Here is a 57,671-nt window from a genome sequence, read left to right as displayed (position 1 = left end):
CCCTTTCGCCATGCGTGCCTGCAGTTCGGGGATGGTGACGGTGTCGAGGTCGACCCCGACACCGTCACGTGCGGTGGCTCGCGCAGCGGATCGGTCATCGGCTTGCGCACCGGCATTCGGTACGCCCGTCAAAAGGGACCCCGCGACAAGGGCGGCGGTCATTAAGGCAATGCTCCTCTTTCCCATGCGGCCCAGCGGACTACACGGGCAGCTTCCGGCGCAAGCGTTGAGGCTTCCGAGAGGCGAGTTGCGGCCGTGGGCGTCCCGTTCCAGCGTTCCACCCGTGCTTCGTTTCACCTGGTCAGCGGGGGCAGTGCGTCCCAGCTTCCCATCCTGTCCGCCCTTTGTGGTGGCTGGGACCGGCCAGCTCGCAGACTCAAGTCGTCCGACACACACAGCCGTTGACCCGTGGAGTCTCCCCATGATCCGTTCCACCATCAGTTCACGCCGCCGCATGGCCGGGGTCGCCACCGCCGCCTTGCTGTCCCTGGGGCTGCTGACCGCGTGCGGCTCCGGCTCCTCGGACACCGACGCGTCGAGCGCCAGTTCGTCCCAGAAGGGCGAGCCGCGTGCCGACTCGTCCGACAAGGGCGCGAAGGGCGCGAAGGGCGACTCGGATCTGTCCACCCTGGCCGAAGGCATCCAGGGGGGCGACACCCGCACCGCCCCGGCGTTCCAGTTCAGCGTCGACGGCGGCACCGAGGCCATCGGCGCGGTCTCCGACCTGACGATGGACCAGCCCACGGAGCAGACCCCCTCCAACAAACTCATCCCCGGCCAGCAGCAGACGGGCACGATGACCGTGGTCCGCGGCACCGAGCAGTCCCAGCAGTTCACCGACCTGATCAACGGCGCCACCCAGCCCCAGACGGCGTCCCTCAACATGCTGGACCCCATCACGGGCAACGCGACGAAGCAGTACACCCTGCAAGAGCCCAGGGTCATCAAGGTCGACAACCCCCAGACCGGCAACGCCCAGAGCGTCACCATCCGGTTCACGAACCTGACGATCGGCTAGGGCTCGCCCGGCGGTGCGGTCACGTCACCGCGACTGGGGTGTCCGCCGGTCCCGTGGCGGGCTCGGGCAGGGTCAGGGCCGTGTGGGCGGGGCGGCCGGTTCTGGGTGGGGCCGTGGTGAGGGCGCGCAGTCTCATGTTGCGTTTTTCCAGGGACTCCGCGGTCGTGGGGCACAGCGTCGCGTCGCCCTCGCCGACCTGTGCCTGGTTCAGTTCGACGAATCCGCGGGTGTCGCTTTCGTAGGCGGCGAAGGCCGTGGTGTGGTCGCGGTGGGCGGCCAGTGAGCGGGCGAGCATGTAGGCGCCGACCAGGGCGAGGCTGGAGCCCTGCCCGGTCAGGAACGACGGGGCGTGGGCGGCGTCGCCGAGGAGTGCGATCCGGCCCTTCGACCAGTGCGGCATGCGCACCTGGCTCACGGTGTCGAAGAACGGGTCGGCCTCCTCGCGCAGCGCGGCGACCATCGCCGGGATCTCCCATCCGTCGTCGGCGAAGGTGGTCGCGATGAGGTCGCGTTGTGCCTGCCGGTCGCGCAGGGTCTCGTAAGGCGGCTCCGGGCGGGCGAAGTTGAGGAACGCGTACAACTCGTCGCCGTCACCCACCGCGTACAGCGCCGCGGCCCTCCCCGGCGTGTTCCAGATGCGTACCTCGTGGGAGAGCCCAAAGGTGTTGGGCATGGTGAAGATGGCGAAGCAGTACCCCAGATAGCGGTGGAACTGCCGCTCGGGGCCGAAGACAAGCCCCCGGGTGTGCGAGTGCAGTCCGTCCGCGCCCAGGACCAGGTCGAACTCACGCTGGACGCCGCTGCGGAAGACGACGTCGACGCCGTGCCCGTGTTCCTTGAGCGTCTCGATGGAATCGTCGAACACGAACTCCACCTCGTCACGCACGGCCCCGTACAGCGCCTCCGCCAGATCCCCGCGCGGCACCTCTACGTCATGTCCCTCGACGCCGCCCGCCGCCACCTGCGGATGTACCACCGCCGCCGTACCGCCGTCGGCGTCGAGGAACGTCAACCGCCGGGAGTCGATGTGCGCTTCCCTGAGCCGCGGCAGGATTCCCATGCGACGCACCACCTCGACCGCGGTGCCCCGCACGTCGATCGGGTATCCGCCGCCCCGCAGTCCGGCGGCCTTCTCGACCACCGTCACCGCGAACCCGTACCGCCGCAGCCAGAACGCCACGGCAGGACCCGCGATGCTCGCACCGGAAATCAGCACCGTCCCCTTCGACGCGCCTCCTACGTTCATGAGTTGACTCCTTCAAGGTCGGGTGACGGTGATGTGCGGGTGGCGCCGGGAGATGCAGACGTACGGCTGAGGCGCGTGCGTCGTACGAGCAGTACCGCCAGCACCGCCGCGATCACGAACGCGCCGGAAGCGATGCCGATGTAGCTGAAGACCCCCGTCGCCGAGTTCGTCCTCTCGCCGTCGACGACCACCGTCGTCGACTTGAGCACCGCCGCGCCCACGAAGTTCAGCACCACGGAGCCGATCGAGACCATGACCATGACCAGGCTGGACACGATGCCCTGCCGTTCGGCGGGGGCCAGGCTGCCCGCCATGTTGAAGCCGGACGTCCCGAGCGCGCCCACCGTGACGCCGAGGAGGAATCCGCAGCAGAGCGCGGCGGGCAGTTGGGAGGCACCGAGGAACATCCCGAGGGTCACCACCGTGCCGAGCGCGATGGCCCCGGCCAGCGTCGAGGCGGGGCCGACGCGGGCGGCGAGCCATCCGGCCGCGGGACCGCCGAGCGTGACGCCTAGTCCCGGCGCAGCGAGCAGCAGCGCCACGGAGCCCTGGTCGGCGAGCCCGTAGCCGAGGTGCTGGTCCCCGGAGACGTCACCGATGAGCGGGATGAGCTGCAGCATGCTCTGGTACGAACCGGCGGCGAGGAAGACGACGAGGAGCGTGAGCACCAGCGGCCCGCCGAGGTCCCTGACGTCGATCAGGGGGTCGGGCTTCCGGCTCGACACCAGGAACCACCTGGCAAGCGCCGCGAGGCCACCGGCGAGGAGCGCCAGCGGGCCGAAGGCGGCCCAGCCGAGTTCCGAGCCCAGGCTGACGTAGCCGAGCACCCCGGCGAGGCCGCCGCCGAGGAGCAGCGCGCCGCCGATGTCGATCCTGCCCGGCGTCTTGACCAGGGATTCGGGGAGGACGCGGTGCACGCAGATCGCCATCGCGATCGCCACGGCCGCCGACACGAGGAAGAGGATCTGGAAGCCGAACTCCTTGGCGAGGCGCTCGATGAGGAAACGGGACGCGATGTTGAGCACCGCGGATCCCGAGGTCACGATGCCCACGATGATCATCGCGATGCGGGGCGCGCAGACGCCTCGTACGATCGCGACGGAGAGGAACACGGCGGCCAGCGAGGCCCCTTGCAGCATGCGCCCCGCCACGAACACCCAGATGTTCGGCGCCACGGCGCATAACAGGGCGCCCGCGCAGCTGACCAGCAGCGTCAGGACGAGCACCTTGCGTTTGCCGTGGATGTCGGCGCTCTTCCCGAGCAGCGGCGCCCACATCACCCCGGCCAGCATCGCGGTCGCGTTGAGCCACGCCGCCTGGTCCGTACCGAAGTGGTCGAGCATCTCGGGCAGGACGACCAGCGGCGCGGTGATGGCCGAGTCGACCACGAAGTTCACCAGGGCCAGGACGGCCACCAGGCCGACGAGCCGCCCGCTCCAGCTCTTGTGCGGTTCGGTGGTCACAGACATACACACCTCCTTAGGAACTGAGAAACTTAGGAAACGGATTGGTTTCTTATTCGTCAGAGTAGGGTGTGGCGATAAGAAACGTCAAAGGTTCTTAGGAGTGTTGTGGAGCGACGGCGTGGCGAAGCGCTCGAGTCGGCCATCCTCGAAGCCGCCTGGGACGAGTTGAGCGAGCGGGGTTACGCGAACCTGACCGTCGACTCCGTCGCCCGGCGGGCCGGAACCAGCAAGCCGGTGCTCTACCGGCGCTGGGCGGACAAGCAGAAGCTGGTCGAGGCGGCGGTCGTGCGCCGCAACGTCATCCAGCAGTCCCCGCCCGCCGACACCGGGTCGCTGCGCGGCGACCTGATCGCCACCCTCACCGAACTGGCCGAGCGGCGAGGGCCGTTCCTCGCCCAGCTCAGCCTGCTGCTCGCCGGTTTCTTCGCCGAGGCCGACACCAGCTACGCCGACCTGCGCGAGCTGATCCTCGCCGGGCGCCGCTCGGGACGCGACGAGATCATGGACCGCGCCATCGCGCGCGGCGAAATCGACCCGGCCAGGCTCACGCCGCGGATCGCCTCGCTCCCCTTCGACCTGCTGCGGGGCGAGGCGATGATGACGAAGCGTCCGGTCCCGCCCGAGGTGATCGAGGAGATCGTCGACACGATCTTCCTGCCGCTGGTCCGCGCCCGCTGAGCGGATTGGCCGAAGTCGCGTACTGATCCTTTCCACCAAGGTCGCCTAGGCTGAATCGCTCCCGGCTTCGACCGGGGCATCACTTCGACCGGGGCATCACGAGGGAAGAGGCGTTCATGGGGGAACTGGACGGCAGGACCGCACTGGTGACGGGTGGCTCGCGCGGGATCGGGCGTGCGGTCGCGCTGCGGCTCGCCGCCGAGGGGGCGCTGGTCGCGGTCCACTACGGCGGCAACGACGCGGCCGCCGGGGAGACCGTGGCGCGGATCACCGAGACCGGTGGCCGGGCCTTCGCGCTGCGGGCCCGGTTCGGCGAAAGCGGCGCCGTTGACCGGCTGTTCGAGGGGCTTGCCGCCGGTCTTGCGGACCACGGCGCGGACGGCCTGGACATTCTGGTCAACAACGCGGGCATCCACTCGGTCAGTTCGATCGAGAAGCTCACCGAGGAGGAGTTCGAGCGGCTCCTCGCGATCAACGTGAGCACGCCCGTCTTCGTGGTCCAGCGGGCGCTGCCGCTGCTGCGGGACGGCGGCAGGATCGTCAACATGGGCTCCGCGTCCACCCGAATCGCGGACCCCCACCAGATCGGCTACACCGTCACCAAGGCGGCGCTGGCCGCCCTCGGCCCGTCGCTCGCCAACGAAGTGGGCCGACGTGGGATCACCGTGAACACGGTCGAACCCGGGGTGGTGCTGACCGACATGATCGCCCACTACGCCGCGGTTCCCGAGGCGGTGGCCGGACTTGAGTCGATCACCGCGCTCGGCCGGATCGGCCAGCCGGAGGACGTCGCGGACGTGGTGGGCTTCCTGGCGGGCCCGCAGGGCCGATGGGTGACCGGCCAGACCATCGACGTGTCGGGCGGCACCTACCTCGGGCCGATCACGCCCGGGTGACACCCGCTTGGCGGGCCATGACCGATTGTCAGTGGCGGATGCCACGATGAACGGCATGGAGATCGTGGAGTGGGGGCCGTTCCTCAATCGGTGGAGCGAGGAGTGGGCACAGGCGCGGGCCGCCGGGGAGTCCGTCCCGGGGCGTGGGCTCGGGTTCGACCCGGTGGACCCCGCGCGGCTCGCGGCGCTGGAGGAGCGGCTTCGGGAGTGGGAGATCGAGGCGCCGCTGCCGCCGTCCCTGCGCGCTTTCCTGACGGTGACGGACGGCTGGCGCGAGGCGGGCGGCTTCGTCCAACTCCTGGCCGGTGCCCAGGACATCGAGCCGTACGACGATCCTTACGACCTGGGGGAGATGTACGACGCCGAGCTGACGGAGGACTCGGCCGACGCGGACGTGCTGCTGGCCGGGATGTGGGGGCGGGCGCTGCGCCTTTCGCTCGAATCGGATGCGACGGACGTCCTCCTCGACCCGGGCGACGTGGACGCCGACGGGGAGTGGGCGGTGTATCTGTACCACGGGTGGGGCGGCCAGGAGCCGACGCGGTACGCCTCGTTCCGGGCGTTCATGGAGGGTATGTACGAGGAGTTCTACCGCCTGGGCGGCGACTGCCCGGACTTCGAGAACTCGGTGACGCGCGCCCTCGACGCCAGAGTGGCGGAAGCCCGACTCGCTTGCCTGCGCGGGGAGTTGGACGACGCGCTCGGCGTCTTCGAGGAGGCCGGGCGGTTCGGCAGGGCGCGGGCCCGCCTGCTGGCCTCGCAGTTGGACGTGCTGCTCGACGGCGGGCGCGGCTGGGTGCCGGTCGAGCCGGACATGGACGATCCGCTGTACGCCGCCGAGGCGCTGCCCCTGAAGGTGCGCGAGTACGTGCACCGTTCTCAGGGAGACGGCCCCTCTCCGACGAGCGGTTCGACGGACACGCAGCGGGCCGCAGCCGTCGTGCGGGAGGTCGAGCGGGGGACGTACGAGTACGGCTCGCCCGGGGTCTTCGGGCGAGCGGTCGAAGAGGCCAGAGGGCTCGCGCGCTGGGGCGACACGGAAGGCGCCTGGCGGGTCATCGCGGCGGCGGTCCCGGCCTGGGTGCCGTACGGGGACGACCACGTGGCGCCGTTCGGCCTGCTCGGCGATCCGCTGCTCGGGCCGCTCGTGACGCCGGAGCGGGGACGGCAGTTGCTGACCACGCCCCGGGGCGGGCACGGAGGGTCCGGGCCCCGTCCCGTGCCCGCCGCGGGGCGGGCGAGAAGGCATGACGGGCTCGGGTGGCTGGCCGACGAACACTCCCGTGGCGCGGTCCGCCGGGGCATGTACCGGTTCGTGCTGGTGGAGGGGATCGGGCCCGAGGAGCTGGCGGAGCGGTTCGGCGTCGAACCGCTGGGGCCGGTGGCCGGTGAGGGGGACCTCTGGCACCTCCAGGTCGCGCAGGGGCGGGGGCAGCGTCCGCTGCCGATGGCCAGGATCGGCGCCGGGGGCGAGGGCTGGAGCTTCGCCTTCGAGTCCGACCGCTTCGGGGGCCACGACCCGGACCGCCTCACGCACCCCGGCACCGAGCTGTCGCGCGGCACCCGCGCCCTCACGGTCTGGTGGGAACCGGGCCTCTTCCACTTCGCCTGCGCCGAGGACGGCGAGCAGCGGTGCGCCTTCACGGTCCACGGCACGCGCCGCGCCAGCTCCGGCACCCTGCCCGCCGCCCTCTCGCCCGACCGCCTCTTCCCCGACCCGGCGGGCCCCGCCGCCGACCGCTCGGACGAGGCCCGCGCGTTGGGCGCGATGGCGGAGACGTTCGGTGTGCACCTGCCCAGGTTCGCCCTGGACGAGGGCAGGCTGCCGATACTCCTGACGCGGCCGTGGATCAGGCCGCCGGGGGCGGGGGAGGCGTACGCGACGATGGGATAGGCGCGGACGGGGTACGCGTCGGCACGGACGGCGTCAGCGGACGAACTTCCAGGTGATGCCGTTCACCACGCCCACGTCCAGCGGCGCCAGCTTCTGGAACGCCGTCTGGCTGAGGTCGATGTGGGTCGCGGCGCAGGACGGGCACTTGTCCCTGACCGGGACCGTGATGGTCCTGCCGTTGTAGCTGACCTGGACCGAAATGCCTTGGCAGAGCGGGTCGTTGTTGGGGTTGGGGGTGGTCCACCAGGATGCGGGGACCGCCACCAGGTCCTGCGTCGACGCGTCGATGGGGGTGCCGCAGGCCCCGTATCCCTTGTCGTTGTAGTACGTCATCTTGCCGGTCATCGGCTGCCCGATCGGGATGTCGGCGTGGGCCGTCCCGCTCGCCAGGGCGATGCCGACCACCGCGGCGGCGGCGACCGTGGCTCCTCGTCTCAGGCGTGTTCCGTGGAGCATGAGAGTTCCTCCCCTTGGTGGCTGTGAGAGCGTTCTCAAACGCGCCTGAGCGTGGTTTCGCGCATCGGCTCCCGCAACCGGGCCCGGGACCGCCAACGGAACAACTGGCCTGAACAAAAGGGCGCATTGGCGGCTCGGCGTGAGGGCCGGGGCGGAGGCCGCCGCGCCGGTGTGGTGCCGATTCACCCCACTCGCACCCGTTTTCCGGACCCCACAGGAACGGCTGAGATGTGCCGCCGAGCGTCCGGACTTGCTCTCACAGTCTCCCGACTCTCTCCCGCACCATCTGGAGAGAGCGCTCTCAGACAGCTCAGACACTCAACTCCGCTCCACCACCCCACCGTTGGAACGACGAGAGGTCCCCCCTGTGAGACGCAAGACCAAAACACGCCTCGGCCTGTCCGCCTTCCTCCTGACGGCCGCGTGCGCGGCCACCGGACTAGCCCCCACCGCCGCGGCCGACGCGGGTACCGGCTCCGGCTCCGAAGCCACTGACTCCGCGTCGAAGGCGCTCGCGTCTCCGGGGCTCCTCGACGCCATGGAGCGCGACCTCGGCCTGACCCCCGCCGCCGCGCGCGAGCGCCTCGCCGACGAGCGGCAGGCCGTCAAGACCGAGCGGGCCGCGCGGAAGGCCGCGGGCACGGCGTACGCCGGTTCCTGGTTCGACGCCGGGAGCGGCAGGCTCACCGTCGCGCTGACCGGGCAGCAGGCCGCGGGGGAGGTGCGCGACGCCGGTGCCGACGTGAGGATCGTCAAGCACTCCGCCGCGCGGCTCGACGCGGCGAAGAAGCGGGTCGACAAGCTCAAGGCGCCGGACAACGTGGCCAGTTGGCGGGTCGACACGAAGGCGAACCGCCTCGTCGTCGACGTCGTCGAAGGCCACCGTGCCGACAACGATGTCAGCACCTTCCTGCGCAAGGCGCGCGCCACCACCGACGCCCCCGTCCAGGTGGGCACCGTCCCCGCGGGACCGAGCACCTTCGCCGCAGGGACCGTCGGCGGCGACCCGTACTACACCGGCAACGTCCGCTGTTCCATCGGCTTCTCGGTGCACGGCGGGTTCGTCACGGCCGGGCACTGCGGCAAGGCGGGCGCGGGTGTGCGCGGCTGGGACAACTCCAACATCGGTACGTTCCAGGGCTCTTCGTTCCCCGACAACGACTACGCGTGGGTGTCCGTCGGCAACGGCTGGTGGACCGTGCCGGTCGTACTCGGCTGGGGCACCATCCCCGACCGGCTCGTCAAGGGCTCGGCGGAGGCCCCGGTCGGCACGTCGATCTGCCGTTCCGGCTCCACCACCAAGTGGCACTGCGGCAACCTGCTCGCCAAGAACGAGACCGTCAACTACTCGGACGGCACCGTCGTGCACCAGCTCACCAAGACCAGCGTCTGCGCCGAGGGCGGTGACTCGGGCGGCTCGTTCATCAGCGGCGACCAGGCCCAGGGCGTGACGTCAGGCGGCTGGGGCAATTGCGGCAGCGGCGGCGAGACGTGGTTCCAGCCGGTGAACGAGATTCTCCAGCGCTACGGGCTGACGCTGCACACGGCCTGATCCCGCTCGATCCCGCCTGAACCCGCTCGATCCCGCCCGGTGCCGGGGCGCCCGTGATCAGGACCGTGCCTGGTCGGGGGTGCCCAGGCGCTGCGCGATGGTGGTGAGGGCCTTGCGCCAGGCCTCCGTGAACTGCTGGGTGGTCCGGACGTGCGCGAGTACGTGCTCGTCGGCTTCCTCGGTGCCCAGCGCGGCGAGTGCCGTCAGGGCGACGTTGCGGCAGCCGTACGGATGGTCGTCGTCGAGGAGCGCGGCCAGCGGCGCGGCGCTCTCGGGCGCACGCCGCGCGCCCAGCGCCTCGGCCGCCGCCACGTGCACGTCCTCCGCCAGGCCTGGCTTCGTCAACTGACCGAGCCCGACGTCCGCTTCGGGCCCCGGGCACCGGGCGAGCGCGGTGATCAGTTCGCCGATGACGTCCGTCCGGAGCGGCAGCGCAAGGGCCAGGGAGGCGAGCACGGGTGCGGCGGACGTGCCGAGCCCGCCCAGGGTACGGACGGCGGCCCGTGCGACGTCGCGGTCCGTGTCCTTGGCGGCGAGCGTGCCGAGCGCCTCGGCCGCAGCCTGGCCGGGGAACGAACCCAGGGCCCCCGCCGCCTGGAGCCGCACGGGACTCGCCGGGTCCCGCAGCGCGGCGAGCACCACCGGCAGGGACTCCGGCGCCCCGACGCGACCCAGCGCGTGCAGGGCGCGGGCGCGCAGCGTGCCGGGCTGGTCCTCGTCGGCCGCGAGGTCCGCGAGGCGCCCGGCCGCGGGGCGGTGGCGGAGCGCGGCGAGCGCGTCGACAGCGGCGGCGCGCAGCCTCGGAGCGGCCCCCGCGTCGAGAGCGTCGAGGACGGCGAGGAGTGGCGGTGCGGCTTCCGTACGTCCCGCGAGGCCCAACGCCAGTGCGGCGCAACGGCGTTGGGCTTCACTGTCGCCGTCGGTGAGGAGTGCGAGCAGTGCCGGTACGGGTGGCTCGGGGAGCCGGGCCAACGCCGTCGCCGCCGCCTCGCCGACCCTGGCGTCGCCGAGTACGGCGAGGAGCGCCTCGGTCGCCGTCAGGCCCCCGACGGCACCGAGCGCCTCGGCCGCCGCCCTGCGCACGGTCGGTACGGCCGCCTCGCCGAGCAGCTTGATCAGCGTCGGTACGTCGCGGTAGTCCTGCTTCCCGCCGAAGAGCTCGGGCCGTTCCCGGATGAAGGCGCAGACCGTCACGGCGGCGCAGGCGGGTGAGCGGTACTCGGCCCTGCGGCCCGGCACGGAGTCCATCAGGTCGCCCCGCAGCACGTCCCTGCCCCGATCGGTCCTGGCGAGCAGCTCGGCCGCGGGCGCGGCGGTCGACGCGTCCGGGTCCCGTAGCGCCCGCCGCAGCATGATCTCGGGGAGCCAGCCCGCCGGTGGTGGCCAGGACTCCTCGGGGAGTTCGGTGAGCGCCTGGACGGCCTCCCTGCGCAGTTCGGGAGAGGTGCTCTTGGAGTCCACGAGGAAGAACAGGGCCGGTGCCGTACGGGGGTCGCGCATCGCGCCGAGCACCTGGACGGCGTGGATCTCGTCGCGGGGCAGCAGCGTCCAGAGCGCGGCCAGCAACGCGGGCACGGCCTCCGGCGGGCGCAGTGCCGCCACCGCGTCGACCACCGGCTTCGACGGGCGCGGCTCGGCCAGCCTGCCGACCAGTTCACGGACGATCTCGGGTCCGCCGAGGAGCCCCAGGGCCTGGAACAGCGTGTCGTTCTGGCCGTCGTTCTCCACGCCACCCTCGCGCAGGCGCCGCAGCAGCAGCGGGACCGCGCGGGGCTCGCGCATTCTCGCCAGGGGGGTGATGACCCACAGATGGAGATGGAGGACGTAGCGGCTCGGCCGCTTCAGACAGTCGAGAAGCGCGTCGGCGGCAGCCGGGCCACCGATGTCCCCGAGTAGTTGCACGGCCCGCAGGGCGGTGGAGAAGTCGCCGGACCGCATGACGCGGCGCAGGCCCCGCACGTCACCGGCGAGGCGCATGCGTCCCACGTCGGGGCCGTCGTGGATGACCGCGTCCGCCTGCATTCAGGCTCCCCGGCCCTGGTCCGGGTCCTCGTCCGCCATCGCGACGTACAGCGGTGTACCGATGACCACGTGCACGTCCCTCCCGTCCCGTCCGGTGACGGTGCCGCTCACCAGCCGTCGCGCGAGGAACTCGGCGTAGACGGGCGGTACCGTCAACGACTCGGAGAACGTGAGGACTTGACCCATCGCCGCGTCCTCGTCCACGGGCCGACCGTTGGCCTGGGCGTCGTCCCGTACGAGCTGGAACAGCGAGGGCAGGTTGGAGTACGCGTTCTGGATCGTGTCGGGCGCGGTCCGCTGCCCGATCAGATGCTGCGCGGAACCGACGAGCGCGATGACGGTGTCGCCCTCGCGCCCCGTCATGAACGTCGGCCCGGCGGGCGAGCCGTATCCCGCGATCCGCAGCCCCAGATCACCCCGGAACCAGGGTCGCGGCTCCGTCATCCAGCTGACGTCGAACTCCCGCTCCAGGTACGCCTCGACGATGTCGAGCCGGTCGTACGTCGTCGCCTCGGCGCGCGGCGACTGCACGGCGACGCTGAGCACCTTGAGGTCGACCTTCGCCTCGACGGCGAGCCGCTTCAGGAGCTTGGTCGGGATCTGCCCGTACAGCATGTCCAGCTTGGTGCCGGATACGTAGAGGTAGTAGCGCACGTGGTGCTAGGCGCGGGCCTGGGGGAGGGGCAGGAAGGCGGTCCAGGCGTCCGGGGCGACCGTGAAGTGCGGGCCTTCCGGGTTCTTGGAGTCGCGGATGTGTACGGCGGTGGGGTGGGCGGCGATTTCGAGGCACTGGCCGCCTTCGTCGCCGCTGTAGCTGGACTTGCGCCAGGCGTGGGCAATTTCGAGGCATTCGCCGCCCTCGCTGCCGCTGTAGCTCGACTTGAACCACTCAAGTGCGGTGCTGCCGCTCATTGCTCTCCTAGCAGACGGTCCAACAGGCCCATGGTGTCTTCCGAGTTGAGGGCCTGCGTTCGCAGCATCGCATATTTCTGGGTGAGGATCGCTACCTCGTCTGGATCGGCGATCAGCTGGCTTCCGCGCTGGGTCTCCGTATAGGCGAGCCTTTGGTGGTCAGGTGTCTCCAGCAGGACGAAGGGGCCGTTGAGTCCGGCGTGTGATGTGCGTCCGAGTGGCAGGATCTGCAACGCGAGGCCAGGTAGGTCGGCGTACTCACGTAGATGCCGGAGTTGCTCGTCGAATACAGCTTTGCCGCCGAGCTGGTCTCGCAGTGCTGCCTCCCAGATCACGAAGCTGGTAGTCGGCGGGACCTTGCGGTGAAGAATCTCCTGGCGCTCGATGCGTGTCGACACGAGTTGCTCGATCTCGTCCTCGTCGTACACAGGGACACGGCTGCGAAAGACCGCGCGCGCGTATCCCTCGGTCTGCAACTGTCCGGGCACGAGCAGGCTCTCGTACACGGAGATCGCAATAGCCTCCCGCTCGCAATCCAGGTACTCTTCCGCCCACCTCGGAACCAGATCCACCTCCGGCATGTTCTCGACCGCGGTCTCCAACGTCCGGTTGGTGCCCAGGAGTTCATCCAGCTGCACCGCAAGATCCAGCTTCAGCGGCCGCCGCCCCTGTTCGATGGACGCGATCAGGTCCTCGCCGATGACGAAGCGCTCGGCGAGTGACTTCTGTGTGTACCCCGCCGCCTCGCGGTGGACGGCGAGCAGCGCGCCCACCATCCTCATCGCCGAGGCGTTCCTCCGTGGTCGTCGCTTTGGGCTGCTCATGCCGTCCAACTCCCCACCTGAAGCCGTGCATTCACGCCGGGAACTCGTACAACGCTTCAGTACGACTTCACGTACAGCACCATGATGACCACGGAGTGTGACACTCGTCACGTGAATGAGGAAACTCCACCCCCGTCCGCCCCGGTGGTGCGGTGCAGCGTGAACCAGAACGTCGGGACCGGGTTCGTGCCGGGCGTCACGTCGGTCAGCTGCCACCCGGGAAACCTGGCGCGGAGTTCGTCCGCGGTGACGCCGGAGATGGGGTCGTCGAATGCCTCGGGCCCGTACCCGAACATCAGCAGTCGTGCGCCGGGGGCGGCACGGTCCGTGAGGCCGGTGGCGTAGGCGTCGCGGCGGTGCGGTGGGATCCCGCAGTAGCAGCTCAGGTCGAAGAACAGGTCGTACGGTCCTGGGACGCCCACCTCGTCGAGTCGGGTGGCGTCCCCGCATAGCACCGTGACGTCCGCTCCGGCCGCGGCGGCCTTCTCCCTCGCCTGCAGGACCGCGCGGTCGACCAGGTCGACGGCCGCCACCCGCCAGCCGTGCCGGGCCAGATAGACCGCGTTGGTGCCGGTGCCGCAGCCGAGTTCGAGGGCCTGACCAGGCGTCAGGGCGTCGGGCCCTTCCACCAGCGCCACGAGTTCGGGCGGCGTGACGCCGCTGTCCCACGGCGGCGTGCCGTCCCGGTAGTAGTCCTCCAACGCGCGGCGCACGGCCGCCTCTTGGTCGAGCTCCGCAGCCGTTCGGGTCTCGCTCATTCCTGCCCCTCCAAGAATCTAGAGTCCAACTCTAGTTGCTGGCTCTAGAGTTAGACTCTAGTCATGGACGCAGTCAAGGGATTCGACGAGCGCAACGCCAAGCGCCCAGATGGGCGGGCCGAGCGCTCGCGGCGCACTCGGGAGAAGATCGTCGCGGCGGCGCGGGACCTGTTCGTCGTGCAGGGGTACGGGGCGACGAGTCTTCAGGAGGTCGCGGACCGCGCGGGCGTGGCCGTCCAGACCGTGTACTTCGTGTTCCGCAACAAGCGCGCGCTGTTCAAGGACGTCGTCGACACGTCCATCGCGGGCGATGCCGAACCGGTCGCCACGATGGACCGCGACTGGTTCCGTGCCGCGTGCGCCGAGCCCACCGCGGCCGGGCAACTGCGCGTCCACGTGCACGGCGTACGCGAGATCCTCGGCCGGGTCGCTCCGATCATGCCGCTGATCGCGGCCGCCGCGGCCACCGACCCGGAGATCGCCGCGCAGTGGCCCGCCGACCCGGACCCGCGCTACACGGTCCAGCACGCGGCGGCGAAGGCCCTGACCGCCAAGCCCGACGCCCGCCCGGACGTCGACGCCGTCCGCGCCGCCGACCTGCTGTACGGGCTGCTCAGCCCCGAGCTGTACCTGATCTTCGTCCGCGACCGCGGATGGTCCCCCGACGCCTGGGAGGAGTGGGCCCGCGAGACCCTCACCGCCCACCTCTGTGCCTGATCGCGACACCGACGGCGAACTCGATCATAGCACCCCGTACGGTGTTTTACGCACACCGCACTCGGTGTGCCCGATCGAAGCCCGGGCGTGCGGGCCGTCGTCGTCTCGCGAAGGAAGTGCATGTACCCTCCGATTCCCACAGCGGCTTGGTGGGTACTCGCCTTCGCTTCTTGTGCGGCTCTCGTCGCCGCGTTCCTCCCTCTCGCGTCAGGCCCTGGCCAGCGGGCCCGGATCTGGCTGATGCCGCCGGTCATGGCGTTGGTCGCGGGCGGGTTCACGATCGTCCGGGGGCACGACCCCGACACCATTCTGTCGCTGTTTGTGGCGGCCGGTCTGGGCCTGGCCCTTTCCACGGTCGGGAACCGGAAAACGCTGAAGAAGATCAACCACGACAAGGTGCTGTACGGCGAACTGACCGACCCCATGGAACGACCGTTTCCGATGCGAATCGTCTACCAATGCATCGGCGCGATCGTCCTGATGTTCGTGGTCGCCGGGTGGCTACGGGGTGCCAACGTGGTCGCCGGGCTCGTCCCGTAGCCCGGATGGCGCTCGCTCTGACGGCTGCTCCGGCCGGTGCGGCGGTCGCCCACTTCACCCTGCGGGGAGTTGCCGTGACGAGTGGCGAGCGACCGTAGGACCGCGTCATAGGACTGCGTCGTAGGACTACGTCTTTGGTGCCGATCCACCCGGGCCTGCGGTCCGATTCGCCGAGCCCCGGCGCTGGTTAGCGTCACACCATGCGAATAGGACTACTTGGCACCGGCAATGTCGCTCAAGCACTGGCCCACGGTTGGCGTGCCGCGGGACACGACGTACTCCTCGGCTCGCGGCAGCCCGAGGAACGGAAAGGCCTCGGTCTGCCCGTGGCGGGCCTGAACGAGACAGCCGCCCACGCGGAGGTACTGGTCAACGCCACCCCGGGGGCCGTCTCCGTGGAACTGCTGCACTCCATCGGGGCACCGGCGCTGGCCGGCACCCTGCTGATCGACGTCGGGGTCGGCCTCACCGACGACTTCACCGAACTCTCGCACCCCAACAGCAGCCTGAGCGAACAGATCCAGGAAGCCTTCCCCCTGACCCCCGTCGTCAAGACGCTGTGCACCATGGACTCCACCGTGATGACCGCCCCGGGCGGTCTCGAAGGACCGAGCACCGTCTTCCTCTCCGGCGACGACGCCGAAGCCAAACGGACCACCGGCCGGCTGCTCACCGACCTCGGCTGGCTCCCGTCGTGGCAGCTGGACATCGGCGGCATCACCACCGCACGCGGACAGGAGCACTTCGCCCTGCTGTTCATGGGCATCGCGGGCGGTCTGGATGCCCACACGTTCAACATCAAGGTGGTCACCCGCCCCGCTTGACCTGAACCTTGGTTGACGTACGAGAGTCGTGTCATCGAACGGCGAGACGAGGAGATTCCGATGACACAGCCCAGGATCCTGGTGACCGGCGCGACGGGAAAGGTCGGCGGCGCGGTGGTGGCCCAACTGTATGCGGCGGGCGTGCCTGTACGGGCGCTGGTGCGAGGGGAGGCGGACTTCCCTGAGGGCGTGCGGGCGGTGCGCGGCGATCTCGGTGATCCCGCGTCGCTGGGCCCGGCACTGGAGGGCGTCGATACGGTCTTCCTGGTGTGGCCGTTCCTGAGCGCCGAGGGTGCGTCGGACGTGATCGACGTGATCGGGAAGCACGCTCGACGGGTGGTGTACCTGTCGTCCGCCGGGGTCGGGAACGAGCAGGAGGAGCCCGGCGAGGCGATCACCATGTTCCACACGGAGCTGGAGCGGCTGATCGAGGCATCGGGCCTGGAGTGGACGGCGCTGCGGCCCACCGGGTTCGCGAGCAACACGCTGGGCTGGGCGGAGGAGATCCGCACCACCGGTGCGGTGCGGGCGCCGCTGGCAAGGCTGGCCCGCCCGCTGATCCACGAGGCGGACATGGCCGCGGTCGCCGTTCAGGCACTGACGACCGATGCCCTGCTCGGCGCCCGCCCCCTGCTCACCGGCCCCGAACTGGTCACCCAGGAACGGCAGTTGGCGCTGATCGGCGACGCGATCGGGCGCCCGCTGCGGTTCGAGGAGATCACGTTGGAGGCGGCCGCCGAGCAGATGAGGGCCGCCGGTTACCCGGCGGAGCTGGTGGAGGCCATAGTTCCGGCCCAGGCGGAGATGCTCGCCCATCCAGAGCCGGTCAACGATGAAGTGGAGCGCATCACGGGCACCCCGGCCCGTACCTTCCAGGAGTGGGCGGTGGACCACGCGGCGGACTTCCGCTGAGGGGGGCGTCCGTACGCGCGGGAACGGATGCTGGAGCGGCCGTCGGGGTCCCGAACCCGTACAACCCATCGGTACGACTTCACGTACTGCTCCGCGACGGCCACGGACTGTGACCCTCCTCGCGTGAATCAGAAAACTCCACTCCCGTCCCGGCGGGAGCCACGTGAACGCTTCTACCGGCGCGAACGCCAGTCCGTGCCCCAGGCCCGCGCCTTCGCGCGTACCGCGCTGAACGGCTGGGGGATCCATGACCGGGCGTACGAAATCGCGCTCTGCGTCAGCGAGTTGACGACGAACGCGCTGCTGCACGGCGTGCCGCCCGGGCGCGGGTTCCTGCTGTGCCTGAGCCACGACGGCGGCGTACTGAGGATCGAGCTGCACGACAGCGGCGGCGGCTGGCCCATGCCCGGCACGGACGTCGGCGGGGACGGTGACGCCGAGTCGGGGCGCGGCCTGCTGCTCGTGGCCGCCCTCGCCGACAAGTGGGGCGTGGTGGAACGCGACCCCGGCAAGATCGTGTGGTGCGAGTTCGTCACGGACGTGCCCGGTGTCAGCGGGCGAACTTCTCGACGGCCGCGGGGGTGACCGGGGTGAAGAAGTTCACCAGGTTGCCGTCGGGGTCGCGGAAGAGCAGTGACCGGTTGCCCCAGGGCATGGTCGTGGGCTCCTTGACGAACTCGGGGACGACGCCGGTCAGGTTCTCGTACACGCGGTCCACGTCGTCGACGAGGAACTCGATGATCACGCTGTGGTTGTCGGCCGGGCGGGATGAGCCCGGCGCGAACAGCGGGACGGTGCGGGTGCTCGCGATGGCCAGGGTCGCGCTGGCGGTCCTGAGTTCGGCGAAGTCCTCGGTGGACCAGGTCGCGGGGGTGCCGGTGGCCTTCTCGTAGAACTCGACGAGGCGGGCGACGTCGCCGGTGATGATCCGGATCGAGACGAAGTCCATGGTGTTCTCCCTGGGCGTGCGGAGGGCGGTGTGTTCGGTGCACTTCGCACGCTAGAACATATAGTGGACAGATTCGGTCCAGTATTCGTGTTCGCGGGAGGGCTCGCACCATGTCCAGAACCACCGGCCGCGTGCTGACCCTCCTGGAACTGCTGCAGTCGGGCGGCACCCGGACGATGGGGGAGCTCGCCGACCGGCTCGGCGTCGACGGGCGCACCGTGCGGCGGTACGTGGAGCAGCTGATCGAGCTCGACGTACCCGTCGAGGCGGTGCGCGGGCGCTACGGCGGCTACCGCCTCGGCCCCGGCTACCGCCTGCCCCCGCTCATGCTCAGCGACGACGAGGCGCTCGCCGTGCTGCTCGGCCTCGTCGCGGGACGCCGGGCGGGACTGACGACCGCGACGGCCACGGCGGGCGAGACGGCGGCGGCCAAGATCCGGCGGGTGCTGCCCGCGCACCTCGCCCACCGGCTCGACACGGTCCTGGAAGCGCTCGCCTTCACGGAACCCTCCGGCGAGTTCGCCGCCCCCGACGCCGAGGTCCTGCTCGCCGTCGCCGACGCGGTACGGCACCGCAGGCCGGTCTCGATCAGGTACACGGACCGCGAAGGGCGGTGCGGCGACCGCGTGCTGCATCCCTATGGGGTCGTGTCGCACGCGGGACGGTGGTACGTCACCGGCGAGGACCCCGGGGTCGGTGAGGACCGCACCTTCCGGCTCGACCGCGTCACGGGCGCCAGGGCCCTGCCCGGTTCCTTCGACGAGCCCGCGGGGCCGGACCCGGCGCGGCGCGTCCTGTCCGGATTCGCCACGGCGGCGTACCGGTACGAGGTGACCTTGCGGATCCACGGGACGGTCGGGCAGATCAGGGCCCGGCTCCCGGCGAGCGTCGCGGAGCTCGCGTCCGGGGCGGGCGCGGACCCCGGGGCGGAGTGCTGGCGGCTCGTCGAACTGCGGGCGGAGCGGCTCGACTGGCTGCCGCCCGTACTCGCCTCCCTCGACCGCCCGTTCACCATCGAACGCCCCGACGAACTGCGCGACCTCGTCGTAGAGTTCGCCGACCGCCTCGCGGCCCGCGCCCGGGGCGCCGCGACCGACCGGAGTGAGCCGGGACAGCGGGAGGGGCGGGAGTGAACCAGCCACTCCCGCCCCCACCGTGCTGATGGGACCGATCAGCTCAGGAGCTCCACCTCCGCGAGCGTCCCCTTACCGTCCGGCACGAGCCGATAGTGCGCGTACGTGCCCGGCTTGTCCACCGTGAAGACCCGGGTCTGCTTGTCCCAGGCGAAGGACTCACCGGAGCGCTTGTCCAGCTCCTTCCACTCCTCGCCGTCCTTCGCCCCCTGGAGGACCCAGCCGCGCGGCGCCTTCGCCTTGTCGGTGGACGACGTCAGCGTGTACTGCACCGCCTTGGTCGCCTTGCCGACGGGGAGCTCGATCGCCGAGCCCGAAGTGGCGTCCGTGGCCGAGGAGTCGTCGAAGAGCGCGCCCTCGCCCTTGAGGACGTCCTTCCTCGGCGACGGCACCTTGTCGTCCTGGGTGACCGACGTCGGCTGGGCGTTCTTGCCCGAGCCCCACGCCGACGGCTTCGGGCCCATGTCGAACTCCAGGACGCCGCCGTTGGCTATCAGCTTGTGCGGGAGCGCGGTCGACGTCCACTTCTTGCCGTTGACCTTGAGACCCTGGACGTAGATGTTCTTCGCGCTGTTCTTCGGCGCCTTGACGACCAGGTCGCGGCCGTTGTCCAGGTGGACCGTCATCTTGGTGAACTGCGGCGAGCCGATCGCGTATTCACCGCTGCCCATCACCAGCGGGTAGAAGCCGAGCGAGGAGAAGAGGTACCAGCCCGACTGCTCGCCGTTGTCCTCGTCGCCGTGGTAACCCTGGCCGATCTCGCTGCCGGTGTAGAGGCGGGAGAGGACCTCGCGGACCTTCTCCTGCGTCTTCCACGGCTGCCCGGCCGCGTCGTACATGTACGACGCGTGGTGGGCGACCTGGTTGGAGTGGCCGTACATGCCCATGCGGACGTCACGCGCCTCCGTCATCTCGTGGATGACGCCTCCGTAGGAACCCGCGAACTCGGCGGAGCCGGTCTCCGGAGTGGCGAAGTACGTGTCGAGCTTGTCGCCGAGACCCTTGCGGCCGCCGTACAGATTGGCCAGGCCGCGGGAGTCCTGCGGGGCGGTGAAGGCATAGCCCCAGGCGTTGGTCTCCGTGTAGTCGTGGCCCCACACGCGCGGGTCGAACTTCTCCGAGGGGACGCGCCACACGCCCTTGCCGTCCTTGCCCTGGAAGAAGCCGGGCTTCGTGCCCGCGCCCGCCGCCTTGTCGTCGAAGAGGTTCACGTAGTCACGGGCACGGTTGAGGAAGTACGCGGCCTCCTCCTTGTAGCGCTTCTTGCCCGTCTTCTTGAAGAGGGCGTCGCCCATGCGGGAGATGCCGTAGTCGTTGAGGTAGCCCTCAAGCGCCCAGGAGAGACCCTCGTGGGTCTCGCTCGGGGTGTAGCCGAGGAACGGGGACTTCTCCATGCCCTTGCGGCCGACGCCCGCACTCGACGGCACGACCGTCGCGTTCTTCACCGCCGCGTCGTACGCCGCCTCGGCGTCGAACTTCACGCCCTTGACGTACGCGTCGGCGAACGCGACGTCCGACGAGGTGCCCGTCATCAGGTCCGCGTAGCCCGGCGACGACCAGCGCGAGGTCCAGCCGCCGTCCTTGTACTGCTGCACGAAGCCGTCGACCAGCTCGCCCGCCTTCTTGGGGGTGAGCAGGGAGTACGCGGGCCAGGTCGTGCGGTACGTGTCCCAGAAGCCGTTGTTGACGTACGGCTTGCCCTCGACGATCTTCGCGCCCGTGTGGGTCGGGGTGTCGGTCCCGGTCCCCGGCGAGAACGGCGACGCGTACTTGTAGGTCGGCTTGCCGCCCTTCGAACCGACCTTCTCGAAGCCGGAGTTGGGGTAGAGGTACAGGCGGTACAGGGACGAGTAGAGCGATGTCCGCTGGCCCTCGCTCGCGCCCTCCACCTCCACCTTGCCGAGGATGTCGTCCCACTGCCCCTGCGCGCGGTTCTTCACGCGGTCGAAGGAGGTGCCGGACGGGATCTCCTGCGCGAGGTTGTCCTTCGCCTGGTCCAGGCTGATCAGGGACGTGGCTATGCGCAGGTTGACCGTGCGGTCCTTGCCCGCGTCGAAGCGCAGGTAGCCGGTGACGTCGCCGCCACCGCCGCCCTCCAGCTTGCCGCCCGCCGTGACGTCGTCGTCGAAGACGCCGTACACGAACATGCGCGTCGCGCCCGTCGACAGGCCGGACTTGACGTCGGAGAAGCCGGAGACGGTCCCGTTCTCCTTGTCGAGGGTGAGGCCGCCCTTCTCCGAGACGTTGTCGAAGATCACGCTCGTGTCGTCACCGGGGAAGGTGAACCTCATCATCGCGGCGTGGTCGGTCGGCGCCATCTCGGTCTTGAGGCCGTTCTCGAACGTCACGCCGTAGTAGTGCGGGCGCGCCGTCTCCTTCTCGTGCTTGAACGGCAGCGCCCGCTTGGTGCGCGACGCGCTCGGGGTGTCCTTGTCGACCGACGGCATCACCTGGAACGTCTGCCGGTCGCCCATCCACGGGCTCGGCTCGTGGCTCGCGCTGAACGCCTGGATCGTCGGCAGGTTGTCGTCGTTGTTGCCGCGCGCGTAGTCGTAAAGCCAGCTCAGGGAGCCCGCGTTGGTCACCGGGGTCCAGAAGTTGAAGCCGTGCGGGACCGCGGTGGCGGGGAAGGTGTTGCCGCGCGAGAAGCCGCCGCTGGAGTTGGTGCCGCGGGTCGTGTCGGCGTAGTCGGAGGGGTGCGCCTTCGGCTTCGCGGGCGCCTTCTCCTTCAGGGACACGTCGTCGAGCCAGCCGCGGAACTTCGCGGGACCCTTGGGGGAGTCGTACGCGAGCAGCACCCGGTCGACGGTCTTGCCGCCCGCGACCTGTCCGATGCGCGCCTCGATGTTGTTCCACTGGTTGACGTAGAGCGCCTTGGAGGAGCCCTGGCCCTGCGGGGTCAGCGGGAAGCCGTGCTGGTCGACGGCCTTGAGGTCGCTGAGGTAGGTGCCGTCGGTGAAGGCGAGGTCCACGGAGACGTTCGTGGCCGCGTAGTCGAGGTCGCCCTCGGCCATGGAGGGGAAGACGCGGTAGCCGAGCTCGGTGTCGCGACCGACCTTCACATCGACGTCGAAGACCTTGTTGTACGAGTAGCCGCGTCCTTCCGCCTTGTGGCTGCCCGCGTAGCGCAGTGCGTGCTTCCCGGTGAAACCGGCACGCGACTTCGCGGTGGGGGAGCCGCTCGGGCCGCGGTCCACCAGGCTGAGCATGTCCTCGGGGGCGGGGGCCTCCGTGCCGCCCACCGACAGCTGGACGTCGGCGAGTTGGAGGGCGTCGTCGGCGCCGTTGTTCGCGGTGACGTCGAGGCGGTAGTGGGCGTACGGCTCCTCGTTCTCGAAGTCGTACTTCTTCGTTTTGTGGCGGCCGTCGAAGGTCTCGCCCTTGCGCTCGTCGAGGACCTTCCAGTCCTTGCCGTCGGTGGAACCCTTCAGGGTCCAGTCCTTCGGGTCGCGCTCGGCGTGGTCGTTGGCCGAGGTCAGCGCGTACGTCACGACCTTCGCGGGCTCGTCCAGGTCGAACTCGGCCCAGCCGTCCTTCGTGAACGTCAGCCACTTGCTGGTGGCTTCGCCGTCGACGAGGTTCGCCGCGACCTCGCCCGAGCCGGTGTTCTCGCCGCTCGCCCGGACCTCGGTGACGTGGTCGTTCACACTCCCGGGCAGGCCCGAGCTGAACGCGCCGTTCACGCCCGCGGCCTTCTTCTTGCCGTCCGGTCCCGTCTCGACGGTGTTCAGCCAGTCCGGCTGGGCCTCACCCTCCTCGAAGGACGACACGAACTGCCGGTCGGCCCGAGGCTTTTGCTCCGGCCCGGCGACGGCGGCCCCTTGTGCCCCCACGACGAGCGCGAGCCCCAGCGCTCCGGCGCCCGCGGCTGAACGGTGGTGTCTATATCGAGGTCTACGTGCCCTGTGCGGCATCCCCGAGCCCTCCCCTTGCAAGTTGGACAACGTTGTCACGAGCAGTGCGCAAGGTCTAGTAGGGCGTCAAGTGGCTTGTGGTGTCAAGGTTGTTGCCGAGGGCGGCGGGGGCCGGGGGCCGGGGGCGGCTGGGGGCTGGCTTCGTGTGCGGGTCGGCGTGGGCTGGGCGCGCGGTTCCTCGCGCCCCTATGGGCGGCCGCCTGTGCGTCTCCGTAGGGGTGGGCCCTGTCGGGGGTGCGGGGAGCTGCGTGAGCGGCCATGGTGTGCCCGCAGGGAAAGGTCGACCCCCGCACAAGGGGCCCACCCGGCGCGGACGCACAAGCCTCCCGTATCCGCGAGGTCTCAACTCGGACAAGCCTGCAGACCAAACGTGTATTCGATCTTGCCCAGTTAAGTGCGAGTGGACTATACCTGTCGGCATTCGCCCGGCCGTTGGCCTGAGTCCTGGAGAGAGCGAGGACTTGAGCGTGACTCCACCCACGACTGAAGCCGCGGGCTTTCTGCGACGGCGGCTAAGTCTCCGCGCAGAGGGCCAGCCCGGCCCTGTGCAAGACGTTCAATGCGCCTGCGTGGTCCGCGTTCGCGACGAACCCGCAGGAGACGCATGCGAACTTCGCTTGGGTGGTGCGGTTCTCCTTCGCGACGTGCCCGCAAACGGGGCAGGTGCGGGAGGTGTCGCGGGCATCCACCGGGATCAGTCGGCGACCGGCACTCTCAGCCTTGCTCGCCGGAATCCTGAGGAACTGTCCCCAACCCACGTCCAGAATGCTGCGGTTCAGACCGGCTTTGGCGGCGGCCCCGTTCGGCAGGAAGCTGCCTTCTCGGTCGGGATCCGGCCTGGGCGAGGGTCTCTTGGTCATGCCCGCTGTGTTCAGCTGCTCGTGCCCGATCACATCGTGCGAGATGATCAGTGTGTTCGCGGTCTTGTGGTGGTGGTCCAGCCGCTGACGTCGGATCTTCGCGTGCAGCTGGGCGACCTTCCGGGCTGCTGCTCTGCGCTTCTTCGTGCGGCGGCGGGTGCGCTGGGGGAAGGTGCTGAGGTGCCGCTGAGCCTCGGCGAGTTGGTCCATCGTCGACTGCAGGAACCGCGGGTTCTCTTCGTAGTTGCCGTTGGAGTCGGTGAAGAAGCGCGTCGTGCCCAAGTCGACCCCAACCATGGAGTTGGTGGCGGGCAGAGGTTCGGCAGGGACGTCGTCGCAGGCAAGGACTACGAACCAGCGTCGACCCTCACGCTTGATGCTGATGGTCTTGACCCGGCCACGCACAGGCCGGTGTTGGAGCACCCGTACGTGCCCCACGCCTTGCAGTCGTACGCGAGTCAACCGGTCGTGCGGGGTCGAGTCCCAGCGGCAGCCGTCACCATTCTTGGGGAACTCGACGGTGTCGAAGTGGCCCGCGCCCTTGAAACGTGGGTACCCGGGGTTGTCCCCGGACTTGATCCGCCGGAAGAACGCCGCGAAGGCGGTGTTGAGGCGCCGCAGGGTGGCCTGCTGGCTGGAGAAGGACCAGCGGCCCTGATGTTCCGGGTCGAACGCCCGGATCTCTTTGAGCTGGGCGGACTGCTGTCCGTACTGGATCGAGGTCTTCGAGCCGTGCCGCCAGGCGTCCCGACGCTCCTGCAACGCCGCGTTGTACAGCGAGCAGTGGTCCTTGAGCATGCTCCGGAGCGTCTGTTCCTGGCGCGCCGTCGGTCGCATCAGGAACCTGTAGCTACGACGCACGGCCGTTCACCCCCTTTCGATTGCGCAGCCTAGATGCCGCCACTGACATCCGTGTCGATCCGTAACGAAAGCCGAGGGCAGAGTAGTGGGATCCACCAGCGTCAACCGTCGTGAGGTCATGAAGAGGGCGGCGGCCGCCGGGCTGCTCGCGGTGCCTGCTGTCGGGCTGCTCAGTTCCTGCGCCAGCGGAGGCGGCGACGAGAACAAGGCCGAGAAGGGCGAGAAGTCCAAGAAGAATCCGCTCGGCGTGAAGACGGACGCGGGGCTCACGGTCTACATCTTCAACGGCGGATACGGCGACAAGTACGCCCAGTTCGTCACGGACATGTACGCCAAGAAGTACCCCAAGGCCGAGCCGGACCAGAAGGCCACCGAGAAGATCGCCACCCAGGTCCAGCCGAAGCTCGTCCGCGGCAAGCCCACGGCGGACGTCGTCAACAACTCCGGCGCCGACGAGATGAACATCGGCAAGCTGGTGCACAACAAGCAGGTCGCCGACCTCGGCGAGGTGCTCGACGCGCCCTCGTGGGACGACCCGAAGGTCACCGTGCGCGAGACCCTGGTGCCGATCGTCGAGGAGATGGGCCGCTTCGGCGGCAAGCCGTGCTACCAGCTCAACATCGCGCTGACGGTGTACGGGAACTGGTACTCCAAGAAGCTCCTTGAGCAGGGCCTCGACTCGGAGTATCCCAAGACCTGGGACGCCATGCTCGCGGTCTGCAAGAAGGCCAAGGCCAAGGGCATCCACGGCTGGAGCTACCCCGGAGGACACCCGCGCTACATGTTCTTCAGCATGTACGCGATGTTCGCCCAGCGCGGCGGCCGTGACGTCATCACGGCGATGGACTACCTGGAGCCGACCGCCTGGAAGAACGACGCCGTCAAGGACGTCTTCGAGGCGTGGGAGGAACTGGTCGCCAAGAAGTACGTGCTGACCGGCTTCGACGGCACCGAGGCGCACACCGAGATGCAGACCGCCTGGACGAAGGAGGGCAAGTGCGTCTTCGTGCCCGACGGTTCCTGGGTGGAGAACGAGGCGAAGGACACCACGCCCAAGGACTTCGAGATGACGGTGGGCGCGACCCCGTCGCTCGACTCCGGCGACAAGATGCCCTTCGGCACGCTCTACGCCCCGGCCGGTGAGCCGTTCATCGTCCCGGCCAAGGCCGAGAACCGCCAGGGCGGCCTGGAGTGGATGCGGATGATGTACAGCAAGGAAGCCGCCCTCAACCTCTTCAAGGAGGTCGGCTCGCTGCCCGTCGTCAAGGGCGCCATCGACGGCCAGCAACTGCCGTCGGGTACGGCGAGCGCGAAGGCGGCCATCGAGGCGGCGGGCGACAACATCGTCATCCCCAAGTTCTTCGACTGGTACAACGAACTGTTCCGCGAGGACTTCAACAACATGATCCACAAGTTCATGCAGGGCCAGATCGGCGCCAAGCAGGCGATGGACACCATGCAGAAGGCCTCGGACCGGATCCTCAAGGACCCCGACATCACCAAGATCAAGAAGGCCTGACCGGGCGGGCGGGGCTGAGCACCGTGAAGACCGACACCCGGGTGGGCGATTCCCCACCTCGTAAGAAGCAGGCGGATCCCAGGCCCGGGCCGAGGCCGGTGAACGGGCTGTTGTTCGGCCTGGCCATCGTGCTGCCGCCCCGATTCACGCCCGAACGCGTCCGCTACGACCGGCGCTACCGCACGCTCGACAAGTACCGCTTCATCGTGGGCTTCCTCGCCGTGCCGCTCGCGTTCTACGCGCTGTTCGTGATCTCGCCCTTCCTCCAGGCGATCTACTACTCGTTCACCGACTGGTCCGGCGGTCCGGTCGCGAACTTCATCGGGTTCGACAACTACCGCAAGATGTGGAACGACGACCGGTTCTGGGACTCCCTGCGGGTCAGCACCCTGCTCCTGGTCGTCGCGCCGGTCGTCACCCTCGTCCTCGGCATGTTCTTCGCCTACATGATCACCTCGGGCGGCCGGCACCGCAGGGGACGGGCCATCGCGGGCGTCGCGGGATCCTCGCTCTACAAGGTCGTCTACTTCTTCCCGCAGGTCCTGTCCGTCGCCATCATCGCCGTGGTGTGGGGGCGCGTCTTCAACACCAACAGCGGCCTGATCAACGGCGGCCTCGACAAGATCGGCATCAACGGACCCGCCTGGCTCGGCGGCGACGAGACACTCGGCCTGATCTCGCTGCTCATCGTGATCAGTTGGAGCTTCGTCGGCTTCTACGTCGTGCTGTTCTCCGCGGCGATGGGCTCGGTCCCCCAGGACATCTACGAGGCCGCGCTCCTGGACGGCGCGGGCCGCGCCCGCACCTTCTTCAGCGTCACCCTGCCGCTGATCTGGGACGCGGTGCGCACCGGCTGGATCTACATGGGCATCCAGGCGCTCGACACCTTCGCGATCTGCCTGGTCATGGTGCCCCCGCACGTACTGAAGGTGACCCCGGTCTTCCTCTACGAACGGTTCAGGGACGGCCAGTACGGCTACGCCACGTCCATCGGCGTCGTCCTTCTCGTCCTGAGCATGGCGTTCTCGCTGATCGTCATGCGGGTCGGGAACCGCGACCGGATCGAATACTGAGACCGCGGGAGCCGCAGCATCATGACCACGACCTCCACCACCGCGCCCCGCCCGAGCACCTCCGCCGCGCCACGCCGCGAGAAGGAGACGGGCGGCGCGCTGAACGTCTTCTCGCACGCCTTCCTCGTCCTGTGGGTGATCCTCGCCGCCGGGCCGCTGATCTGGGTCGCGCTCACCGCGTTCCGCCCCTCGGCCGAGATCCTCAGCGACCCGATGGGCTGGCCCTCCTCCTTCCACTGGGAGAACTTCAGCAACGCGTGGAACAAGGCCAATATCGGCCAGTACACGCTCAACTCGCTGATCATCCTGGCGGGTTCGCTGACCGGCACCATGCTGCTCGGCTCGATGGCGGCGTACGTCATCGCCCGCTTCACCTTCCCGGGCAACCGCGTCATCTTCATGCTCTTCGCGGGCGGCATGATGTTCCCGGTCATCCTCGCCCTGGTGCCGCTCTTCGCGGTCATGGAGAACTTCGGCCTCCTGGACACCAGGCCGGGCCTGATGATCGCCTACATCGCGTACTCCCTGCCCTTCACGACGTTCTTCCTGACCTCCTTCTTCCGTACGCTGCCCACCGGCGTCCAGGAAGCGGCCATGGTCGACGGGGCCTCGCACACCCGGACCTTCTTCCAGATCATGCTGCCGATGGCCAAGCCGGGCCTGGTCAGCATCGGCATCTTCAACTTCCTCGGCCAGTGGAACCAGTACCTGCTTCCGCTGCTCCTCAACAACGAGGACGAGAAGAGCTACGTGCTGCCCCAAGGGCTCGCGTCGCTGGCCGTCTCGCAGGGTTACCGGGGCGACTGGGGCGCGCTCTTCGCGGGCCTGACGATCGCGATGGTGCCGGTGCTCGTGGTGTACGCCGTCTTCCAGCGGCAGGTTCAGGCCGGTCTGACCGCGGGGGCCATCAAGTGAGCCCGGACGTGCGGTATTTCAGCTTGGCCACGAAAGTGGTCTAGGCCTGTTGCGGGAAAACAGGACGAGTAGTCTCGGCGCCACGCCGCCGCGGGGAGCGCGCGTTCGCCCGCGTTCAAGTCGACACCGATGTCAAAGGGTTGGTCAGCAATGAGGAATCGAATAATCGCCACCGGTGCGGCAACGCTCGCCATGGCCATGGGACTCAGCGCCTGCAGCGGCGACAGCGACAGCGGCGACAGCAAGACGATCAAGCTCGTCGCCGCGGACTACGGCGACAAGGCCTCCAACGCCTCCAAGGTGTACTGGGCCGAGGTCAAGAAGGAATTCGAGAAGGCCAACGAGGGCTACAAGGTCGACGTCCAGGTCATCAACTGGAACGAGATCGACAAGTCCGTGAAGAACATGATCCAGGCGGGCAACGAGCCCGACCTGCTGCAGACCGGCGGCTATGCCGACAAGGTCGCGGACGACCTGCTGTACAAGGCGGACGACGTCCTCTCGCGCGAGACCCGTGACAACCTCATCCCGTCCTTCGCCAAGGCGGGCGAGGTCGACGGCACCCAGTACGGCATCCCGTGGGTCTCCTCCAGCCGCGTGATGTTCTACAACAAGGCGGTCTTCAAGAAGGCGGGCATCAAGAACCCGCCGAAGACCTGGGACGAAGTCGCCGCGGACGCCAAGAAGATCAAGGACAAGAAGGCCGCGGAGACGCCCTACGCCCTGCCGCTCGGCCCCGAGGAGACCCAGGGCGAGTCGATGATCTGGGAGCTCGGCAACGGCGGCGGCTTCACCGACGCGGACGGCAAGTACACGCTGGACAGCGCGAAGAACGTCGAGACCTTCGACTGGCTGAAGACCAAGCTGGTCAAGCCCGGCCTCACGTACGCCAACCCCGCGTCCACCGACCGCAAGACGGCCTTCGCGGACTTCGCGGCCGGCAAGGTCGGCATGCTCAACGGCCACCCGAGCCTGATCCAGATGGCCAAGGAGGGCAAGGTCGACTACGGCGTCGCGCCCATCCCCGGCAAGACGGGCCCGCTGGACAGCACCCTCGGCGTGGCCGACTGGATGATGGCGTTCAAGGACGGCGGCGCGGAGAAGGAGGGCGTGAAGAAGTTCCTGGACTTCACGTACTCCAAGAAGATGCTGGCGTTCGACGAGATGTACAACCTCATGCCGGTCACCAAGGACGCCCTGAAGCAGATGAGCGACAGCGGCAAGCACAAGGACCTGGAGCCGTTCTTCCAGGTGCTGCCGAACGCCAAGTTCTACCCGCTGGGTGAGACCACCTGGGACCTGGTCTCCGCCGAGATCAAGAAGACCGGCGGCAAGGCCGTGTCCGACGACCCGAAGCAGGTCCTCGGCGACCTCCAGAAGAAGGCGGAGTCGGCGGAGGCCGAGGCCAAGTAGCCGTACCCGCCGCGTAGTTCCCCACGTTCACCCAGTTCGCAAGGAGACCTTGTGTCACTGAAGGCCCCTCCGTCCCCGGCCGACGCCGGCCGGGGACGGGGCGGGCGCGCACCCAGGCCTGTGAGCCGCCGCAGCGGCATAGCCAGGCTTGGCCCGCTGCCCTGGATCGCGCCCGTCATCCTGCTGATCCTCGCCGTGGTCGTCTGGCCCGTCGTCGAGCTGATCCGTACCTCGTTCCTCAACATCTCCATCGCCGGCAAGGTGCGCGGCAGCGCCGGGACCGACAAGTTCAAGAAGCTCTTCGAGGAGAGCGACTTCGGGTCCGTCCTCATGTGGACCGTGGTGTGGACGGTCGTCGTCGTCACCGTGACGATGCTGCTCTCGCTGGCCCTCGCCCAGCTGTTCAACCAGCGCTTCATCGGCCGCCGCGTCGCCCGCTGGGCACTCATCGCCCCCTGGGCGGCCTCCGTCCTGATGACGTCCATCGGCTTCAAGTGGATGCTCAACCAGACCGCGGGCGTGCTCAACACCGTGATGCTCGACCTCGGTCTGATCGACAGCTCCAAGGACTGGCTGGGCAAGGCGGAGACCGCCTGGCCCTGGATGATGGCCGTCGCGGTCTTCGTCTCGCTCCCGTTCACCACGTACACGCTGCTCGCCGGGCTCCAGACCATCCCGCAGGACGTCTACGAGGCGTCGCGCATCGACGGGGCGGGATCCTGGCAGACCTACCGCCACATCACCGTGCCGATGCTGCGGCCCGCCTTCCTCGTCGGCGTCGTCATCAACCTCATCAACGTCTTCAACTCCTTCCCGATCATCTGGGCCATGACCCAGGGCGGGCCCGGCTACGACACCTCCACGTCGATGGTGTTCATGTACAAGCTGAAGGAGACCGACATCGGTGAGTCCGCGGCCATGTCGGTCGTCAACTTCCTGATGGTCGTGGTGCTCGTGCTGATCTTCCTGAAGGTCAGCCGGTGGAACGAGGAGGACTGATGGCCACCGCGACGGCGACCCGCCCCGCGCCCCGGAAGGACGGCGGGCCGAAGCGGCCCAAGCGCACGTTCCGGCCCCGCACCCTGGTCTACACGGCCCTCGCCTGGCTCCTCGCGGCGATCTTCCTGGCGCCGTACCTGGAGATGATCGTCACCGCGCTGCGCCCCAAGGAGGAGCTGCGCGACCGCACGTACCTGCCCAAGAACCTGGAGTGGGCCAACTTCATCGACGTGTGGAAGGAGTCCGACCTCGGCCAGAACCTCCAGGTCACGCTCCTGGTGGCGGGCGGCGCCACGCTGCTCGTGCTCCTCGTCTCGCTGCCCGCCGCGTACTACACGGCGCGCATGCGCTACCGGGGCCGCAAGCTCTTCCTCCTGCTCGTCCTGGTCACCCAGATGTTCCAGCCGACGGCCCTCCTGGTCGGTCTCTACCGCGAGTTCCACCAGCTGGACATGCTCAACTCGGTCTGGACCCTGATCCTCACCAACGCGGCGTTCAACCTGGCCTTCGCGGTGTGGATCCTGACGGCGTACATCTCCTCGATCCCCCCGGAGCTCGAAGAGGCCGCCATGGTCGACGGCACGAGCCGCTTCGGCGCGATGATCAAGGTGACGCTGCCGCTGGCCCTGCCGGGCGTGGTGACGGCCGTGATCTTCACCTTCATCACGTCCTGGAACGAGTTCGTGATGGGCCTGACCCTGACCACCCAGCCGGACAAGCAGCCGCTGACGGTCGGCATCAACAACTTCATCGGCAACTACACGGTGCAGTGGAACTACCTGTTCGCCGCGTCCGTGGTCGCTATCGTTCCGGTCATCGTGCTGTTCGCGTTCATCGAGCGGCATGTGGTGTCGGGGCTTACGGCGGGGTCGGTGAAGTAACGCGTGATGGGGCGGGGCCAGTTGGATCAGGATCAGTTGACGCAGGACGTCCGGGGACTGTCCGACGAGGCCGCCGTCCAGGCGCTGGCGGCCGTGGTCGAGGAGCTGGGGCTCCTCGACGCGGCTCGTCGGTACGACTGGGACGACGCGGAGTTGGGCGAGACGCTGGATGCCGGGTATGTCGCGGAGTATCTGAGCCCCGCACAACCGGTGGCGTCCGAAGGGGAGTTGGCGCGCACCACTCTGATGTACGCGGCCTCCCTGGGGGAGGACATGGCGCGCACGGTGAAGGAGGCCGCCGACTTCGCCCGGTCGCCGGGGGAGCGGTCCCTGTTCGTGACGATCGGGGTGCCTGTGCTCGTCGTCGTACTCCTGCAGACCGAGGTGCTCGTGAAGCGGGACACGCGCGGGAAGTGGAGCCTGACCATCCATAAGAAGGCCATGAAGGACGCGGCCCTCGGGCGGGTGTTCACGGCGTTGCTCTCGCGGATCGGCGGGGGCCAGTAGACGGCGGCCGGTAGGGAGCGGGATGGCGGTCTCGGCAAGGGCGTCGTACGCGTGGCGCTGCGCGGAGTGCGACCGGGAGTGCACGGCCGTCGTGTGGCGCGTCGTCGACGCCCGCGAGCGCGCCGACGTCCTGGCGGCGGCGGGCCCGGGCCTCGCCTGGGCCGACTGCCCCGGATGCCGGGCGCGGGCGGACATCGACGCGCCGCTCCTGATCCTGCGGCCGGGTGTGACCGCACCCCTGCTGCTCGGGCTCTCCTTCGCCGAGCTCCAGGGTGACCCGGGCCCGTCCGGGGCTGCCCTCCTCGGGGAGGCCGAGCGGGCCGGGGCCTTCAGCGCGGGCGCCTTCGACGGGCAGGCGATCCCGCTGCCCCGCAAGCTGCTCCCGGTCGTCCTGGCCCGCGACCTCGACCGGGACCTGGCCGACCCCGAGGCGGCCCGCGCGCAGGTGGAGCCGCAGGGGCGGCCGGTGGCCGACAACTACGGGATGTTCCTCCAGTACCTCGCGCGGGATCGCGAGGACGCCGAGGTGGACGGGCTGCTCTACGCCGTGCTGACCAGCTTGCCGGACGACCTCGCCGAACTCCTGCGCAGACACCCCGAGTTGACGCGTGACACGGCAGTGCGTGACGCGGGGCGTGAGGAGTTGCGGGCGGCCCGTGGCACCCCGCTCGCCGACATCCTCGGGCGACGCCAGCAGCTCCTGGAAGACCTGAGCGACGGCCGTACGCCGCAGAGCGAGGCGCTGCGTCGCTACTTCGACTCCCTGAGCCGCTTCGGCGGCGATCTGCGCGAGCGGCTGGCGGAGCTGTACGAGTCGGCCTTCGCCGCCGAAGGGCTCGCGGGCATCGACGCGGCGCGCGAGGGCCTCGCGCTCGCCGCCGACCTCGGCGAGGAGGAGACGGAGACCTCGCTCGCGGAGCTGCTCGGCGAACGTCTGGTGGGCGCCGTGCACGCCGGGCTCGACGCCGACCTGTCCGAGGCGTTCGGGCTGCTGGAACACGCACTGGCCAGGCTGCCCGAGGGAAGCCTGGAGTGGGTGCGCACCGCCAACAACCTCGCCAGCGCCCACTACTCGCGCGACGACGGCGACCGCCTGGAGGTCTGGGAGACCGCCCGCGACCTGCTGGCGCGCGCGAGCCGCCTGGACCGCGGGGAACACCCCGAGTTCTGGGCGAGGATCCAGACCAACTACGGACTGCACCTGTCGGAGCGGCCGGGCGGCGATGCCACCGACCTCACCCTCGGCATCGACCACATCAGGGCCGGTCTCGAAGAGCGCTCCCCGGAGCGCTCCACCGTCAACTGGGCCTACTCCCTGGTCAACCTCGGCGTGCTTCTGTACCGCCGCGCGGAGCCCGACGACCTGCGCGAGGCGGAGCGCTGTTACCGCGACGCGCTCCACCACCTCGCCCCCGGCGACGACCCCGCCCTCTGGTCGCAGGCCCAGTGCAACCTGGCCGACCTGCTGCTGACCCGCGACCCGCCGGACGCCCACGGCGCGCGGGCCGCCGCGACCGCCGCGCACGACCTGTCCACGGCACGCCCCGGACTCCTCAACACCGGCCGTGTCACCTGGCTGCTCGCCCAGGCGAGCGATCTGCTCGAAGGCCGTGACAGTGCCGAGAGCACCCGGCTGCGCGGCGCGGCCCTGGCCGCGACCTCACCCGTCCTCGCGCCCTCGCTGTACCTGAACATCGCCAGGGAACTCGTCAACTCCTACGCGGAAGCGGAACGCTGGGACGAGGCCGCCGACATCGCCGCCGACATGCTGACCGCCGTGGGCGCGCTCTACGACGCCCAGGTCACCGTCGCGAGCCGCCGCGGCGTGCTCGTGCAGGTGGACAGGCTCGCCCGCTGGACCGCCTTCCTGCTTGCCCGCGCGGGCCGTCCCGAGCGCGCGGTGGAGGCGATCGAACGCGGTCTCGCCTGCGAGCTCTCGGTGGTGGCGGGGCGGGGCGCGGCGGACCTGGCGGAACTCGCACACGTCGACCCCGTCCTGGCCCGCCGCTACCGCGACGCGCAGGCCCGCTACGGAGCCTCGATCACCGAACCGTCCGCGATGACGCCCGCAGGACTCGCCCCGGCGGCACGCGAACAGGCCGTCGCGGAACGCTCCCTGCGCACGGTGGTCGAGGAGATCCGGACCATCCCCGGCTTCGAGGACTTCCTGCGCACCACCGAACTGCGGGACATCGCCAAGGCCGCGGGAGGAGTGCCGCTCGCCTATCTGGTGAACTCGCCCTGGGGCAGCTACGTCCTCGCGGTCACCGGCACGGAACCCGTCGTGCGGGCCGTGTACGTCCCCGAGGTGAGCAGCGTCAGCCTGCTGCACCTCCTCATCGTCGACCTGGAGGAAGAGTCCGCGGGGCTGTGGCTCGTACAGCAGGCCGGTGCGCTGAAGCGGCGCCGCGAGTTTCCCGCCACCCTGGAGCGGCTGTCGGCCCTCGCGCCGCTGCTGCGCCCGGTCGCCGAACTCCTCGCGGACGAGCCGCGCAAGGAAGCGGTCGTCGTGCCGACCGGCCTGCTCGGCCTCGTCCCGCTGCACGCCGTGCCGCTCGGCCCCGGTCCCGACCGCGTCGTCGACGACATCGGGACCCTGGTCGTCGCCCCGTCCGCCGCGGTCCACGCCGCGTCCCGCGCCAGGGCGGCGCGCCCGCCGCAGGCCGTCCCGCGCCTGGTGGCCGTCACCGACCCCGACGGCTCGCTGCCCGGCAGCCGCGGCGAACTGGCCGAGATCGTCGACCTGTTCGGGCCGCGCGGCGAGGTCAGCCGCGCGGTGGGCGACGAGGCCACCGTGGGCTGGGTGCTCGACCGGCTCGCCGACGCGTCGTACCTCCATCTGAGCTGCCACGGCAGCGCGGGCTCCGACAGCCAGGGCGGCTCGCTGGCACTCGCCGACGGCCCGCTGGGCATGGACACCCTCGTACGGCACCAACTTCCGCTCTGCCGACTGACGGTGGCCAGCGCCTGCCAGTCGGGCCACTACGGCATCATCGAGACCCCCGACGAATTCCTCGGACTCCCCGCCGCCTTCCTCCAGGCGGGCGCCGCCTGCGCGGTGACCAGCCTGTGGCAGGTGGACGACCTGGCGACCGCGTTCCTGATGACGCGCTTCTACGAACTCCTCGCCGAGGGGCACGGGCCGGTGCCCGCGCTGCGCGGTGCGCGCGGGTGGCTGCGCCGCCTCACCGGGGACGAGTTCGCGCGGTACGCGGCCTCGCACCGGCATCTTGCGGAGCTGAGCACGCGGTACGCCACCGACGGCCTGCCGCCGAACGAGTGCCCCTTCGCCTCGCCGGTCCACTGGGGGGCGTTCACGGCGTGGGGAGTGTGAGAGGGGGTGTGTGAGGGGGGTGTGAGAGAAGGGACGTGCCCTCAGCCCCTCCTCGTCGGTCCGTACGCGTCGAGCGAGTAGTCCGTGACGGCGCCGCCCGGTGACTGCGGTGCCGTGACCCGCATCGTCGTATAACGCCCTCCGTTCAGACCGGAGACGGTCACGGCCACGGAGTACTGCGCCTCCCTGCCCTCCGCGCAGCTGGGCGAGCAGATCCGCTGCCAGCCGCCCCCGGTGGCCCGGGCGACGGGCGTGCCCCAGCCCGTCCACCGCAGGTTCTTGAGTCCCGCACCGCCGTCGCCGCAGGCCACAAGGAGCTCGGCGGGCCTGTCCAGGGCCTGTCCGCCGCAGTCGGCGATCGCCGCCGGCCGGGTGCTCGGCCGCGACTCGATCCTCGTCGGGGCCGCGCGGGACGGCTCGCGGACGGCCGATGGTTCCGTGTCGGGCGCGGTCGCCTCCTCGACGGGCGGCGCCTCGGTGGTCGGCTCCGGGCTCGGCTCGGGGCTCGGTTCCTCGGGCGTCCGCTCGACCGTCGCGGTCGCCCGGGGCGGCTTCTCGACGGTGCGGGTGTCGCCGCCGCCTCCGGGGTCCAGGGCGATGACGGCCGCGGCGGTCAGCGCGGCGACCGCGAGGGCGGTCCCGGCTAGGACGGCTAATCGGGGCCGGGCAGGACCGGGTTCGGGCTCCGGGGTGGTGGGCGGGGCCTCGATCACGACCGCCGCCCCGTCGTCCTCGGCCTCCTCCCGCGTACGACGCTCCTCGTCCTCCCGCGTACGCCGCGCCAACTCCCCCTGGAGCCGTGCGATCTCGGCCTGCTGCGCCGCGATCAGCTCGTGCACATCGGTGGGCCAGGGGCGGGCGGGGCGCGTGATCCGGCCGATGTCGTCGAGCAGTTGGGTGGGGCTCGGCCGCTCGGCGGGGTCCTTGGCCAGGCAGCGGGCGACCAGGGCCCTGACCTTCGCGGGCAGCGTGCCGAGGTCGGGCTCGGCGTACACGATGTTGTACAGGGTCTGCGGCACCGAGGGCCCGGTGAACGGGCACGTGCCGGTGCACGCCATGACCAGGACCGTCCCCAGCGAGAACACGTCGCTCGCGGGTCCTATGGGCTGTCCCTGGGCCTGCTCGGGCGACATGAAGCCGGGGGAGCCGACGAGCCCGCCGGACCGGGTCAGTTCGGTGCCGCTCTCGCCGTCGGTGGCGCGGGCGATGCCGAAGTCGATGACGCGGGGCCCGTCGTCGGTGAGCAGCACGTTGGACGGTTTCAGGTCCCGGTGCACGAGCCCGGCCCGGTGGATGTCGACCAGGGCGGCGGCGAGCCCGGCGGCCATGCGCAGAACCGCTTCCTCAGGAAGCGTGCCGACGGCCGTCACGGCCTCCTGGAGCGAGGGGCCCGGCACGAACTCCGAGGTCAGCCACGGCTCTTCGGCGTCCGCGTCCGCGTCGAGCACCGCCGACGTGTACGCGCCCGACACCTTGCGGGAGGCCGCCACCTCGCGGCGGAACCGGGCCCGGAAGCCGTCGTCCTCGACGAACTGCGCGCGCACCTGCTTCAGCGCGACCAGGCCTCCGTCGGGGGCGCTGCTCAGCAGGACCCGCCCCATGCCGCCCCTGCCCAGCTCCGCGATCGAGCGGTAACGCCCGATCTCCGCCGGATCGTTCGCCGTCAGCCGTTCCACCGTGTCCCCCGGATCGCAAGAGCCGTTCAACGGACCAAGCAGCGTCTCGTGTCCCGTGAGCCCCGGGCAAGGGGGCCGGTGCCCCTGGCCGCGGGGCCGCTCGCCGTGCCGACACCTCTTACACGCGGCCACGCCGTGTCCAGTGCGCCGACGGGGGTGACGGCGCGGGTGGCGAGCGGGCGCGGGAGCGGCCATGCGGAGCAGGTCCGTCCAGTGCGCGGGTCCCCGAGGGCGGCCAGATCGGGCAGGCCTGATCTCCGTCAAGGACTTGACTGCGGCATCTCCTTCAGCAGAGTTTGGAGTTCACAACTTGTACATGGCCCGGTGCTCATTTCCGAGGCCGGCGTCACGGGTGGCTTCGGGGTCGCCCGAAATAGGGCAAAGGGTGAGAGTCAATGGAGACTCCGGGGTCGCAGTCCTCTCTGCACCGGGCCAATCTCGAACGGGTCGTCCGCGCGGTGCGGCTCGCCGGATCGCTCACGCAGGCGGAGATCGCGAGGACGACGGGCCTGTCGGCGGCGACGGTCTCCAACATCGTCCGGGAGCTGAAGGACGGCGGCACGGTCGAGGTCACGCCCACCTCGGCGGGCGGCAGGCGGGCCCGCAGCGTCTCGCTGAGCGGTGACGCGGGCATCGTCATCGGCGTCGACTTCGGCCATACGCACCTGCGCGTGGCGATCGGCAACCTCGCCCACCAGGTGCTCGCGGAGGAGTCCGAGCCGCTGGACGTGGACGCCTCCGCCGCGCAGGGCTTCGACCGGGCCGAGCAGCTGGTCAGCAGGCTGCTCACGGTCACAGGGGTGGACCGTACGAAGATCGCGGGCGTGGGGCTCGGGGTGCCGGGACCCATCGACGTGGAGTCCGGCACGCTCGGCTCGACGTCGATCCTGCCGGGCTGGACGGGCACCAAGCCCGCCGAGGAGCTCGCGTCCAGGCTCGGGGTGCCGGTGCACGTCGACAACGACGCCAACCTCGGCGCGCTCGGCGAGCTGGTCTGGGGGAGCGGCCGGGGCGTCAAGGACCTGGCGTACATCAAGGTCGCCAGCGGTGTCGGCGCTGGCCTGGTGATCAGCGGCCGGATCTACCGGGGTCCCGGGGGCACGGCGGGGGAGATCGGGCACATCACCCTCGACGAGTCGGGCCCCGTCTGCCGCTGCGGCAACCGCGGCTGCCTGGAGACCTTCGCCGCGGCCCGGTACGTCCTGCCGCTCCTGCAGTCGAGCCACGGCACCGATCTGACCATGGAGCGCGTGGTCTCTCTCGCGCGCGACGGGGACCCCGGCTGCCGCCGGGTGATCGCGGACGTCGGGCGGCACATCGGCAGCGGCGTGGCCAATCTCTGCAACCTCCTCAACCCCTCCCGTGTCGTGCTCGGCGGGGACCTCGCGGAGGCCGGTGAGCTGGTGCTCGGGCCGATCAGGGAGTCGGTGGGGCGGTACGCGATCCCGAGTGCGGCGCGTCAACTGTCCGTACTTCCCGGGGCACTTGGCGGCCGGGCCGAGGTGCTCGGCGCGCTGGCGCTCGCACTCAGCGAGATGGGTGATTCGACCCTTTTGGACGGATCTCTCCCCGCGGGTGCACCTGCCTTCACTTAGATAACGCATGGCACCGTTGTCATCTCGTTAAGGATTTACTCCTTGACGCTGGTGTGGCGGCCGAGTTGACTTCGAGCCACCTCGGCCGCAACGACGCGGCCTCGTCAGGGAGGCACCCCACCATGAACGCAATGACGCGTCGCGTCGTCATAGGCACGGCAGCGGTTTCGATGGCACTGGCCATGACCGCTTGCGGCAAGGCCGGAGACGGCGACGACAAGGGCAGCGACGGCGACAGCAAGACCATCGGTCTGCTGCTCCCGGAGAACAAGACCACGCGTTACGAGACCTTCGACCGCCCCATCATGGAGGCGAAGATCAAGGAACTCTGCTCGGACTGCGACGTCAAGTACAACAACGCCTCGGGAGACATCGAGGCCCAGAAGAAGCAGTTCGACGCCCTCGTCACCCAGGGCATCAAGGTCATCATCCTGGACGCCGTCGACTACAAGTCGACGAAGTCGTGGGTCAAGCAGGCCGACAAGCAGGGCGTGAAGGTCGTCGCGTACGACCGTCTGGCCGAGGGCCCGCTGTCCGCCTACGTGTCGTACGACAACGAGAAGATCGGCCGCCTCCAGGGCGGGGCCATGGTCAAGGCGCTCGGCGCCAAGGCCAAGGACGCGAACGTCGTCATGATCAACGGCTCGCCGACCGACCCGAACGCCCCCTTCTTCAAGAAGGGCGCCCACTCGGTCCTCGACAAGGCCGTCAAGAAGATCGCGTACGAGCAGGACATCCCCGAGTGGTCCTCGGACGAGGCGAACCGCAAGATGTCCTCCGCGATCGACAAGCTCGGCAAGGACGGCATCCAGGGCGTCTACGCCGCCAACGACGGCATGGCGGGCGGCGTGATCACCGCGCTCAAGCAGCGCGGCATCAAGGTCCCCGTCGGTGGCCAGGACGCCGAACTCGCGGGCGTGCAGCGCCTGTTGAGCGGCACCCAGGACTACACGATCTACAAGGAGATCAAGCCGGAGGCGCAGACCACCGCCGAGATCGCCGTGCGCCTGCTCAAGGGCAAGGACATCGACGACATCACCGACCGCAAGGTCGACTCGCTCAGCGGCGACGTCAAGGGCATCCCGGCCAAGCTGTACGACGCCCAGGCGATCACCAAGGACGACGTCGCCGACACGATCGTCAAGGACAAGGTCTACAAGGTCAGCGAGATCTGCACGGCCCAGTACAAGAAGGCGTGCGACGCCGCGGGTATCAAGTAACTCCCGCTTGCGGTAAAGCCGTTCGTACGAGACGGCTTCCTCCAGTACCGGTCCGGTGCCCGCCCCGTACACCGCCCCGCAAACGGGGGGCGGGCACCGGACTCGCCCTTGCAGCGACTGCTCAAGCGACCGCTCAAGCGGCACTGCCCTTGATGCACCACCATCCCCGCCGGTCAGGCGGCGAAGGAGATGATTCACGTGTCCGCTACGCCCGTGCTGGCGTTGCGCGGGGTCTCCAAGCGGTTCGGCGCCGTCCAGGCGCTCACGGACGTAGACCTCGAAATCCGCACCGGTGAGGTGGTCGCCCTCGTCGGCGACAACGGCGCCGGAAAGTCCACCCTCGTCAAGACGATCTCGGGCGTTCACCCGATCGACGACGGCACCATCGAGTGGGAGGGCAGGAGCGTCCGCATCGGACGGCCGCACGACGCCCAGAACCTCGGCGTCGCCACCGTCTACCAGGACCTCGCCCTCTGCGACAACCTCGACGTCGTCGCCAACCTGTTCCTCGGCAGCGAGCTGAAGAGCGCCTCCGTCCTCGACGAGATCAAGATGGAGAAGCGCGCCAGGGAGCTCCTGGACACCCTCTCCATCCGCATCCCCAGCGTCCGCATCCCGGTCGCGGCGCTCTCCGGCGGTCAGCGCCAGGTCGTCGCCATCGCGCGTGCCCTGGTCGGCGACCCCAAGGTCGTCATCCTCGACGAGCCCACCGCGGCCCTCGGCGTCGAGCAGACCGCCCAGGTCCTCGACCTGGTGGAGCGGCTGCGCGAGCGCGGCCACGGAGTGATCCTCATCAGCCACAACATGGCCGACGTGAAGGCCGTCGCGGACAAGGTCGCGGTGCTGCGGCTCGGCCGCAACAACGGCACCTTCTCCGTCGCCGACACCAGCAACGAAGAGATCATCGCCGCCATCACCGGCGCCACGGACAACGCCGTCACCCGCCGCAGGGCGCGTACGACCACGGTGACGAAGGAGGACGCGAAGTGAGCGATCTCGCCAAGACCCCGAAGCCCGCCACCGACGCGCCCGACGCGGCCGACGCCTCGGCGGCGCCCGTGCCCGCGGTCGACCCGCGCCTGCTCATCCGCGAGGAGGGCCTGGCCGGATACTGGACCGAGTTCAAGCGCAAGATGCGCGGCGGTGAGCTCGGCTCGCTGCCCGTCGTCATCGGCCTGATCGTCATCGCGATCATCTTCCAGCTGAAGAACGACCACTTCCTGGACGCGAGCAGCCTCGCGAACATCGCGGTCTTCACCTCCGGCCTCGGCATCATGGCCGTCGGCATCGTCTTCGTCCTGCTGCTCGGCGAGATCGACCTCTCGGTCGGCTCGGTGGCGGGCATGGGCGCGGCGGTCTGGGCCGTGCTGAGCGTCACGCACGGCCTCAACGACTGGCTCGCGGTGTTCATCGCCATCGCGTCGGGCCTGGTCATCGGCGCCGCCCACGGCTTCTTCTTCGCCAAGATAGGCGTGCCCGCCTTCGTGGTCACCCTCGCGGGCTTCCTCGGCTGGAGCGGTCTGCAGATCTGGCTGATGGGCAGCGAGGGCAGCATCAACACGCCCGAGGGCAGTGTCGTCGAGGACCTCACCGGGCACTTCTTCGCGGAGAAGGGCGCCGCGTACGGTCTCGCCGCCGTCGCCATCGTCGCGTACGCCGGGTCGCTGCTCCTGGACAGCCGCCGCCGCAAGACCGCGGGGCTGCCCGCGCGGCCGGTCAGCGAGATCGTGCTTCGCACGGTCGTCGTCGCCGTCCTCGCGGGCGGCGCGGCCTACGAGCTGAACGAGCCCGAGGGCGCCCGCGGCCTGCCGCTCGCCCTGGTGCTCTTCCTCGCCGTCCTGGTCGTCGCGGACTTCGTGGCCCGGCGCACCACCTTCGGCCGCCAGGTCTTCGCGGTCGGCGGCAACGCGGAGGCCGCGCGGCGCGCGGGCATCAACGTGGACCGGGTCCGGATCACCGTCTTCGCGATCTCCGGGATGCTCGCGGCCTTCGGCGGACTGTTCATCGCGAGCCTGTCCGGTGGCGCGACGAAGAGCCTGGGCGGCGGCAACACGCTCATGATGGTGATCGCCGCGGCGGTCATCGGCGGCACGAGCCTCTTCGGCGGGCGCGGGAAGGTGTGGTCCGCGCTCCTCGGCATGCTCGTGATCCAGTCGATTCAGCAGGGGCTGAACCTGCTCGGGATGGCGAGTGAGATTCAGTACATGATCACCGGTGCGGTTCTCCTCGCGGCGGTGGTCATCGACTCCGTCTCTCGGCGTACGCAGAAGTCTGCTGGGCGAGCGTAGGCAGTTCGTCGTCCGCAGGCCCGTTGTGGCTGGTCGCGCAGTTCCCCGCGCCCCTTACGGGGCCTGAATTCCAGCCCCTCCGGCGTTTGAGGAGCGGGGTCTGGGGCGGAGCCCCAGGAGCGACGTGAGCGCCGCGGACGCACGGGGCGAGGAACACCTGTTCCTCGCCCCGTGCGTCTGTTCGTGTGACCGGGAAAACGCCTCCCGGACGCGGTTGTCAGTCGCGGAACATTAGACTCGACAGACCCGGCAACGCTCGAACAGCACATCTCAGCTCTACTGCAAGGAGGCACGGGTGCCGCTGCTGACCCGCATCACGGGACCGCGCGATCTGGACCGGCTCAGCGCCGAGGAGCTGGACCAGCTGGCCGGAGAGATCCGGGCCTTCCTCGTCGACGCAGTCTCCAAGACCGGCGGCCACCTCGGCCCCAACCTCGGCGTGGTCGAGCTCACCATCGCCCTGCACCGCGTCTTCGAGTCGCCCCAGGACAAGGTCCTCTTCGACACCGGCCACCAGAGCTACGTGCACAAGCTGCTCACCGGCCGCCAGGACTTCGGCAAGCTGCGCAGCAAGGGCGGCCTGTCCGGCTACCCCTCGCGCGCCGAGTCCGATCACGACGTGATCGAGAACAGCCACGCCTCCACGGTCCTCGGCTGGGCCGACGGCCTGGCCAAGGCCAATGAGGTGCGCGGCAAGGACGACCACGTCGTCGCCGTCATCGGTGACGGCGCGCTGACCGGCGGCATGGCCTGGGAGGCGCTGAACAACATCGCCGCCGCCAAGGACCGCCCGCTCGTCATCGTCGTCAACGACAACGAGCGCTCCTACGCCCCCACGATCGGCGGGCTCGCCAACCACCTGGCGACCCTGCGCACGACCGACGGGTACGAGCGGTTCCTGGCCCGTGGGAAGGACCTCCTGGAGCGCACGCCGGTCGTCGGCAAGCCGCTCTACGAGACCCTGCACGGAGCCAAGAAGGGCCTCAAGGACTTCATCGCCCCGCAGGGCATGTTCGAGGACCTGGGGCTCAAGTACGTCGGCCCGATCGACGGCCACGACATGGAGGCCCTGGAGTCCGCCCTGCAGCGCGCCAAGCGCTTCGGCGGCCCGGTCATCGTGCACTGCCTCACCGAGAAGGGCCGCGGCTACAAGCCCGCCGAGGAGGACGAGGCCGACCACTTCCACGGCATCGGCCCGATCCACCCCGACACGGGTCTGCCGATCGCGGCGGGCGGCATGGACTGGACGTCGGTCTTCGGCGAGGAGATGGTCAAGCTCGGCCGCGAGCGCGAGGACATCGTCGCCATCACGGCCGCCATGCTCCAGCCGGTCGGCCTGGAGAAGTTCTCCAAGGCGTTCCCCGACCGGGTCTACGACGTGGGCATCGCAGAGCAGCACGCCGCCGTGTCGGCCGCGGGCCTCGCCAGCGGCGGCCTGCACCCCGTCTTCGCCGTCTACGCGACGTTCCTGAACCGCGCCTTCGACCAGCTCCTGATGGACGTGGCCCTGCACAAGTGCGGCGTCACCTTCGTCCTGGACCGGGCCGGTGTCACCGGCACCGACGGCGCCTCGCACAACGGCATGTGGGACATGTCGATCCTGCAGTGCGTGCCGACCCTCAGGATCGCCGCCCCGCGCGACGCCGACCAGGTCCGCCTCCAGCTGCGCGAGGCCGTCGAGGTGGACGACGCCCCGACCGTCGTGCGCTACTCCAAGGGCGCGGTCGGCCCCGCCGTCAAGGCCGTCGGCACGGTCGGCGGCATGGACGTGCTGCGCAAGGCGGGCACCAACAAGGCGGACGTCCTGCTGGTCTCCGTCGGCGCGCTCGCCCCCATGTGCCTGGAGATCGCGGACCTGCTCGACAAGCAGGGCATCACCACGACCGTCGTGGACCCGCGCTGGGTCAAGCCGGTCGACGAGGCGATGGCGCCGCTCGCCGAGCAGCACCGCGTAGTGGTCACCGTCGAGGACAACTCCCGTGCGGGCGGCGTCGGTTCGGCGATCGCGCAGGCCCTGCGCGACGCGGGCGTCGACGTGCCGCTGCGGGACTTCGGCATCCCGCCGCGCTTCCTCGACCACGCCTCGCGCAAGGAGATCCTGGCCGAGATCGGCCTGACGGCTCCGGACATCGCGCGTCAGGTCACCGGCCTCGTCGCCAAGCTCGACGGTCGCTTCGAGCGGAGCACCGCCGCGGCGGTGGACTCCGTGGAGCCCGCCCGCGACTGACGTCAACGCGCACCGCCGAAGGGCCGGTTCCAGCACCCTGTACGGGTGGTGGAACCGGCCCATTCGCGTGAATGGGCCCGCGCCGGGGCTTACGGGGTACCCGTCCTCTCGATCATGTCGGGGACGACAAGCGTGGGAGGTACGCCCGTGAGCAACACCCTCTTCAGGACGAAGAGCGTCGAGCAGTCCATCAGGGACACCGAGGAGCCGGAGCACGCGCTCAAGAAGTCGCTGTCAGCCCTCGATCTCACGGTCTTCGGCGTCGGCGTCATCATCGGTACCGGCATCTTCGTCCTGACCGGAAAGATCGCCAAGGAGACGGCGGGGCCCGCGGTGGCCCTCGCCTTCGTCGTCGCCGGACTCGTCTGCGCGCTCGCGGCGCTCTGCTACGCCGAGTTCGCCTCGACCGTGCCGGTGGCCGGGTCCGCGTACACCTTCTCGTACGCCTCGCTCGGGGAGTTCCCCGCCTGGATCATCGGCTGGGACCTGATCCTGGAGCTGGCGCTCGGCTGCGCGGTGGTCGCGGTCGGCTGGTCCGGGTACATGCGCTCGCTCCTGGACACCGCGGGCATGCACCTGCCGCAGACGCTGAGCGGCACCCACGACGGGAAATTCGGCTTCGACCTCCTCGCCTGCGTCCTGGTGCTCGTCCTGACCGGCATCCTGGTCGCGGGCATGAAGCTGTCCTCGCGGGTCACCAACGTCATCGTCGCCGTCAAGGTCACCGTCGTCCTCCTGGTCATCATCGTCGGCGCCTTCTTCATCACCGGCGCCAACTACGACCCGTTCGTCCCGCCGTCCGAGCCCGCCGAGGGCGGCGGCGGCATCACCGCGCCGCTGGTGCAGCTGATGTTCGGCTTCACGCCCTCGCACTTCGGCGTGATGGGCATCTTCACCGCGGCGGCCGTCGTCTTCTTCGCGTTCATCGGCTTCGACATCGTCGCGACCGCCGCGGAGGAGACCCACAACCCCCAGCGCGACGTGCCCCGGGGCATCATCGGCTCGCTGCTCATCTGCACGATCCTGTACGTCGCGGTCTCCATCGTCGTCACCGGCATGCAGAAGTACAGCGAACTCTCCACGGACGCGCCGCTCGCGGACGCCTTCAAGGCGGTCGGCCATCCCTTCTGGGCGGGCCTGATCAGCTTCGGCGCGGCCGTCGGTCTCACCTCGGTCTGCATGATCCTGCTGCTCGGCCAGACCCGGGTCTTCTTCGCGATGAGCCGTGACGGACTCCTTCCGCTGACCTTCTCCAAGGTCCACCCGACGTTCGGCACGCCGTACCGCTCGACGGTCCTGCTCGGCGGGATCGTGGCGGTCGTCGCGGGCTTCACCTCCATCGACGAACTCGCCGAACTGGTCAACATCGGCACGCTGTTCGCCTTCGTCGTGGTCGCCCTCGGCGTCATCGTGCTCCGCAAGCAGCGCCCCGACCTGCCGCGCTCCTTCCGCACCCCGCTAGTGCCCTACGTGCCGATCCTCTCGGTCCTCGCCTCGCTGTGGCTGATGCTCAACCTGCCCGCGGAGACCTGGCTGCGGTTCGGCGTCTGGATGGTGCTCGGCGTCGTCATCTACTTCGCGTACGGGCGTTCGCACAGCCGCCTGCACGCGAGGGACGCACACGCCAGCGACGCACCGTAGTCATCGGCCTTTCGGCAAGGCTTCTTCCCCGGCCCCGTATGTCCCGTTCCGATGGGGACTGCGGGGCCGGATAGCGTGCGTCGTATGCTCGCCGCGCCCTCCGCCTCGCTACGCTCCGTACGCGCCACCCGGGTGCCGGGCCCGCGCAAGGAGTACGCCCCCGACCACCGCGACCCGTACTGGACACGGCTGTTCCCGCTCCTGGCCGCGCTGGCGTGCGTGACCCGGGCGCCCTCCTTCCGGTGGCCCCTGTGGAACCCCGACGAGGGCTACCTCGCCGTCCAGGCGCGGCTGCTCGCCGACGGCGGCACGCTCTACGAGACGGTCGTCGACCGCAAGCCACCGCTCGTCCCCTGGCTGTACGCGGGCGCCTTCGCGCTCTTCGGTGACGACTCGCTGCTCCCGCTGAAGGCCCTCGCGGTCGCCGCCCAGCTCCTGACGGCGGTGCTCCTCGCCTCGATCGCCCGGCGCCGCTGGGGAGACCGCGCGGGCCGCACGGCGGGCGTCCTCTACCTCCTGATCTCCATCGGCCTCAACCCCGAGGACGCGCAGGCGGCCACCTTCGAGGTCTTCACGCTGCCCTGCACGGCCGCCGCCATGTGGTGCGCGGACCGGCGCGGCTGGGGCGCCGCGGGCGCTGCGGTGGCCTGCGCCTTCCTCGCCAAGCAGACCGGGGGAGCGGTCCTGCTCCCGGTCGCCTGGCTGCTGTGGCGGGACGGGGCGCCGCGCGGGGACGTGCTGCGCCTGGCCGCGGGCCTGTGCGGCCCGGTCGTCGCCGCGGCCGTCCTGACGACCCCGGCGGGCTTCCTGTTCTGGACGGTGACGGGCTCGGGCGCGTACGCCTCCTTCACGGGCTCCGAACTCCACGTCCTGGGGCGCGGGTTGGGCAACGCGGCGATCCTCGCGGCGGCCTGCGCGGGCATCGTCCCACCGGTCGTACGCGTCCTGCGCATCGCCCGCACCGGCTCGACGGACCTCTGGCTCTGGCTCGCATCGGCGGTCGCCGCGGTGCTGCTCGGCTTCCACTTCTTCGGCCACTACTACCTCCAACTCATGCCGCCGCTGGCTCTGTTGGGCGCGGCGGCGCTGCAGATCCTGCCGCGCGAGCGGACGCTGCGGGCGATCGTCGCCTCGGGGTGCGGGTGTGCGGTGTTCCTGGCCTGGGGGCTGCTCGCGCCGCGCCCCGAACTGGCGCACGCCACGCGCCTCGCGGAGACGGTCAGGGCGCATTCGGGTCCGCGGGACCGGGTGCTGTTCTGGGGGATGCACCCCGAGGCGTACTGGCTCGCCGACCGCGCCCCCGCCAGCCGCTACCTCACGGCCGGGCTGCTCACCAACTACAGCGGCGGCAGGAACGGCCCCCAGGTGGGCGAGAAGTACGGCGTGGCGGGCTCGTGGCCGGTCTTCCGCGAGGAGTTGAGACGGCACCCGCCGACGCTCGTCGTCGACGACTCCCGGGGCGAGCCGTACGCGCCGCACCGGGTGCCGTCGCTGCGCCGGATCCTCGCGACCGGCTACCGGCCGCTGCTCACGGTCGACGGCGCGGTCCTCTACGTGCGGCCCGGCGGCGGCCCAGGGGTCTGACCCGGGCCGTGCACGGTGCGCGGCCCCAGACACCGGGCGCCGCACTCGCCGACCCTGCGCCGCAATTCGCGGTCGGCCGTGACGACCAGGCAGGGCCTGTCCGCCGCCTCCGCCGCCAGTTCCACGATGCGGTCGTCGCCGCTGCCCGGCGCGGAGACGACCCGCACGCCGGGCACGGACGCCACGCCGCGTGCCGCGCCCTCCACGACGAGGACGACGTCCAGTGGTCCCGGATGATCCGGCAGCCCCTCGGCGGCGTACCCGACGAGCCGGTCCCTGAGCCGCTCCGCCGCCCCGCGGCGATCGCGCCACCAGCCGTCGGGGACGGAGCCGACGACGTTCGCCGCGTCGACGACGAGAAGGGTGTCCGGCGTGCTCATGGCGCCAGGGTGGCACACGGGGCGGTGCCCGTGGGCGGATTCGATTGCGGCAAACGTAGACTAATAGGCCAACGCTGTGAGCTGGTGAACGTGAAAGGTTGGCACCGAGTCATGCCGTCGAGGTCCGCCCGCAAGCCCGAGCGGCAGCCCGCCAGACCCTCCGCCACGCAACCCGGGGCGGCCGCCGCACGCGTGGCCGCGGGCCCGCCGGACACCGGCCGCTGGCTGCTCCGGGGCAAGGACGACAGGCTTTCCGCGTACGCCCGCACCGACGGGGGAGTCCTGCGCTGGACACAGGAGCGCCCCGGCGGCCCCGACTGGTCGGGGCCCGACTTCTTCGAGGTGCCGGACCTGACGTACCTCACGCTCGCGCAGGGCGCCGACGGATACGTCCACTTCATCGGCAGGCGCGAGCGGCGCGACGGCGAAGGCAAGAAGCTCGTCGACCTCATGCACACCGTCCAGTACCAGTCGGGGCGCCCGCTCATGGACTGGCGGTCGGCGGGCAACCCGCACACCAAGATGGTCGAGCGCGCCCCGCACCTGGGCGACCCCGCCGTCGCGGTGGACACGGCGGGCACGGTCCACGTCTTCGTACGCGACGGGGTGCGCAGCGTCCGGCTGCGCCGCGAGGACAAGACCGGCAAGTGGGAGGGCTGGAAGGACCTCAAGTCCAGCGAGGCCCTCGACGGCATCGCCGCGATCGTCACGTCGACGGGCCGCATCGAGGTCTTCGCGCCCACCGCCGATGTCACGGAGCACTGGGCCCAGGACAAGCGCGGCAGCCAGCCGCAGCGCGCCGACGACATCCCGCTGACCACCGCACCCGGCTCGGGCACCGCCCTGGAGACCGGCGAGGACCGGCTCACGTACTACGCGGTCGACGCCCTCGGCAAGGGCGTCCTCGCCCACCGCCCCGCGTCGGGCGGCCCCGCAGTACCGCTCGGCGGCGAACCGGACACGGGCCCCACGGCCGCCCTGCGCGCCACCGTCGACGGCCACGACTGCACGGTCCTCGCCCACCGCTCCCGCTCGGGCCGCCCCGCCATCGCGGCGTTCCCCACGGAGGACGAGGACGCGGGCCTGTGGTGGGCGGAGACCGGCGAACCGTGCCTGGGCCCACCGGCGTTGGCGCTCGACGCGCACGGCAGGATCGTCATCGCCGCGATCGGCCTGGACGGCACGCTGCGCGTCGCGCGGCAGAAGGCAGAGCCGGGGCTCGCGCTCGGGGCGTGGGTCCGGGTCTGACTCTCATGACAGCGGGGCCGTACGGGAGTTGATCCCGTACGGCCCCGCCGTGCTGATGTCTCGCGGCGAAAGGTTACGCCGGGACGCTCGCCACGCCCTGCGCCAGGAACGGCTTCCCGTTCACCCGCTCGCTGATGCCCTCACGGTCCAGGTACGGCGTGATGCCGCCCAGGTGGAAGGGCCAGCCCGCGCCGGTGATCAGGCAGAGGTCGATGTCCTGGGCCTCGGCGACGACGCCCTCGTCGAGCATGAGCCCGATCTCCTGCGCCACCGCGTCCAGGACGCGGTCGCGCACCTGCTCCTCGGTCAGGACCTTGTCGCCCTGCTTCAGGAGCGCGGCGACCTCCGGGTCGAGCTCCGGCTTCCCGCTGTCGTACACGTAGAAGCCGCGCTTGCCCGCCTTGACGACGGCCGCGAGGTTCGGGGAGACCGTGAAGCGCTCGGGGAAGGCACGGTTCAGGGTCTCGGAGACGTGCAGACCGATGGCCGGGCCGACCAGCTCCAGGAGCACCAGCGGCGACATCGGCAGACCGAGCGGCTCGACGCCCTTCTCGGCGACCTCGACCGGGGTGCCCTCGTCGATGACGTTCTGGATCTCGCCCATGAAGCGGGTGAGGATGCGGTTCACGACGAACGCCGGAGCGTCCTTCACGAGTACCGCGGTCTTCTTCAGCTTCTTGGCGACACCGAAGGCGGTGGCCAGCGAGGCGTCGTCGGTCTGCTCGCCGCGCACGATCTCCAGGAGCGGCAGGATCGCGACCGGGTTGAAGAAGTGGAAGCCGACGACCCGCTCGGGGTGCTTCAGCTTCGACGCCATCTCGGAGACCGAGAGCGAGGAGGTGTTGGTGGCGAGGATCGCGTGCGCCGGGGCGACGGCCTCGACCTCGGCGAACACCTGCTGCTTGACGCCGATCTCCTCGAAGACGGCCTCGATGATGAAGTCGGCGTCGGAGAAGCCCTCGGCCTTGTCGAGCACGCCGGAGACGAGCCCCTTCAGACGGTTCGCCTTGTCCTGGTTGACGCGGCCCTTGAGGAGGAGCTTGTCGATCTCCTCGTGGACGTAGCCGACGCCCTTGTCGACGCGCGCCTGGTCGATGTCGGTCAGGACGACCGGCACCTCGAGGCGGCGCAGGAAGAGCAGCGCCAGCTGCGAGGCCATCAGGCCCGCGCCGACGACGCCGACCTTGGTGACCGGGCGCGCCAGGTTCTTGTCCGGGGCACCCGCCGGGCGCTTGGCGCGCTTCTGGACGAGGTTGAACGAGTAGATGCCGGACCGCAGTTCGCCACCCATGATCAGGTCGGCGAGCGCGGTGTCCTCGGCGTCGAAGCCCTGCTGGAGGTCCCCGTCCTTGGCCGCGGCGATGATCTCCAGGGCGCGGTAGGCGGCCGGAGCGGCGCCGTGCACCTTGGAGTCGGCGATGGCACGGCCGCGCGCGACGGCGGCGTCCCAGCCCTCGGCGCGGTCGATCTCGGGACGCACGACCTGGGTCGAACCGGTCAGGACGGAGGCCGTCCAGATCAGCGACTGCTCCAGGAAGTCCGCGCCCTCGAAGAGCGCGTCGGCGATGCCGAGCTCGAAGACCTGCTTGCCCTTGAGCTGACGGTTCTGGTTCAGCGAGTTCTCGATGATGACCGAGACGGCCTTGTCGGCGCCGATCAGGTTCGGGAGCAGCGCGCAGCCGCCCCAGCCCGGGACCAGGCCGAGGAAGACCTCGGGCAGCGAGAAGGCGGGCAGCGCCTTGGAGACGGTGCGGTAGGTGCAGTGCAGACCGACCTCGACGCCACCGCCCATGGCGGCACCGTTGTAGTACGCGAAGGTCGGCACGGCGAGCCCGGCAAGCCGCTTGAAGACCTCGTGGCCGCCCTTGCCGATGGCCAGCGCGTCCTCGTGGTGCTTGAGCAGCTCCACGCCCTTGAGGTCGGCGCCGACGGCGAAGATGAACGGCTTGCCGGTGATGCCGGCGCCGACGATCTCGCCCTCGGCGGCCTCCTTCTCGACCTGGTCGATCGCGGCGTTGAGGTTCGCCAGCGAGGCCGGGCCGAAGGTGGTCGGCTTGGTGTGGTCGAAGCCGTTGTCCAGGGTGATGAGCGCGAAGCGCCCCGCGCCCTGCGGCAGGTCGAGGTGGCGCACGTGCGCCTGCGTCACGACCTCGTCGGGGAACAGCTCGGCCGCACCCTTCAGAAGCTCAGTGGTGGTAGTGGTGCTCACTTCTCGCCTCCGGCGTCCTTGTGGTTCGGGTTCTCCCAGATGACCGTCGCGCCCATGCCGAAGCCGACGCACATCGTGGTCAGGCCGTAGCGGACCTCGGGCTGCTCCTCGAACTGCCGCGCCAGCTGCGTCATCAGGCGTACGCCGGAGGAGGCGAGCGGGTGGCCGTACGCGATGGCGCCGCCGTACTGGTTGACGCGCGCGTCGTCGTCGGCGATGCCGTAGTGCTCCAGGAAGGCGAGCACCTGCACGGCGAAGGCCTCGTTGACCTCGAAGAGGCCGATGTCTCCGATCGAGAGCCCCGCCTGGCCGAGGGCCTTCTCCGTGGCCGGGATCGGGCCGTAGCCCATGACCTCGGGCTCGACGCCCGCGAAGGCGTACGACACGAGGCGCATCTTGACGGGCAGGCCGTTCTCCCGCGCGAACTCCTCGGAGGCGATGAGGGAGGCGGTGGCGCCGTCGTTGAGCCCGGCCGCGTTACCGGCGGTGACCCGCCCGTGCGTACGGAACGGCGTCTTCAGCCCGGCCAGGTTCTCCAGGGTCGTCCCCGGGCGCATCGGCTCGTCGGCGGTGGCGAGACCCCAACCGGTCTCACCGGCCTCGGCGTTGGTGCGACGCACGGAGATCGGCACCAGGTCGGCCTGGATCTTGCCGTCGGCGTACGCCTTGGCGGCCTTCTCCTGCGAGCGCACCGCGTACTCGTCGGCGCGCTGCTTGGTGATGGTGGGGTAGCGGTCGTGCAGGTTCTCCGCCGTCATGCCCATGAACAGTGCGGACTCGTCCACGAGCTTCTCGCTCACGAACCGCGGGTTGGGGTCGACACCCTCACCCATGGGGTGGCGGCCCATGTGCTCGACGCCACCGGCGACGGCGATGTCGTACGCACCGAAGGCGACGCTGCCCGCGACCGAGGTCACGGCGGTCAGCGCACCGGCGCACATGCGGTCGATGGAGTACCCGGGGACGGACTGCGGCAGCCCGGCCAGGATCCCGGCGGTGCGGCCCAGCGTCAGACCCTGGTCGCCGATCTGCGTGGTCGCGGCGATGGCGACCTCGTCGATCTTGGCGGGGTCGAGGTCCGGGTTGCGGCGCAGCAGCTCCCGGATGGCCTTCACGATGAGGTCATCGGCACGGGTCTCGTGGTAGATGCCCTTCGGGCCCGCCTTGCCGAACGGGGTGCGGACGCCGTCCACGAAGACGACGTCCCTGACGGTACGAGGCACGATGGCTCTCCTCCAGGGTGCGGTGCGCCACGCCTGCGGCGCGCTTCCTCCATCCACCCTACTTGCCAGTAACTATGCGGCCAAGGGCCGCCCCGTGCCCTCTGGGGGAGGCGAAGGTCACATTGCCCGGGCTCTCCGGGCGGGAACGTGAAAAGGCTGCTCGCGCCTGCGGGCGCCACTGGGCGAGAGCCCTGCGGCAGGGGCGCTCGTGGCGGAACTCGGGACGGCGGGTTGCACCCACGTGTGCGGCGGCGCGAGAGCCCTGTGGCAGGGGCGGCGGCCCTCCGTGCCGGAACTCGGCACCGTGGGTTGTGCCCACCCGTACCGCCCTGCGGCACGCCTGCCCACAACGGGGTCGGGCGGGCCCGTCCGTGACGGGGGCCGGGCGCGCGGGCCCGCAAGCGGGACGGCCGGGGGCGCCTGCCCCCGCCCTCACCGAGAATCACCGGCCCATCCGCGAGAAGGGCGTCACCCGCGCCCAACGGGAACCACCCGCCCATCCGTGAGAAGGGCGTCACCCGCGCCCAACGGGAACCACCCGCCCACCCGCGAGAAGCGCGGCACCGGCGCCCAACGGGAACCACCCGCCCACCCCGTCCACCGCTCGGTGCGGAGTGACGGGTGGGCGGGTGGGGGGTATCCGCCGCGGAGCGGCGGGACAGGCAGGGCGGGGGCGGCCCGCAGGCAGGCGGGAACGGTCGGCCCGCGGTCAGGTGCGAACGGGCCGCCCGCAGCCAGGTGCGAACGGCCAGCCCGCCGTCAGGCGCGGACGAGCGGCACGCGGTCAGGCGCGGACGAGCGGCACGCGGTCAGGCGGGGACCGGCCGCCCGCGGTCAGGCGGGCGCGACCGGCCCGCAGGCAGGCGCCAACCGGTAGTCGGTCAAGCGAGGGCCGCAACCAGGGCCGGGGTCACCAGGGAGATCTGCCACTGGCGGGCGCCGTGTGCGGAGAGGGCCGCGGATACGGACTCCGCGTCCACCTGAGCCGGCGGCTCCCAGCAGACGCGGCGGACCGTGTCCGGAGTGATCAGGTTCTCCTGCGGCATGTTCACCTGCTCGGCGACCGCCGAGACCGCCGCCCGCGCCGCGGAGAGCCGCGCCGCGGCCGCCGGGTCCCGGTCCGCCCAGGACCGGGGCGGCGGGGGCCCGCTCACCGCCTGCCCGGGCTGCGGCAGCTCGGAGTCGGCCAGCGCCTTCGCGCGGTCGACCGCGGCCTGCCACTGCTCCAGCTGGCGCCGCCCCATGCGGTGCCCGAAGCCGGTGAGCGCGGCGAGCGCGTGCACGTTGGGCGGCAGGGCGAGCGCAGCCTCGACGATCGCGCCGTCGCTGAGCACCTTGCCGGGGGACACGTCACGCCGCTGGGCGACCTTGTCGCGCGCGGTCCACAGCTCCCGCACCACCGCCATCTGACGGCGCCGACGCACCTTGTGCATGCCGGACGTGCGACGCCAGGGGTCCTTGCGGGGCGGCGCGGGCGGGGCCGAGGCGATGGAGTCGAACTCCTCGCGGGCCCACTCCAGCTTCCCCTGCCGGTCGAGCTCCTTCTCCAGGGCGTCGCGCAGGTCCACGAGCAGCTCGACGTCGAGCGCCGCGTACCGCAGCCAGGGCTCGGGCAGCGGCCGCGTCGACCAGTCGACGGCGGAGTGGCCCTTCTCCAGTACGTAGCCGAGGACGCTCTCGACCATCGCGCCGAGTCCCACGCGCGGGAACCCGGCGAGTCGGCCCGCGAGCTCCGTGTCGAAGATCCGCGACGGAATCATGCCTATTTCGCGCAGGCACGGCAGGTCCTGGGTCGCCGCGTGCAGCACCCACTCGGTGTCGCCGATGGCCTCGCCGAGGCCGGAGAGGTCGGGGCAGGCGACGGGGTCGATGAGCGCGCTGCCCGCGCCCTCGCGGCGCAGCTGGACGAGATAGGCGCGCTGTCCGTACCGGTATCCGGACGCGCGTTCGGCGTCGACGGCGACGGGTCCGGTGCCCGCGGCGAACGCGGCGACCACCGTGGCGAGGGATTCCTCGTCGGCGATCACCGGCGGAATGCCGTCGCGCGGCTCCAGCAGGGGGATCGGCAGCCCTTCGGGAGCGAGGCCGTCGTCGGCCGGAGGGGCGCCTCCGGTGGTTCGCAGTGAGCTGTCTGCTGCGGTCTCTTGGGCGTCGGTCACCTGTCAAGGGTACTTGTGCATGCACGGCGCCCGTCGACGGAACGTTCCGTCGACGGGCGCGCGAGGGTTGTAAATGAGTCAGTGGATGATTCCGGTGCGCAGGGCGACCGCTACCATCCCGGCCCGGTCACCCGTGCCGAGCTTGCGCGCGATCCGGGCGAGGTGGCTCTTAACGGTCAGGGCGGAGAGCCCCATGGAGACGCCGATGGCCTTGTTGGACTGGCCCTCGGCGACCAGGCGGAGCACCTCGACCTCACGGCCGGACAGCTCGCGGTAGCCACCGGGGTGGCTGGGGGCGCCCGGCGGGCGGCGGTGCATTCGGGCGGCGGCCGAGCCGATCGGTGCGGCGCCGGGACGGGTGGGGAGTCCGACATTCGTACGCGTGCCGGTGACGACGTAGCCCTTGACGCCGCCCGCGAGGGCGTTGCGCACGGCACCGATGTCGTCGGCGGCGGAGAGGGCGAGGCCGTTGGGCCAGCCCGCGGCACGGGTTTCGGAGAGGAGCGTCAGGCCGGAGCCGTCGGGGAGGTGGACGTCTGCGACGCAGATGTCACGGGGGTTGCCGATGCGGGGACGAGCTTCAGCGATGGACGAGGCCTCGATGACATCGCGTACACCGAGCGCCCACAGGTGGCGGGTGACGGTGGAGCGCACGCGGGGGTCGGCCACGACGACCATGGCGGTCGGCTTGTTCGGGCGGTAGGCGACCAGGCTTGCGGGCTGCTCGAGGAGAACGGACACCAGGCCTCCTGGGGTGGCGGGGCGGAACCGGCTCGGGGAGGAAGCCGGGACGAACCGTGCTTTTCAAGGTCACAAACCTCTTCGGCACCAATCCCGCCCGCCTTTAGGGAATGATCACGATTTGGTGAGTCTCAATCCGGGCAATTCAGACACGTACTCGATCATCCGAAGAACGAACCGAACACGCCGCCCTACGGGTGACATGCGAAAACCCCGCGGCAAGGGGCCGCGGGGCACTCGGAAGGGTGGCGAAAAACCGCCCGGGGACGGACGGTCGACGGAGGGTCAAGGAGTTGACGGACCCCGGCGCTGGGGGAGCGAGACCACGGACCCGTCACCGGGGCCCGCGGGCGGCAGCCCCGCGATCTGGCAGAGCAGATCGCACCACGCGGCGAGGTGCGCCGCGGTGTCGGGCACCCCGCCCGCCCCCTCGCGAGGAGTCCACGAGGCGCGGATCTCGATCTGGGAGGCGGGCGGGCGCTCGGCGAGACCCCCGAAGTACTGGGATCCCGCGCGGGTCACCGTGCCGCTCGCCTCGCCCACCGAGAGCCCGCGCGCGTGCAGCGCGCCGGTCAGCCAGGACCAGCAGACCTCGGGAAGCAGGGGATCCGCCGCCATCTCCGGCTCCAGTTCCGCCCGCACCAGCGTCACCAGACGGAAGGTGCCCTGCCAGGCGTCGTGCCCCGCGGGATCGTGCAGCAGCACGAGACGCCCGTCCGCGAGGTCCTCGTCGCCGTCCACGACCGCCGCTTCCAACGCGTACGCGTGCGGCGCGAGCCGCTGCGGCGCCCGCGTCGCATCGATCTCGATCTCCGGCCGCAGCCGTGCCCCCCGCAGCGCCTCGACCGCCGCGCGGAAGGGCAACGGAGCCGAATCCGCCACCTTCCCCTCCGAACTCTCCATCTCGCCAGCGCCGTCCGACCGTTGTCCCTGAGCCGCAGCCATGCGGGGAAGGTTAAGGGGAACGGCGGCTTCGCGCAGGGAGAGACACCCGTGAGGGGGTTCCCGGTCAACGTGCGAGACTTTCCGCGTGAGTGCCAACGAGAGCCAGAGCCCCGCGGGCCGGCCGAACCCAGCGACGTACGACTCCCCCTTCATGAAGGCGTGCAGGCGCGAGGCCGTGCCGCACACGCCGGTCTGGTTCATGCGGCAGGCGGGGCGCTCATTGCCCGAGTACCGCAAGGTCCGCGAGGGCACCGCGATGCTGGAGTCCTGCATGCGGCCCGACCTCGTCACCGAGATCACCCTGCAGCCGGTGCGGCGGCACAACGTGGACGCCGCGATCTACTTCAGCGACATCGTCGTACCGCTGAAGGCGATCGGGATCGACCTCGACATCAAGCCCGGCGTCGGGCCCGTCGTCGCCAACCCCATCCGCACCCGCGCCGACCTCGCGCAGCTGCGGGACCTCACGCCCGAGGACGTCCACTACGTCACCGAGGCGATCGGCATGCTGACCGCCGAGCTCGGGTCGACGCCGCTCATCGGGTTCGCCGGGGCGCCCTTCACCCTCGCGAGCTACCTCGTCGAGGGCGGTCCCAGCCGCAACCACGAGCACACCAAGGCCCTGATGTACGGCGACCCGCAGCTCTGGGCCGACCTGCTCGACCGGCTCGCGGAGATCACGGGCGCCTTCCTGAAGGTGCAGATCGAGGCGGGCGCGAGCGCCGTGCAGCTCTTCGACTCGTGGGTGGGCGCGCTGTCGCCCGCCGACTACCGGCGCGCGGTGATGCCCGCGTCGGTGAAGGTCTTCGACGCCGTCGCCGGGTACGGCGTGCCCCGGATCCACTTCGGTGTCGGTACGGGCGAGCTGCTCGGTGCGATGGGCGAGGCGGGCGCGGACGTCGTCGGCGTCGACTGGCGGGTGCCGATGGACGAGGCCGCGCGCCGCGTCGGCCCCGGCAAGGCGCTCCAGGGCAACCTCGACCCTGCCGTCCTCTTCGCCCCGCGTGATGCCGTCGAGGCCAAGACGGACGAGGTGCTCGCCGCCGCGAACGGTCTGGAGGGGCACATCTTCAACCTCGGTCACGGCGTCCTGCCCACCATGGACCCGGAGGCGCTGACCAGGCTCGTCGAGTACGTGCACACGCGCACAGCCGTCTGAAACTTTGTCCGAAAACGGCCCCTGTCGGCGACGGCGGGGGGCGTTTTCGCACCCGGCAGGACCGGTCAGCCCGCCCGTACCGCCGCCACCGCCTTGCGCGCCGCCACCAGGACCGGGTCCCACACCGGCGAGAACGGCGGCGCGTAGCCCAGGTCGAGCGCCGTCATCTGCTCCACCGTCAGCCGCGCCGTCAGCGCGACGGCCGCCACGTCCACGCGCTTGCCCGCGCCCTCGCGGCCCACGATCTGCACGCCGAGCAGCCGCCCGGTGCGCCGCTCGGCCAGCATCTTCACCGTCATCAGG

General features: G+C 70.3%; 48 protein-coding genes (2 of these 48 cut by a window edge). 28 read left to right on the top strand and 20 right to left on the bottom strand.

Features of this window, described 5'->3' with window-relative positions; genetic code table 11:
* Nucleotides 1-186: the start of an amidase family protein gene (locus CP970_RS10145; RefSeq protein ID WP_055547431.1), read on the bottom strand. The gene continues 1,377 nt to the left of window position 1, outside the view; the window shows 186 of its 1,563 coding nt (coding positions 1-186); it begins with the start codon at nt 184-186; its stop codon lies beyond the left edge, outside the window.
* Between the two features lie 235 nt (nt 187-421).
* Here CP970_RS10145 and CP970_RS10140 point away from each other — a divergent pair, with 235 nt between their 5' ends.
* Nucleotides 422-1,018, top strand: a complete 597-nt coding sequence (locus CP970_RS10140) for a hypothetical protein (RefSeq protein ID WP_150493209.1) — start codon at nt 422-424, stop codon at nt 1,016-1,018.
* Between the two features lie 19 nt (nt 1,019-1,037).
* Here the strand turns inward: CP970_RS10140 and CP970_RS10135 are convergent, their stop codons facing one another.
* Nucleotides 1,038-2,264 carry an FAD-dependent monooxygenase gene (locus tag CP970_RS10135; protein ID WP_055552440.1) on the bottom strand — a complete coding sequence of 409 codons (1,227 nt, stop codon included), beginning with the start codon at nt 2,262-2,264 and terminating at the stop codon, nt 1,038-1,040.
* Nucleotides 2,261-3,733, bottom strand: a complete 1,473-nt coding sequence (locus CP970_RS10130; protein ID WP_055552442.1) for an MFS transporter — start codon at nt 3,731-3,733, stop codon at nt 2,261-2,263. The genes CP970_RS10135 and CP970_RS10130 overlap by 4 nt, the downstream gene beginning before the upstream one ends.
* A gap of 102 nt (nt 3,734-3,835) precedes the next feature.
* Here CP970_RS10130 and CP970_RS10125 point away from each other — a divergent pair, with 102 nt between their 5' ends.
* The 3 genes from CP970_RS10125 (at nt 3,836) to CP970_RS10115 (ending at nt 7,198) form a co-directional block, all read left to right on the top strand.
* Nucleotides 3,836-4,408, top strand: a complete 573-nt coding sequence (locus tag CP970_RS10125) for a TetR/AcrR family transcriptional regulator (RefSeq protein WP_055552444.1) — start codon at nt 3,836-3,838, stop codon at nt 4,406-4,408.
* 116 nt (nt 4,409-4,524) lie between these two features.
* A complete protein-coding gene (locus CP970_RS10120; RefSeq protein ID WP_055552446.1) occupies nt 4,525-5,304 on the top strand; it encodes an SDR family NAD(P)-dependent oxidoreductase in 780 nt (259 codons plus the stop codon).
* 55 nt (nt 5,305-5,359) lie between these two features.
* On the top strand, nt 5,360-7,198 hold the full coding sequence (locus CP970_RS10115; protein WP_055552448.1) for an SMI1/KNR4 family protein: 1,839 nt from the start codon (nt 5,360-5,362) through the stop codon (nt 7,196-7,198).
* 33 nt (nt 7,199-7,231) lie between these two features.
* Here CP970_RS10115 and CP970_RS10110 read toward each other — a convergent pair whose 3' ends face one another.
* Nucleotides 7,232-7,654, bottom strand: a complete 423-nt coding sequence (locus CP970_RS10110) for a cysteine/serine endopeptidase inhibitor (RefSeq protein WP_055552450.1) — start codon at nt 7,652-7,654, stop codon at nt 7,232-7,234.
* Between the two features lie 367 nt (nt 7,655-8,021).
* Between CP970_RS10110 and CP970_RS10105 the strand changes: the two genes are divergently transcribed.
* Complete coding sequence (locus CP970_RS10105) at nt 8,022-9,206, top strand: S1 family peptidase (RefSeq protein ID WP_055552452.1); 1,185 nt, start codon at nt 8,022-8,024, stop codon at nt 9,204-9,206.
* 57 nt (nt 9,207-9,263) lie between these two features.
* Here the strand turns inward: CP970_RS10105 and CP970_RS10100 are convergent, their stop codons facing one another.
* The 5 genes from CP970_RS10100 to CP970_RS10080 form a co-directional block, all read right to left on the bottom strand.
* Nucleotides 9,264-11,228 (bottom strand): HEAT repeat domain-containing protein, encoded by a 1,965-nt coding sequence (locus CP970_RS10100; protein ID WP_055552455.1) that lies wholly within the window; start codon nt 11,226-11,228, stop codon nt 9,264-9,266.
* Nucleotides 11,229-11,882 (bottom strand): DUF7019 family protein, encoded by a 654-nt coding sequence (locus CP970_RS10095; RefSeq protein WP_055552457.1) that lies wholly within the window; start codon nt 11,880-11,882, stop codon nt 11,229-11,231.
* Nucleotides 11,883-11,888: 6 nt separating this feature from the next.
* Complete coding sequence (locus CP970_RS10090) at nt 11,889-12,140, bottom strand: DUF397 domain-containing protein (protein ID WP_055552459.1); 252 nt, start codon at nt 12,138-12,140, stop codon at nt 11,889-11,891.
* Nucleotides 12,137-12,922 (bottom strand): helix-turn-helix domain-containing protein, encoded by a 786-nt coding sequence (locus CP970_RS10085; RefSeq protein ID WP_169801270.1) that lies wholly within the window; start codon nt 12,920-12,922, stop codon nt 12,137-12,139. The genes CP970_RS10090 and CP970_RS10085 overlap by 4 nt, the downstream gene beginning before the upstream one ends.
* Nucleotides 12,923-13,071: 149 nt before the next feature.
* Nucleotides 13,072-13,722, bottom strand: a complete 651-nt coding sequence (locus CP970_RS10080; protein ID WP_055552463.1) for a class I SAM-dependent methyltransferase — start codon at nt 13,720-13,722, stop codon at nt 13,072-13,074.
* Nucleotides 13,723-13,785: 63 nt separating this feature from the next.
* Here CP970_RS10080 and CP970_RS10075 point away from each other — a divergent pair, with 63 nt between their 5' ends.
* The 5 genes from CP970_RS10075 to CP970_RS10055 all read left to right on the top strand — a co-directional run bounded on the left by CP970_RS10075 (nt 13,786) and on the right by CP970_RS10055 (nt 17,300).
* Entirely contained in the window at nt 13,786-14,439 is a 654-nt protein-coding gene (locus CP970_RS10075; RefSeq protein WP_055552465.1) for a TetR/AcrR family transcriptional regulator, read from the top strand.
* A 240-nt stretch (nt 14,440-14,679) separates the two neighbouring features.
* On the top strand, nt 14,680-14,979 hold the full coding sequence (locus tag CP970_RS10070; protein ID WP_055552467.1) for a hypothetical protein: 300 nt from the start codon (nt 14,680-14,682) through the stop codon (nt 14,977-14,979).
* 200 nt (nt 14,980-15,179) lie between these two features.
* The gene (locus tag CP970_RS10065; RefSeq protein ID WP_055552470.1) at nt 15,180-15,803 is read left to right on the top strand and encodes an NADPH-dependent F420 reductase; all 624 of its coding nucleotides are present in this window, start codon (nt 15,180-15,182) and stop codon (nt 15,801-15,803) included.
* 60 nt (nt 15,804-15,863) lie between these two features.
* A complete protein-coding gene (locus CP970_RS10060) occupies nt 15,864-16,715 on the top strand; it encodes an NAD(P)H-binding protein (protein WP_055552472.1) in 852 nt (283 codons plus the stop codon).
* 123 nt (nt 16,716-16,838) lie between these two features.
* On the top strand, nt 16,839-17,300 hold the full coding sequence (locus CP970_RS10055) for an ATP-binding protein (protein ID WP_055552474.1): 462 nt from the start codon (nt 16,839-16,841) through the stop codon (nt 17,298-17,300).
* Here the strand turns inward: CP970_RS10055 and CP970_RS10050 are convergent.
* Nucleotides 17,266-17,664: a VOC family protein gene (locus CP970_RS10050; RefSeq protein WP_055552476.1), complete on the bottom strand. Its 399-nt coding sequence runs from the start codon at nt 17,662-17,664 to the stop codon at nt 17,266-17,268. The two genes, CP970_RS10055 and CP970_RS10050, sit on opposite strands and share 35 nt — an antisense overlap.
* Before the next feature lie 110 nt (nt 17,665-17,774).
* Here CP970_RS10050 and CP970_RS10045 point away from each other — a divergent pair, with 110 nt between their 5' ends.
* The gene (locus CP970_RS10045) at nt 17,775-18,797 is read left to right on the top strand and encodes a helix-turn-helix transcriptional regulator (RefSeq protein WP_055552478.1); all 1,023 of its coding nucleotides are present in this window, start codon (nt 17,775-17,777) and stop codon (nt 18,795-18,797) included.
* 38 nt (nt 18,798-18,835) lie between these two features.
* Here the strand turns inward: CP970_RS10045 and CP970_RS10040 are convergent, their stop codons facing one another.
* Nucleotides 18,836-22,711: a GH92 family glycosyl hydrolase gene (locus CP970_RS10040; RefSeq protein WP_150493205.1), complete on the bottom strand. Its 3,876-nt coding sequence runs from the start codon at nt 22,709-22,711 to the stop codon at nt 18,836-18,838.
* Nucleotides 22,712-23,223: 512 nt separating this feature from the next.
* Nucleotides 23,224-24,432, bottom strand: coding sequence for an RNA-guided endonuclease InsQ/TnpB family protein (locus tag CP970_RS10035; RefSeq protein WP_055553038.1), 1,209 nt, complete (start codon nt 24,430-24,432; stop codon nt 23,224-23,226).
* Nucleotides 24,433-24,517: 85 nt separating this feature from the next.
* Between CP970_RS10035 and ngcE the strand changes: the two genes are divergently transcribed.
* The 8 genes from ngcE to CP970_RS09995 all read left to right on the top strand — a co-directional run bounded on the left by ngcE (nt 24,518) and on the right by CP970_RS09995 (nt 35,073).
* On the top strand, nt 24,518-25,951 hold the full coding sequence (gene ngcE / locus CP970_RS10030; RefSeq protein WP_055553037.1) for an N-acetylglucosamine/diacetylchitobiose ABC transporter substrate-binding protein: 1,434 nt from the start codon (nt 24,518-24,520) through the stop codon (nt 25,949-25,951).
* 131 nt (nt 25,952-26,082) lie between these two features.
* A complete protein-coding gene (locus tag CP970_RS10025) occupies nt 26,083-27,024 on the top strand; it encodes a carbohydrate ABC transporter permease (protein WP_055553041.1) in 942 nt (313 codons plus the stop codon).
* A 21-nt stretch (nt 27,025-27,045) separates the two neighbouring features.
* Nucleotides 27,046-27,939 (top strand): carbohydrate ABC transporter permease, encoded by an 894-nt coding sequence (locus CP970_RS10020; protein WP_055553036.1) that lies wholly within the window; start codon nt 27,046-27,048, stop codon nt 27,937-27,939.
* A 150-nt stretch (nt 27,940-28,089) separates the two neighbouring features.
* A complete protein-coding gene (locus CP970_RS10015) occupies nt 28,090-29,352 on the top strand; it encodes an extracellular solute-binding protein (protein ID WP_224058343.1) in 1,263 nt (420 codons plus the stop codon).
* A gap of 51 nt (nt 29,353-29,403) precedes the next feature.
* Nucleotides 29,404-30,351 carry a carbohydrate ABC transporter permease gene (locus CP970_RS10010; protein ID WP_191094896.1) on the top strand — a complete coding sequence of 316 codons (948 nt, stop codon included), beginning with the start codon at nt 29,404-29,406 and terminating at the stop codon, nt 30,349-30,351.
* Nucleotides 30,351-31,232 (top strand): carbohydrate ABC transporter permease, encoded by an 882-nt coding sequence (locus tag CP970_RS10005; protein WP_055553033.1) that lies wholly within the window; start codon nt 30,351-30,353, stop codon nt 31,230-31,232. Before CP970_RS10010 ends, CP970_RS10005 begins: the two co-directional genes overlap by 1 nt.
* 36 nt (nt 31,233-31,268) lie before the next feature.
* Nucleotides 31,269-31,739 (top strand): hypothetical protein, encoded by a 471-nt coding sequence (locus CP970_RS10000; RefSeq protein WP_150493203.1) that lies wholly within the window; start codon nt 31,269-31,271, stop codon nt 31,737-31,739.
* 22 nt (nt 31,740-31,761) lie between these two features.
* Entirely contained in the window at nt 31,762-35,073 is a 3,312-nt protein-coding gene (locus CP970_RS09995; protein WP_055553031.1) for a CHAT domain-containing protein, read from the top strand.
* A gap of 41 nt (nt 35,074-35,114) precedes the next feature.
* Here the strand turns inward: CP970_RS09995 and CP970_RS44885 are convergent, their stop codons facing one another.
* Nucleotides 35,115-36,749 carry a serine/threonine-protein kinase gene (locus tag CP970_RS44885; protein WP_055553030.1) on the bottom strand — a complete coding sequence of 545 codons (1,635 nt, stop codon included), beginning with the start codon at nt 36,747-36,749 and terminating at the stop codon, nt 35,115-35,117.
* 395 nt (nt 36,750-37,144) lie between these two features.
* On the opposite strand from CP970_RS44885, the gene CP970_RS09985 reads away from it, so the two are divergent.
* The 7 genes from CP970_RS09985 (at nt 37,145) to CP970_RS09955 (ending at nt 47,304) form a co-directional block, all read left to right on the top strand.
* Entirely contained in the window at nt 37,145-38,344 is a 1,200-nt protein-coding gene (locus CP970_RS09985; RefSeq protein ID WP_055553029.1) for an ROK family transcriptional regulator, read from the top strand.
* Between the two features lie 122 nt (nt 38,345-38,466).
* Complete coding sequence (locus tag CP970_RS09980) at nt 38,467-39,564, top strand: substrate-binding domain-containing protein (protein WP_055553027.1); 1,098 nt, start codon at nt 38,467-38,469, stop codon at nt 39,562-39,564.
* A 189-nt stretch (nt 39,565-39,753) separates the two neighbouring features.
* Nucleotides 39,754-40,554, top strand: coding sequence for an ATP-binding cassette domain-containing protein (locus tag CP970_RS09975; RefSeq protein WP_079043853.1), 801 nt, complete (start codon nt 39,754-39,756; stop codon nt 40,552-40,554).
* A complete protein-coding gene (locus tag CP970_RS09970; protein WP_055553025.1) occupies nt 40,551-41,852 on the top strand; it encodes a sugar ABC transporter permease in 1,302 nt (433 codons plus the stop codon). The genes CP970_RS09975 and CP970_RS09970 overlap by 4 nt, the downstream gene beginning before the upstream one ends.
* 295 nt (nt 41,853-42,147) lie before the next feature.
* A complete protein-coding gene (gene dxs, locus CP970_RS09965) occupies nt 42,148-44,079 on the top strand; it encodes a 1-deoxy-D-xylulose-5-phosphate synthase (RefSeq protein ID WP_055553024.1) in 1,932 nt (643 codons plus the stop codon).
* 114 nt (nt 44,080-44,193) lie between these two features.
* Nucleotides 44,194-45,720 (top strand): amino acid permease, encoded by a 1,527-nt coding sequence (locus CP970_RS09960; protein ID WP_055553022.1) that lies wholly within the window; start codon nt 44,194-44,196, stop codon nt 45,718-45,720.
* 84 nt (nt 45,721-45,804) lie between these two features.
* Nucleotides 45,805-47,304, top strand: coding sequence for an ArnT family glycosyltransferase (locus CP970_RS09955; protein WP_055553021.1), 1,500 nt, complete (start codon nt 45,805-45,807; stop codon nt 47,302-47,304).
* Here the strand turns inward: CP970_RS09955 and CP970_RS09950 are convergent.
* Entirely contained in the window at nt 47,271-47,684 is a 414-nt protein-coding gene (locus tag CP970_RS09950) for a PIN domain-containing protein (protein ID WP_055553019.1), read from the bottom strand. The two genes, CP970_RS09955 and CP970_RS09950, sit on opposite strands and share 34 nt — an antisense overlap.
* 111 nt (nt 47,685-47,795) lie before the next feature.
* On the opposite strand from CP970_RS09950, the gene CP970_RS09945 reads away from it, so the two are divergent.
* Nucleotides 47,796-48,932, top strand: a complete 1,137-nt coding sequence (locus CP970_RS09945) for a hypothetical protein (RefSeq protein WP_055553017.1) — start codon at nt 47,796-47,798, stop codon at nt 48,930-48,932.
* Nucleotides 48,933-49,005: 73 nt separating this feature from the next.
* Here CP970_RS09945 and CP970_RS09940 read toward each other — a convergent pair whose 3' ends face one another.
* From CP970_RS09940 to CP970_RS09920, 5 genes are all read right to left on the bottom strand, one after another.
* Nucleotides 49,006-51,141, bottom strand: coding sequence for a 3-hydroxyacyl-CoA dehydrogenase NAD-binding domain-containing protein (locus tag CP970_RS09940; protein ID WP_055553015.1), 2,136 nt, complete (start codon nt 51,139-51,141; stop codon nt 49,006-49,008).
* The gene (locus CP970_RS09935; protein ID WP_055553013.1) at nt 51,138-52,364 is read right to left on the bottom strand and encodes a thiolase family protein; all 1,227 of its coding nucleotides are present in this window, start codon (nt 52,362-52,364) and stop codon (nt 51,138-51,140) included. Before CP970_RS09935 ends, CP970_RS09940 begins: the two co-directional genes overlap by 4 nt.
* Before the next feature lie 881 nt (nt 52,365-53,245).
* On the bottom strand, nt 53,246-54,523 hold the full coding sequence (locus CP970_RS09930) for a ribonuclease D (RefSeq protein ID WP_055544604.1): 1,278 nt from the start codon (nt 54,521-54,523) through the stop codon (nt 53,246-53,248).
* Nucleotides 54,524-54,601: 78 nt separating this feature from the next.
* A complete protein-coding gene (locus tag CP970_RS09925; RefSeq protein ID WP_030687574.1) occupies nt 54,602-55,264 on the bottom strand; it encodes a response regulator transcription factor in 663 nt (220 codons plus the stop codon).
* 285 nt (nt 55,265-55,549) lie between these two features.
* Entirely contained in the window at nt 55,550-56,209 is a 660-nt protein-coding gene (locus CP970_RS09920) for a DUF3000 domain-containing protein (protein WP_055544605.1), read from the bottom strand.
* 85 nt (nt 56,210-56,294) lie between these two features.
* Between CP970_RS09920 and hemE the strand changes: the two genes are divergently transcribed.
* Nucleotides 56,295-57,368 carry a uroporphyrinogen decarboxylase gene (gene hemE, locus CP970_RS09915; protein WP_055544606.1) on the top strand — a complete coding sequence of 358 codons (1,074 nt, stop codon included), beginning with the start codon at nt 56,295-56,297 and terminating at the stop codon, nt 57,366-57,368.
* A gap of 65 nt (nt 57,369-57,433) precedes the next feature.
* Here hemE and CP970_RS09910 read toward each other — a convergent pair whose 3' ends face one another.
* Nucleotides 57,434-57,671: the final stretch of an FAD-dependent oxidoreductase gene (locus CP970_RS09910; protein ID WP_055544607.1), read on the bottom strand. 1,142 nt of this gene lie beyond the right edge of the window; only the last 238 of its 1,380 coding nucleotides appear in the window; its start codon lies beyond the right edge, outside the window — the gene reads right to left on this strand; the stop codon is at nt 57,434-57,436.

The organism is Streptomyces kanamyceticus (assembly GCF_008704495.1).
In the GTDB taxonomy this organism is placed as follows: Bacteria; Actinomycetota; Actinomycetes; order Streptomycetales; family Streptomycetaceae; genus Streptomyces; species Streptomyces kanamyceticus.
This window is presented reverse-complemented; position numbering and strand designations above follow the sequence as displayed.

Excerpts from the sequence above, each read along its gene's own strand:
- CP970_RS10140 (WP_150493209.1), top strand. The coding sequence starts at position 422 with ATGATCCGTTCCACCATCAGTTCACGCCGCCGCATGGCCGGGGTCGCC.
- CP970_RS10135 (WP_055552440.1), bottom strand. The coding sequence starts at position 2,264 with ATGAACGTAGGAGGCGCGTCGAAGGGGACGGTGCTGATTTCCGGTGCG.
- CP970_RS10130 (WP_055552442.1), bottom strand. The coding sequence starts at position 3,733 with ATGTCTGTGACCACCGAACCGCACAAGAGCTGGAGCGGGCGGCTCGTC.
- CP970_RS10120 (WP_055552446.1), top strand. The coding sequence starts at position 4,525 with ATGGGGGAACTGGACGGCAGGACCGCACTGGTGACGGGTGGCTCGCGC.
- CP970_RS10115 (WP_055552448.1), top strand. The coding sequence starts at position 5,360 with ATGGAGATCGTGGAGTGGGGGCCGTTCCTCAATCGGTGGAGCGAGGAG.
- CP970_RS10110 (WP_055552450.1), bottom strand. The coding sequence starts at position 7,654 with ATGCTCCACGGAACACGCCTGAGACGAGGAGCCACGGTCGCCGCCGCC.
- CP970_RS10100 (WP_055552455.1), bottom strand. The coding sequence starts at position 11,228 with ATGCAGGCGGACGCGGTCATCCACGACGGCCCCGACGTGGGACGCATG.
- CP970_RS10090 (WP_055552459.1), bottom strand. The coding sequence starts at position 12,140 with ATGAGCGGCAGCACCGCACTTGAGTGGTTCAAGTCGAGCTACAGCGGC.
- CP970_RS10085 (WP_169801270.1), bottom strand. The coding sequence starts at position 12,922 with ATGAGGATGGTGGGCGCGCTGCTCGCCGTCCACCGCGAGGCGGCGGGG.
- CP970_RS10080 (WP_055552463.1), bottom strand. The coding sequence starts at position 13,722 with ATGAGCGAGACCCGAACGGCTGCGGAGCTCGACCAAGAGGCGGCCGTG.
- CP970_RS10075 (WP_055552465.1), top strand. The coding sequence starts at position 13,786 with ATGGACGCAGTCAAGGGATTCGACGAGCGCAACGCCAAGCGCCCAGAT.
- CP970_RS10070 (WP_055552467.1), top strand. The coding sequence starts at position 14,680 with ATGCCGCCGGTCATGGCGTTGGTCGCGGGCGGGTTCACGATCGTCCGG.
- CP970_RS10065 (WP_055552470.1), top strand. The coding sequence starts at position 15,180 with ATGCGAATAGGACTACTTGGCACCGGCAATGTCGCTCAAGCACTGGCC.
- CP970_RS10060 (WP_055552472.1), top strand. The coding sequence starts at position 15,864 with ATGACACAGCCCAGGATCCTGGTGACCGGCGCGACGGGAAAGGTCGGC.
- CP970_RS10050 (WP_055552476.1), bottom strand. The coding sequence starts at position 17,664 with ATGGACTTCGTCTCGATCCGGATCATCACCGGCGACGTCGCCCGCCTC.
- CP970_RS10045 (WP_055552478.1), top strand. The coding sequence starts at position 17,775 with ATGTCCAGAACCACCGGCCGCGTGCTGACCCTCCTGGAACTGCTGCAG.
- CP970_RS10040 (WP_150493205.1), bottom strand. The coding sequence starts at position 22,711 with ATGCCGCACAGGGCACGTAGACCTCGATATAGACACCACCGTTCAGCC.
- CP970_RS10020 (WP_055553036.1), top strand. The coding sequence starts at position 27,046 with ATGACCACGACCTCCACCACCGCGCCCCGCCCGAGCACCTCCGCCGCG.
- CP970_RS10015 (WP_224058343.1), top strand. The coding sequence starts at position 28,090 with ATGAGGAATCGAATAATCGCCACCGGTGCGGCAACGCTCGCCATGGCC.
- CP970_RS10005 (WP_055553033.1), top strand. The coding sequence starts at position 30,351 with ATGGCCACCGCGACGGCGACCCGCCCCGCGCCCCGGAAGGACGGCGGG.
- CP970_RS09995 (WP_055553031.1), top strand. The coding sequence starts at position 31,762 with ATGGCGGTCTCGGCAAGGGCGTCGTACGCGTGGCGCTGCGCGGAGTGC.
- CP970_RS09985 (WP_055553029.1), top strand. The coding sequence starts at position 37,145 with ATGGAGACTCCGGGGTCGCAGTCCTCTCTGCACCGGGCCAATCTCGAA.
- CP970_RS09980 (WP_055553027.1), top strand. The coding sequence starts at position 38,467 with ATGAACGCAATGACGCGTCGCGTCGTCATAGGCACGGCAGCGGTTTCG.
- CP970_RS09975 (WP_079043853.1), top strand. The coding sequence starts at position 39,754 with ATGATTCACGTGTCCGCTACGCCCGTGCTGGCGTTGCGCGGGGTCTCC.
- CP970_RS09960 (WP_055553022.1), top strand. The coding sequence starts at position 44,194 with ATGTCGGGGACGACAAGCGTGGGAGGTACGCCCGTGAGCAACACCCTC.
- CP970_RS09955 (WP_055553021.1), top strand. The coding sequence starts at position 45,805 with ATGCTCGCCGCGCCCTCCGCCTCGCTACGCTCCGTACGCGCCACCCGG.
- CP970_RS09950 (WP_055553019.1), bottom strand. The coding sequence starts at position 47,684 with ATGAGCACGCCGGACACCCTTCTCGTCGTCGACGCGGCGAACGTCGTC.
- CP970_RS09945 (WP_055553017.1), top strand. The coding sequence starts at position 47,796 with ATGCCGTCGAGGTCCGCCCGCAAGCCCGAGCGGCAGCCCGCCAGACCC.
- CP970_RS09920 (WP_055544605.1), bottom strand. The coding sequence starts at position 56,209 with ATGGCTGCGGCTCAGGGACAACGGTCGGACGGCGCTGGCGAGATGGAG.